The organism is Marinobacter sp. 3-2, from assembly GCF_003751355.1.
Lineage (GTDB): Bacteria > Pseudomonadota > Gammaproteobacteria > Pseudomonadales > Oleiphilaceae > Marinobacter > Marinobacter adhaerens.
The window spans coordinates 170,968-217,154 of the sequence record NZ_RJUQ01000017.1; the positions used below are offsets into that span (position 1 = coordinate 170,968).

Here is a 46,187-nt window from a genome sequence, read left to right on the forward strand (position 1 = left end):
CAGAAAATTGCCGACGTTAAAACCGGCATGGGCGTTCCCGTTCATGCACCGACGTCCGGGGTAATCGAGAGCATCGCCGACTTCCCTGTCCCCCATCCCTCAGGTATGGCGGACCGGTGCATCACCCTGAAACCGGATGGCGAGGACCAATGGTGCCAGCGCAGTCCAGTGGCGGATTATCGTTCTCTGGAGCGCGACGAGGTTCTGCAAATTATCCGCGATGCCGGTATTTCCGGTATGGGTGGAGCCGGCTTTCCCACCAATATCAAACTCCGGCCACCAAGGGATCGCAAGGTCAGTACGCTCATTCTGAACGGCGCAGAATGCGAGCCCTATATCACCGCTGATGACATGACCATGCGGGAAAAGGCCGACGAGGTAGTTGCCGGGCTAAAAATCATGGCGTGGATTCTGCGCCCCGAGCGTTGCGTGATCGGTATTGAAGACAACAAACCCGAAGCCATTGCCGCGCTGCGAAAAGCCACCGAGGGCACCCAGACCGAAATTGCGGTTGTTCCGACCAAGTATCCCTCAGGTGGCGAGAAACAGCTGATCCAGATCCTGACCGGCATGGAAGTGCCCAGCGGCGGAATTCCCGCCGATATCGGCGTGATGTGCCAGAACATCGGAACCGCCGTTGCCGTAGCAAATGCGGTCCTGGGGGGTACGCCGCTGATTTCCCGAATCGTTACCATCACAGGGGAAGCCGTTCGGGAACCGGGTAACTTCGAAACGCTTATTGGCACACCGATTGAGCATCTGCTCGGGCAGGCTGGTGTTAACCAAAATGCGGTCAGTCGCTTGGTGCTTGGCGGCCCCATGATGGGTTACACACTCACGACCGAAGCGGTACCGGTCATCAAGACCACCAACTGCGTGATTGCGGCAACGGCAGCTGAACTGCCGGCACCACCACCGGAACAACCCTGCATCCGGTGTGGCCAGTGCGCCGAAGCCTGCCCCATGGAGCTGTTGCCGCAGCAACTTTTCTGGCACGCCAAGGCCACCGAATTTGAAAAGGCGGAGCACCTGAACCTGTTTGACTGCATAGAGTGTGGCGCCTGTTCCTATGTTTGCCCGAGCTCGATTCCGCTGGTTCAGTACTATCGGTTCGCCAAGGGTGAAATCCGTGCCCAACAGGCAGAACAGTTGAAAGCCGACCGGGCCCGGGAACGCTTCGAGGCACGCCAGGCACGCCTCGAGCGCGAGCAACAGGAGAAAGAACTGAGGCGCAAGGAGCGGGCGCAGGCCGCAGCCGAAGCAGCCGCGAAAAAACAGGCAGAGGCGGAGAAAGCGGCCGCCGAAGGTCAGGCTGTTGACGAACGTGCCGCCAAGTCGGCGCTTGTGGAGCAGGCCCTGGCCCGCAAGAAAGCAAAGGCACAAGCGTCCCAGTCGCCTGCCCCCAGTGCACCGCCGACCGAGGAAAAGCCCGACATCGAGGCCCTTGAGAAGCAGCTGGAGCAGGCCAGGTCCAAGCTGGAAACCATGCAAGGCATGCTTGATGACGCCAAAGCCCAGCAGGCAGACAACGTCGAGAAGCTGGAGAGGGCCGTGGCCAAGAATCACGATCGGGTGCAAAGAGCGGAAGAGGCGCTGTCTGAGGCCAGAGAAAAGCTGGCCGCCGGTCCGACTGAATCCCAGACAACCCACTAAACGAGATCAGGCAACACATCCATGGCATTTGTTCAGCAGTCATCGCCACACGCCCACAAGGCCCGGCCAACATCCCGCGTGATGTTGTGGGTTCTTATTGCGGCATTGCCTGGCCTGTTGGCCCAGACGCTATTCTTCGGCTGGGGCAACCTGATCAACGTGGTCTTCTGTATTGCCCTGGCGATCGCCTCTGAAGCTGCCCTGCTCAAGCTCAGAAAAAAGCCGGTCGCCTTCTTCATCAAAGACAATACGGCCGCCGTCACCGGCCTTCTGTTAGGTCTGTCGCTGCCACAGTTTGCGCCCTGGTGGGTATCTGCTGTCGCAGTGATCTCGGCTATCGTTGTAGCCAAACAACTCTATGGCGGGCTGGGCTCAAATCCTTTCAACCCTGCCATGGTTGGTTACGCCCTGGTTCTGGTGTCTTTTCCGGTGGCAATGACAACGAACTGGGCAGAGCCCGCCATGCTCTGGGACGGTGCTCCGGGCTTTGGCGAGACCCTGGCGACCATAGCCTCCGGCCACCAAACAGCGGTCGATGGCTGGACGATGGCAACGCCTCTTGACGAGTACAAACACAAGATCACCACCCACACAGCAACCGAGGTGCTGAACCACCCAACGTTTGGTGAGGGTATCGCCAGAGGCTGGGAATGGGTCAATGCGGCATTTCTGGCAGGAGGCCTTCTGCTCATCGCCCTGCGGATCATTACCTGGCACATTCCGGCAGGATTTCTTGGTGGGATGATCGTAATGAGCCTGGCCTTTGGCAACAATGCCGACCTCTATGCACCACTATCCCTGCATCTGCTTGCAGGCGGGACCATGCTCGGTGCCTTTTTTATCGCTACCGACCCGGTGTCAGCAGCTACGAGCCACCAGGGGAAACTCATCTATGGGGCGGGAATTGGCATCCTGATCTACCTGATCCGCACCTGGGGCAATTATCCCGACGCCGTGGCGTTCAGCGTTCTGCTGATGAATTTTGCCGTTCCTTTCATTGATCATTACACACCTCCACGCACTTACGGCCACCACAAGGCCCGTCGGGGTGTACCGGGGAGCCAGGGGTAATCATGGCTGCAGTTGCACAGTCCATCCGCCGCAGCGCCATCGGGCTCGGCCTGTTCGCCGTGATCACCGGCGGCACCATTGCCGTAACCCAGGTGGCCACGGAAGAGCGAATTCGTGAACAGGCCGCCCGCGCAGAGGCCCAGGCCCTGTATGAAATCATTCCCGAAAGCCGGCACAACAACGACCTGCTCAGGGATACGGTACAGTTGCCTGCCAGTGAGCGCCTGGCACAGCCCGGCCCTCTGAACGTCTGGGTAGCTCGACAGAACGAGCAGCCCATTGGCATGATAATGCCCGTGGTAGCACCCGACGGGTATTCCGGCAAGATTCATCTCCTCGTGGGAGTGGACATGACGGGGACCATTCTCGGAGTGAGGGTAACCAGTCACAAGGAAACGCCGGGGCTGGGAGACCAGATCGAAACCCGCAAATCCGACTGGATCAGGAGTTTCGATGGCCGCTCGCTGGGCAAACCACCGCACCGGGAGTGGAACGTTAAAAAGAATGGTGGAGAATTCGATCAGTTCACAGGCGCGACCATCACGCCAAGGGCTGTAGTGAAAGCGGTTCAGAAAGCGCTGATCTATTTTCGGGAAAACCGTCAGATTATCCGGGAGCGGCTCAACGAAGAGCCGTCACCGAGAGACAAGATCCTGAACCCTGAAGCGATTGCCGGCGAATCGTCCAATACGGAGCATTCCTGACCATGGCAACCAAATCATCGAGCGAAATCATCCGCGACGGGCTCTGGGACAACAACCCGGCCCTCGTCCAGGTGCTTGGGCTATGCCCGCTTCTGGCCGTGACCAGTACCGTTGTTAATGCCATCGGGCTGGGGCTGGCTACACTCATGGTGCTCATGGGGTCCAATCTTGCCGTGTCACTGATTCGCAATTTCGTAAGCGAGTCTGTGCGCCTGCCCGCATTCGTCATGATCATCGCTTCATTCGTAACCTGCGCCGAACTGCTCATGCAGGCCTTTACCTATGAGCTTTATCTGATTCTTGGCATCTTCATTCCACTGATCGTCACCAACTGCGCCATCCTCGGCCGGGCTGACGCTTTTGCTTCCAGAAATCCACCACTTCCGGCACTGCTGGATGGCGCCATGATGGGCCTTGGCTTTCTGGCGGTGCTGGTTGTCCTGGGCGGCCTTCGGGAACTCATCGGACAGGGCACCCTGTTTGTGGACATGCACCTGCTGCTGGGCCCCGTTGCTGCCGACTGGGTGATCCGCCCCTTCGACAACTACCCGGATATGCTGTTCATGATTCTTCCGCCCGGCGCCTTTATCGGGCTAGGACTGCTGATCGCGCTCAAAAATGGTATCGACAACCATCTGGAAGAGCGCCGCAAGGCACATGAACCAGCGCCTGTAGCAGCAGGCAGCAAGCGAGTCCGGGTTACCGGGAACGTATCCTGAGTCCGCACTTGCACAAGACTGAGAGCTGATGAACAAACAGAAACGCATTGAGATCTTCACCCGCCTCAGGGAGGCCAACCCCAACCCGACCACCGAGCTGAACTATTCCAGCCCGTTCGAGTTGCTGATTGCCGTTATTCTTTCGGCCCAGGCCACGGATGTGGGTGTCAACAAGGCTACCGACAAGCTGTTCCCGGTCGCCAACACACCTGAGGCCATCCTGGCCCTGGGAGTCGATGGCCTGAAGGAGTACATCAAGACCATTGGCCTGTTTAACAGCAAGGCCGAGAACGTGATCAAGACCTGTCGAATCCTGATTGAGAAACACGGCGGCCAGGTGCCGGAGCGGCGGGAGGATCTGGAGGCGTTGCCCGGAGTCGGTCGCAAAACCGCAAACGTGGTCTTGAACACCGCTTTCGGCCACATGGCCATGGCAGTGGACACTCACATCTATCGCGTGTCAAACCGCACCGGCATTGCGCCCGGCAAGAACGTTCTGGAGGTGGAGAACCGGTTGATGCGCCTGGTGCCAAAGGAGTTCCTGCTGGACGCGCACCACTGGCTGATTCTGCACGGGCGCTATACCTGTACCGCCCGCAAACCGAAATGCGGCGCCTGTATCATTGAGGACCTCTGCGAGTTCAAGCAGAAACGGGATTATCTCTGAATCCGGGGCGTAAAAAAGCCGGCATCTTGCCGGCTTTTTGTTTCAGATGCCAAGCCGCAGTTAGCGCTGACCCAGCATTTTCTCCTTCAGATCCTTCTGAGCCGGCTTATCGGACAGCCAGATTCCGAACAGGGCCTTTTTAAAGGCCAGGTCGCCAACCGTGTCCTTTTGCTCGCCGTTCTTGAGGACCCGCACGCCTTCGCCCGGCAGGTACACCAGATCGAAAACGTCTCCCTCGGTGATTTCTTCCTGGAAGACCGCCATAAACTGGTCCACATCCTCCTGGATAGATGCCATATCTCCGTCGGTGGAGGCCTCGAAACCTTCCAGGGTGGCCTCGGTCATGCGTTCGCTGGTAATCATGCCGGAGATAATGTGCAGAGTGATGGCCTGGGGCTCATCTGCGTTAATCACGGCCTCACCATCGTCGATGGTCTCGGGAACGTACAGACCGCCGACATACAGGTCCATGAACCATTTGGAACGGGTACCTGCGCCATTAAGCGTGAGTTCGGTATCCATGGCGGAATAGGTATCCGGAACATCAACACCTTCCACGGTGAGTGCGGCGGCTGGAGCAGACAGCAGGGCCGTCAGCGTCAGAGACGCAAAACCGGTTGTAAGAGCCTTCTTCATAGTCCTTTCCTTTTCGATCGTTATTATTGACGTGTTTCATTCGTGCACCGGGTTTCGACACCCTTATCCCCGCCCGGTCACGGCATTCTATCAACGGCGCTGGCGGGCGGGACGCGCCCTGGTTCTCATTTGGAGCGATCCTGAAACACAAAAAAGCCGGCCAGGGATTCCCTGGCCGGCTTTGGATCGAAAGAAAAGAAAGACGTTACTTGAACAGCAGGTTGCCGGACAGGCCTTCCTTCTCCAGGATCTCACGAAGACGACGAAGCGCCTCGACCTGGATCTGTCTTACTCGCTCACGGGTCAGACCAATCTCCTGGCCGACTTCCTCCAGCGTGCTCACCGGGTAGCCCCGCAGACCAAAACGGCGTGACAGAACTTCCTGCTGCTTGTCGCTAAGCTGGTCAATCCACTTCTCCAGGCAGGAACACATATTGTTGTCCTGCAGGAGATCCGCCGGATCCGAAGCCCCTTCATCCGCTACGGTATCCAGAAGCGACTTTTCGCCACCGGCACCAATGGGAGTGTCCATGGAAGCGACGCGCTCATTGAGACCCAACATCCGCTTAACGTCGGCCACGGGCTTATCGACCATTCTGGCGATTTCCTCCGCCGAGGGCTCATGATCCAGTTTCTGGGTCAGTTCCCGCGCTGCACGGAGATACAGATTGAGTTCCTTAACCACATGAATCGGCAGACGGATGGTGCGGGTCTGATTCATGATGGCCCGCTCAATGGTCTGGCGAATCCACCAGGTAGCGTAGGTGGAGAATCGGAAACCCCGCTCCGGATCAAACTTTTCCACGGCCCTGATCAGGCCAAGGTTACCCTCTTCGATCAGGTCCAGCAGGGTCAGCCCCCGGTTCACGTAACGTCGTGCGATCTTCACCACAAGGCGAAGGTTGCTCTCGATCATCCGTTTGCGGCCGGACTCCTCTCCCTTGCGTGCCAGACGGGCAAAATAGACCTCTTCTTCCGGCGTAAGCAGGGGGGAAAAACCAATTTCGTTGAGATACAGCTGAGTGGCATCCAGCTGCTTTTGACTGGTGAAATAACGTCCCTGGGTGGGGATGTCCTCTTCTACTTCGGCCACTTCTTCGGTGGGCTCTTTTTCAACTTTCTCTTCTGCTAACAATTGATCCTCGGCATCGTCCATGTCCGATACACGATCAATGATGATGTCTTCTTGCTCTGCTGACATTTGTCTTGCCCCGCCTCTCAATAATCCTGGATGTTCGCCCGATACTTCTTGTTATTGCGGACGTCTTTGTCTTCACACTTTTTTCTTCAGGACATTTTGTTGGTCGGCCTGTCATGGCCTTTACCGTTCTTGTTTTTCTTGCGAACGCGGTGTTTTGTCAGTGCCAGGGTGTGCGATCAGGGCAGCCTGCTGACTGCGTCATTCATTAGCGCGGCGGCAGATAATGGACTGGGTCAACCGGATTGCCATTTTTACGAATCTCAAAATGCAACATGGGTCGTTCAGCGCCACTGCTACCGAGCTCTGCGATCACCTGCCCGGCTTTCACATCCTCCCCTTCCTGCACCAGAATCTTCCGGTTATGAGCGTAAGCACTTAAATAGTGCTCGTTGTGATTCACGATAATCAGGTTGCCGTATCCAAGCAACCCGTTGCCGGCATAGACCACATTCCCGGTGGCCGCAGCTCTTACAGCATCCCCGGCTTGCCCGGCAATATCAATACCTTTATTGACTTTTCCGGATGTTGAATATCCAGCAATTACAGTGCCAACGTGAGGCCAGCGCCATTCAATCCGGGCCACGGTCTGGGTCTGGGAAGCGAGCGGCGCGCCCTTGTTCGCCGCTCTCGTCACCGCAGGTTTGGGTGCCGTGGCGGCTGTCTGTTTTGGAGGCGAAGCACGACTCGCCGTTCTCGGCGGTTGCGATCCAGACGGCTTTTTGGCAGCTGTAGTCTGACTGCCCGAGGTTACATTTCCGCGAAGATCCAGACGAATCACCTGACCCGCTTTGAGATTCCAGGGCGGACCAATGCCATTGGCGTCGCCAAGCTCGCGGTAGTCCCGACCATACCGCCAGGCTATGCTGTAAAGGGTTTCGCCGGGTTTGACGACGTGGCGGCCCCAATAGACCGGGGGATTGTAAATGTCGTCCTGGTAGAGTGCCGGCGTGTTACAGCCGGAAAGTAACAGCAGGGCCATGAGGGGCAGGAGTGCAAGGCGGCTGGCCAGCACCTTTTTCGCGGGGCGATCAGGCTCTGAGGCACCGGACGGGAACCGCGGGGACGCCGGTGAAACGGCAGTGATGAGCCCACGCATGAATCTCACAGGAATAAAACTGACCCAGTTATGAAAAATCCGTATAACCGCTGTCGGTTGTCGAAGCAGTTTCTAAAGTTTTTATAGTAACTTGCTAATATATTGCACATTTTTCTCGGGAAGCCAAGTTACTGACCGACCTCCCTTGTTACCTCCAGAAACATCCGTTTTGTGCGTTAGGTAACACTCTTCGCACACAGTCGCCTCAAATCACCTCGATGGTGCGACCTCTCCATGCCGGGAACCGAGCCACTCCACCAGCAGAACGAGGGCAAAACCGGCCGCCGCCATGAGCAGGGCAAATAGCACCTGGGGATCCTGGCCGGCCTGCTCCGCAAAGGTAGAGGGCCAGATACTCGTCTCATTAAGAGGAACTTGTTCACCGGAGCTGTTGGTACGCCAACTGAGAGTCTCCTTCCAGGGCCAGACCTTGTTGAGCGCTCCAATCATGAAGCCGGTGAGCAAGGCGAGCACGAGATCATGAAAATGGTGGAACGCCCAGGTGATCAGGCGGGCGATGGATAAAAGACCCACCACGCAACCTGCCATAAACAGAAGCAGAATGCCCGCGTCCAACGATTTGATCGCGGCGAGCACGGGCGCATACATACCAATAATCACCAGGATAAAGCTGCCCGAGATGCCAGGAAGAATCATGGCGCAGATGGCCAGCGCGCCGGCACCAAAGAACGCCAGAGTGGAAGGCGCGACCTCGCTGGCAGACAGGGTGGTTATCCACCACGCGATAACAATGCCGAACAACAGCGGAACCAGCAGTGCGGGCTTGTAGTGTCGCACCTGACGCCCGACATGCCACACCGAAGCGACGATCAATCCAAAGAAAAAGCTCCAGATCAGGATCGGGTAGGCCACCAGCATATAGCTGATCCCAGATGCCAGGGTAGCAATACTGGTCAGGACGCCCGCCAGCAAGGCGACCAGAAAAGTTCCGTCACAGGCGTGCCAGAACCGACTGAACCGGCCGCGAATCAAGTCATGGAAAACTGCTCCCGGAACCGCGTTGATCGCTTCCAGGAGGCGGAAATAGATACCGGTGATGAAGGCAATGGTGCCACCGGAAACCCCTGGAACGATATCAGCGGCACCCATGGCGATTCCCCGAAGAAACACGGCTGCAGGGTGGTGGCTGCGTGCAATATCGTTTTCCAGGATTGGTTTACTTTCTGACGAGTCGACCATGATTATCGGACAACCCCGCCCAGAAGCGGCACAAACCGGACCGGTTCCAGCTCCTTGTGATCAAAGCGATCTCCCCGCCGGGTTACCTGCACCAGCACCTGGTTCTCCTCACCGACAGGGGCAATCAACACGCCACCGTCTGCCAGTTGGGCGAGCAATTCGGCTGGAACTTCAATGGGCGCTGCGGTCACGATAATGCCGTCGAAAGGGCCACGTTCAGGCCAGCCCATGCCACCATCAGCATGTTTCAGGAACACGTTTCTGGCGTTCAGTTGTCGCAACCGGTCCCGGGCCCTGTCCTGAAGCGCCTTGATACGCTCGACGCTGTAGATTTCGGCGAACAGGCGGGAGAGCACCGAGGTCTGGTAACCGGACCCGGTGCCAAGCTCCAGGACCCGTGAGGGCCCGTGGGCAAGCATTAATTCAGTCATGCGGGCCACTATGTAGGGCTGTGACAAGGTTTGGCCGTAGCCAATCGGTAGCGATGTATCTTCGTAGGCTCTATGGGAAAGCGCCTCATCCAGGAAAATGTGCCGTGGTACCTCTCCCATAATCTCAAGTACCCGGTCCGACTCGATGCCGGCTTCCCTGAGGCGCTGAACCAGTCGCATCCGGGTGCGTCGGGAGGTCATCCCGATGCCTTCGAGCTGCGCTGTCATCCCCGCCCCTCCAGCGAAACCTCCAGGGTATCGACCCAATCCCGGAGCCGTGAGAGCGCCTCATGCCGGGTCATGTCGATGTGAACCGGGGTAACAGAGACATAACCTTCACGTACGGCATTGAAATCAGTGCCGGGACCGGCGTCACCGCCGACACCTGCCGCCCCGATCCAGTAACGCTCTTTGCCGCGAGGACAGGTCATCGGGACGGCACCCTCTGCCCGTTCCCGGTGGCCCAGGCGCGTCACCCGAATGCCAGCCAGTTCCTCCCAGGGAACATCCGGGACATTCACGTTGAGAATGGAGCGAGGCCCCAGCACCAGGGGACGCTCGTTCTCGAGCAGCACCCGGACAACCCGGGCGGCGGTCTCGTAGTGAAAGTGGCCATCGTTGACAAGGGAGACGGCAATGGCGGGAAGTCCGAGGTGGCGACCCTCGGTTGCCGCAGCAACGGTACCGGAGTAGATAATGTCGTCGCCTAGGTTGGCGTGTGTGTTGATACCCGACACCACCCTGTCGAACGGCTCACGGAACAATCCGTTCACCGCCAGATGGACGCAGTCGGTCGGTGTTCCATCGACCGAACGAAAACCGTTGGGATGTTCCTCAACCGTCAGGGGGCGATTGAGCGTGAGGGCGTTACTGGCGCCGCTGTGATCCCGGTCAGGCGCCACGACCTCAAGCTCACCCAGTCCTTTTAAGCCATCAAACAGGGCTATGAGCCCCGGTGAATGAACGCCGTCATCATTCGACAACAGAATACGCACAGTGTTCTCCGCTAGCCTTGTTGTTCGTTGTGTCGGCCGAGGCTCATGTCCTCAAGCTCGAAAATATCACTCAAAATCGTTGTCGCGTACTGGCCGGGCGAAAGAAAAAACACCAGCTCCAGACAGTCCTCAGCGACCCACTGCCAGGAGAGGCTCTCCGGTTTTACCGCCAATGGCCTTCGCTCCGGTTTCATCCGGGTGACCGAAAAAAGGGCGGCCAACTCCGGGGTTTGCTCGACAATGCCCCGCTCGAAGGTTTCCAGGGGCCCGGAAGCGGTGGTGCCGCCGTCACCCCACAGTGGACCTGTCGCTCCTGCCTCGGCCCAGCTGCCATCGTCTACCCGAGCTGCCAGCACCTCATTGAACAGCCAGGAGCGCGCTGCCGAAAAATACAATACGTTTTTCGAGCCGTCGCTGCCAGCTCGCTTTTTGCCACCCCGGCCTTTTCCACCGGACCGGCCACGTCGGTTCAGGGTAGCGGGATCAAGATGCACCGCACGGTCAAGGTTAGCGCCATCATTGCCAAACCGTTGGGGACCAAAGTAGTTTGGAGCCCCAATATCACCCAGACGCTCCAGCGCTCGATCAATAATCTGGTGCTCACCGGAGACTGCCCTCAGGGTAATCTTGAAGCCATTCCCCCTGTGCTCCCCACGCCGCAATTTCCGCGCCTGCCGCGAAGCCGCCAGAACCGGCCAGCGTAGGCTAATCTCCCGGATCAGAGCGATGTCCTGATCCTCGTTTCCGGGACGGTACAGACTGAACCACTGGCGGGTAACAGCATGCCTATCCTTGAGCCCACAGAAACCGACATCAAAGTGACGACACCCGGCGATCCTGGCCAATTCGCGGGCGACATACTCTGTGTTATCACCCACTTTCTCCAGTTTCAAACAAAGATGCTCGCCACTGCCTGCGATTACCTCTCCCTCGACGGCCGGGCCGCTTTCCGGCAGCTCCAGCAATTCGTCGACAATGAAATCGCCCGGGGCGGTTTTCAAGCGGCCAGAGGCAATACGACCGCCGCCGGAGGTTGGCCAGTCAAGGCGCCAGTTGCTCAAGATTCCACCGGTTCAAGCAGGCAGATCGCCTGGCAGGCAATGCCTTCGCCGCGCCCGGTAAAACCCAGCTTTTCCGTGGTGGTGGCTTTCACGCTGACACGACTGGCCGGCACGCCCAGATCTTCGGCAATGTTCAAACGGATGGCATCGATATGGGGCGCCATCTTGGGAGCCTGGGCAATGATTGTGGTATCCACGTTAACGACGGAGAAACCCTCGTCCCGGACCCGGTTCACAACCCGACGCAAAAGGTCCCTGCTGTCGGCCCCTGCCCACTCGTCACTGGTGTCTGGGAAGAAATGCCCGATGTCGCCAAGCGCGGCAGCGCCCAGCAATGCATCTGCCAACGCATGCAGCAGGACATCACCATCAGAATGGGCCTTGAGCCCGTGGGAATGCGGAATGCTTACGCCGCCAATAATCACAGAGTCGCCTTCGCAGAAGGCGTGGACATCGAAGCCCTGACCAATACGCATAATGTGCTCCGGAACACTCCGAAAGTTCAGAATTGGCTCAGAATGAAGCCTGCCAGTGCCAGATCGGCGGGCACGGTGATCTTGATATTGTCCGGCCGCCCTTCAACCAGCACCGGCATGTTACCGGAAAACTCCACCGCGGAGGACTCATCGGTCACCGGAAGCTCTCGGGCAAGAGCTGCCTCCAGAGAATCAACAAGGACCCGATAGCGAAACATCTGGGGCGTCAGAGCCCGCCACAACCCCGTGCGATCAACGGTCTCAATCACTGCCGGAAGCTCAGCAGTACCGGCTTTCTTTAAAGTGTCGGCAACCGGCGAGGCAAGCAGCCCCCCGACAGGATGGCTGTAGAGCCGGTCAATCAGATTGGAAAGATCCCGGGTATGAAGGCAGGGCCTCGCCGCATCGTGCACCAGAACCCAGTCGTCATCTTTCACCTGTTCCGCCATGGCGTGCAGCGCCGACAACACCGAACCAGCTCTTTCGGAACCGCCGGTACAGGTCTGGATTCGGCTATCGCCGCTGGCTTCGGTATCCGGCCACCAATGGTCGGCCGGGTGCAATGGCACCATGCAGCCGGAAAAAGGAGCTGAATCCATGAGTCGGGAAAGGGTGATGTCGAGAATGAAACGCTCGCCAATCCGAAGGTACTGTTTCGGTTGCTCAGCCTGCATACGCTGGCCGATGCCGGCGGCAGGAACAATCAGCCAGAGTCTCGGAGCAGGCATAGACAATCAGTTTTCAACAACCAGGAAAAAGGTCTCGTCGTCTCTTATCAGGCCGAGGTTCATTCTGGCCCGTTCTTCAACGGCGCCCTGCTCGTTACGCAGATTCCTGACTTCGGCATAGAGACGTTCATTGCGGGTAGCCAGTTCGGCATTTTCTTCACGTTGCTCGGCAATAGACTGCTCCAGAGCCCATACCTGCGCAAAGCTGCCCTCCCCGACCCACAGGCGCACCTGCAGCAGGAGAATCACAACAACCATTAAGGTCCAGAGCAACTTCATTGCCGATTCCGTTCAAAATTCAATCAATCAAAATACCAACGCCGGACGTTGAGTATAGACCTTAGAGTAGATTAGCAACAAATTCTTCTAACTGCCTGTACAAAAAGGCCATCATGTCCGGAATTTCGCCCAGAACACGATGGCCTTAACAGTTTTTCGCCAATTACCGGCCAGACACTCTGCCAGAACCGGTGGGATCAGTCGATCAGCCCTGCCCTTTGATCTCGCTCAGGCCGCGGTAAGGCGCCTTACCGTCCAGCGCTTCTTCGATGCGCAGCAGCTGGTTGTACTTGGCAACACGATCCGAGCGGCACAGGGAACCGGTCTTGATCTGGCCGGCGCAGGTCGCCACCGCCAGATCGGCAATGGTGGTGTCCTCGGTTTCACCGGAACGATGTGAAATCACGGCAGTGAAACCGGCATCCTGGGCCATCTTGATGGCATCGAGGGTTTCGCTCAGGCTGCCGATCTGGTTGAACTTGATCAGGATGGAGTTACCCACGCCCTTCTCGATACCCTGCTTCAGGATTTTGGTGTTGGTCACAAACAGGTCGTCACCAACCAATTGAACCTTGGCGCCCAGTTTGTCGGTCAGCACCTTCCAGCCATCCCAGTCGCTCTCGTCCATGCCGTCTTCAATGGAGACAATCGGATATCGCTCACACAGGCCTGCCAGGTAATCGGCAAAGCCCTCGGAATCGAAGCTCTTGCCTTCACCTGACAGCTGGTACTGACCATCCTTGTAGAATTCAGAAGACGCACAGTCCAGGGCGAGGGTCACATCGGTACCAAGCTTGTAACCGGCCTTCTCGACCGCTTCCTGGATAACCGCCAGCGCCGCTTCGTTGGAGGGCAGGTTGGGAGCAAAACCACCCTCATCACCGACCGCTGTGTTCAGGCCCTGGGCCTTAAGCACTTTTTTCAGGCTGTGAAAAATCTCCGCGCCAACACGCAGGGCTTCAGAGAAGCTCTTGGCGGAAACCGGCTGAACCATGAACTCCTGGATATCAACGTTGTTATCCGCGTGCTCACCACCGTTCAGGATGTTCATCATCGGCACCGGCATGGAGAACTGGCCAGAGGTGCCGTTGATGTCTGCAATGTGCGCATACAGCGGCTTGCCCAGGGAGATAGCTGCAGCCTTGGCCGCCGCCAGGGAAACTGCCAGGATGGCGTTGGCGCCCAGGTTGGCCTTGTTCTCGGTACCGTCGAGGTCCAGCATGATCTGATCCAGAGCACGCTGATCAGCTGCATCTTTGCCTACCAGTGCATCACGGATCTTGCTGTTCACGGCTTCTACAGCCTTCAGAACACCCTTGCCAAGGTAACGGGAAGCGTCACCATCACGCAGTTCCAGGGCTTCCCGGGAACCCGTGGAGGCACCAGAAGGCGCGCAGGCGCTGCCGACGGTGCCGTCTTCGAGGATAACGTCGGCTTCTACTGTCGGGTTACCGCGGGAATCCAGAACCTCACGGCCCTTGATGTTGGCAATCTTGGTCATTCTTCTCTGTCTCCAAGTTCATGTTCAAATTCGGGAGTCAGAGCGAGAGGGAACGGCCCTCTAAATCTTCGCAGGGCCGTTCCCGCTCGCTCCCATAGTCCGCGTAAAACGCCAACACCGCCAATCAGGCGGTGTCGATAGGTTTAAAGCTTTTTACCAGATCATCCACAGCTTTCACCCGCTGCAGGAAGGGCTCAAGCTGGCTGAGCCGCAAAGCACACGGGCCATCGCACTTGGCTTTGTCCGGGTCCGGATGGGCCTCCAGGAACAAACCGGCCAACCCCTGGGACATACCCGCCAGCGCGAGGTCAGTCACCTGGGCACGTCGGCCACCGGCCGAATCCGCGCGTCCGCCGGGCATTTGCAGGGAGTGGGTCACATCAAACATCACCGGTACGTTCATGGCTTTCATGATGCCAAAGCCCAGCATGTCGACAACCAGGTTGTTGTAGCCGAAGCTGCTGCCCCGCTCACACAGGATCACCTTGTCATTGCCGGCTTCCTCGCACTTGGTGATGATGTGCTTCATTTCCTGGGGAGCCAGGAACTGGGCCTTCTTGATGTTGATCACCGCTCCGGTTTTCGCCATGGCGACCACCAGGTCGGTCTGGCGGCTCAGGAAAGCCGGCAGCTGGATGATGTCGCATACCTGCGCTGCGGGAGCGGCCTGGGCCGGCTCGTGGACGTCCGAAATAATGGGAACACCAAACTTGCTCTTGATGTCCGCCAAAATCTGCAGCCCTTTCTCAAGGCCTGGACCACGAAACGAATTCACCGACGAACGGTTGGCCTTATCAAACGACGCCTTGAAAACGTAGGGAATGCCGAGCTTGCCGGTGGCCTCAACGTAGGCCTCGGCAACCTCCATGGCCAGCTCCGGCGACTCAAGGACGTTCATGCCACCAAAGAGCACAAACGGCTTGTCGTTGGCGACGTCGATTCCCGAAACGCTTACAGTGCTCTGCGCCATGCTCAGGATCCTTTCTTGCAGGCCAGTGCTGCCTCAACAAAGCCTTTGAACAGCGGGTGGCCGTCCCTGGGCGTGGAGGTAAATTCCGGATGGAACTGACAGGCGACAAACCAGGGATGATCCGGCGCTTCAACCACTTCGACCAGACGACCATCGGTCGAACGACCTGAGATCTGAAGACCGGCCTCTTCCAACTTTGGCAGGAAGTGGTTGTTGACCTCGTAACGATGGCGATGACGCTCGCGAATGGTTTTCTTGCCATAGCAGTTGGCAATGGTGGAACCTTCGGTAAGCACGCAATCCTGGGCGCCGAGACGCATGGTCCCGCCAAGATCAGATTCTTCCGTACGCTCTTCGCGCTCTCCGGTGGAATCCAGCCATTCGGTGATCAGGCCCACCACCGGCTCCGGCGTGTGCTCGCGGAATTCTGTGCTGTGAGCGTCGGTCAGACCGGCCACGTTCCGCGCGTATTCAATTACAGCAACCTGCATACCCAGGCAGATGCCAAGGTAAGGAACCTTGTTCTCACGGGCATACTGAACCGTGCGGATCTTGCCTTCCACGCCGCGCTCACCGAAACCGCCCGGCACCAGAATCGCGTCGGCATTGGCCAGCGCACCGGTGCCATCACGCTCGATGTCTTCGGAATCGATGTAGTTGATATTGACCTTGGTGCGGGTCTTGATGCCGGCGTGCAGCAGGGATTCGATCAGCGACTTGTACGCGTCGAGAAGCTCCATGTACTTGCCAACCATGGCAATGGTCACTTCCTGCTCGGGATTCATCAGTGATTCAACAACGTTGTCCCACTCACTGAGGTCCGCAGGACGTGCATCCAGGCCGAATCGTTCGATAACGAGCTGATCCAGGCCATGCTCATAGAGCATGCGAGGAATGGCGTAAATGGATTTGGCATCCTGGAGAGGAATAACGGCCCGCTCTTCGACGTTGGTGAACAGGGCAATCTTGCGTCGTGAACTGGCGTCCACCTCGTGCTCGGAGCGGCACAGCAGGATATCCGGCTGCAGACCGATAGAGCGCATTTCCTTGACCGAGTGTTGGGTGGGCTTGGTCTTGATCTCACCCGCAGTGGCAATGTACGGAACCAGGGTCAGATGCATGAAGATCGCACGCTGGGGACCCACTTCCACCTTCAGCTGACGACAGGCTTCTAGGAACGGCAGGGATTCAATATCACCCACCGTGCCACCGATTTCGATCAATGCCACGTCGGCACCGGCGGCACCTTCAACGACCCGGCGCTTGATCTCGTCAGTGATATGGGGGATTACCTGCACAGTTCCGCCCAGGTAGTCGCCACGGCGCTCCTTGCGGATTACTTCCTCGTACACCCGACCGGTGGTGAAGTTGTTGCGCTTGCTCATCGGGGAGCGGATGAAGCGCTCGTAGTGGCCCAGATCGAGGTCTGTTTCCGCGCCATCCTCGGTGACAAAAACCTCACCGTGCTGGAACGGGCTCATGGTGCCGGGGTCCACGTTGATGTACGGGTCCAGCTTGAGAATAGTGACCTTCAGGCCGCGTGCCTCGAGGATCGCAGCCAGAGAGGCTGATGCGATACCTTTCCCCAAGGAGGACACGACACCGCCGGTGACGAAAATATAACGCGTCATGCAGATTCCGTGATTGTCTGGTTCGGTGAAGGAGGGAGATTGTCATCTCAAGATGGGACGCCAGACTACCAGAAAGGCCCCATTGACTCAATCACATTCCCGCTCTACGACCAGCCGCCAACCGGCGGCATGGGCGCCTCCCGAGTATTGTTCAGAACACCATAAATCGCCAATGGCAATGAGCTCTGCTGCGTCCCCGGAACCCGCGAAAACCAGCGGCAGACGGGCCCTTTCCCAGGGTGGAACGCTGACTTCCTGCAGCCATTTCTTGAGCGAACGGGACGGCCCATCGGGACGGAAACGGACCCGCTCGCCACCCTGCCTCGTAAATATCCGTATTGGCGGCAACGACTGTTCCGGGGTAACGACAGATTCCAACCTGAGGGACCACTCTCCCCACGCCACGCCCTCCCCCGGCTCGAGATCGACCGGAGCGTCCGGTAACGGGCCGCGGTCGGGAACCAGACAAAGATCACCCTGGAAGCGCCGAAAACTGAAACCGTCGGACCGGAACTCCGGCTCCCGATCCTCTGCGGCAAACAGCAGGTTCCGAATGACCTGCTGCCAGTCACCAGGGGTGGGCGCATGAAACCCGCGTTCCCGTGCCCACCAACGTAGCAGATTCTTCTGCTCCGCCAGAGGCAGTGTTTTCAGGCCATCAACGGGGAGACGGTCCCGGTCGCCGCCGATTGCCTGCCACTGCAACGCGGCCAGTTTGCGGTTCAGCGCTTCGCTCTCGCCACAGGATTCCGCCGTGTGCCGCAGCCTGCGATTCAACCCCGGCCAGCGATCCCGCAAGAGCGGCAACACAGTGTGACGGAGGAAATTCCGGTCAAATCGCTGGTCGGTATTGCTGGGGTCATCAACCCATGACAGGCCAGCGACCCTGGCCCAGCGCTCGAGTTCGGCCCTCTCAAACGCGAGCAGGGGCCGGACGAGGGTCGCGGCGCCCAGCTCACGACTGGCCGGCATGCCCGCCAGCCCGGCCACACCGCTGCCCCTGAGCATCCGGAACAGAACGGTTTCCGCCTGGTCATCCCCATGGTGAGCCATCAAGACCAGGTCCCCCTTCCCGACCAGCGCCTCGAGGGCGGCATAGCGAGCCTTGCGGGCAGCTTCCTCTATACCCGCACCCGAGCTACGACCACCATCGACGGTTACCCGCTCAACCACAAGCGGCACGCCAAGTCGCTCACATTCACCGCGACAAAACGACTCGGTATCCGATGCATTGGGTTGGAGCTGATGATTGATATGGATCGCCCGGACAGCGCCGGAACGGCCATGGCAGTGGGCTGCCAGGTGCAATAACAGGGTGGAATCGAGGCCGCCGCTCAGGGCGACCCAAAGACGGGTGTGATCGGGGAGTTCTCTGACCGGGGCACACAGGGCCTCCGGCCAGTGGAATCCGAAGCCGGGCTCAGCGCCCGGTGTCATAGCGGGTCAGCCGCTCGTAGCGGCGGGATACCAGCTCATCCAGTGGCAGGCGGCTGAGTTCAGCGACGCCTTTTGCCAGAACCTCTTTGAGGGATTCCGACATTTTTTCGGGATTGCGGTGAGCACCGCCGAGGGGCTCTGTTACCACGTTATCCGCCAGCCCCAGATCTTTGAGCCGGTCAGCCGTAACACCCATGGCCTCCGCCGCCTGAGCAGCGTATTCGGCACTCTTCCAGAGGATCGACGCACATCCCTCTGGAGAAATCACCGCGTAGGTGGAGTATTGCAGCATGTTCAGCTGGTCACAGACACCGATGGCCAACGCGCCACCGGAACCGCCCTCACCGATCACCGTGGAGATAATGGGTGTCTTGAGGCGGGACATCACGGCCAGGTTGAAGGCAATGGCCTCACTCTGCCCACGCTCTTCAGCACCAATGCCAGGATAGGCACCCGGCGTGTCGATGAACGTGAGAATGGGCATCTTGAACCGCTCGGCCATTTCCATCAGGCGCAGGGCCTTGCGATAGCCCTCAGGGCGGGGCATACCAAAATTGCGCTTGACCTTGTCCCGCACTTCCCGGCCCTTCTGATGACCAATCACCATCACCGGCTTGTCGTCCAGCCGGGCAGTACCCCCTACGATCGCCAGGTCGTCTGCATAACGGCGATCACCGTGCAATTCATCGAAATCCTCAAACATGGATTCGATGTAGTCCAGGGTGTAGGGCCTGCGAGGATGGCGGGCCAGCCGGGCAACGTCCCAGGGCTTGAGATCGGAGAAAATGCTCTCTGTGAGGCTGACGCTTTTTTTCTTCAGCCGGGTGATCTCGTCGGTGATATTGATGTCGGTGTCATTGCCAACCATCCGAAGCTCTTCAATCTTGGCTTCCAGGTCGGCGATTGGCTGTTCGAAATCCAGATAGTTAGGGTTCATGATGTTCCATCATTTTTTGCCAGGCGGGAAAATGCTCCGCCAAACCAGAATTTACACAAAGATAGCAGCGCCCGGTCAGTGGCTAAAGCGGACATTGGTATGAGTCCGCTATCTGACAAACTTTTAATTTTCAGCTTACTCAATCATAGACCAGTTCTACCGACTGGTCGCCTACGAGGTAACGGAGCTCCAGTAGCAGGTTGTCATCCGGCTGCACCCGCCAGGATTCACCCAGCTCGATCCGGGTGGACGCCTCGGGGCTGCTGTACTCAATCCAGACCGGACTGCCATCACAGCGGAACGGCCTCAGGGTGGTGTCCAGTTTCTCCAGCAGTCCGTTCTGCAGCTGATCGGCGTGCAGGTTGAGCTTCAACCCACGACTGAACTGCTGACGAGCGCTCGCGACATCCATCACCGAGCTCACCCGCATCTTCATCTGGCCGGAATAGTCGTCGTGGCTAACCTGCCCTTCCACGACAATCACCTGGTCAGATTGCAACAGCTCCCGATTTTCAAAGAAGGCTTCCGAGAACAGGGTCGCCTCTATCCGCGCGCTCCTGTCATCCAGCGTAATGAAACACATGGTGGAACCGGTGCGGGTTTTCATGGTGCGCTGGGCAACCACCAACCCGGCGACGCGCTGGGGTGACTTGTTCGGCTTCAGATCGGCGATGGAGGACCGGACAAACCGCCGAACCTCTTTCTCGTATTCATCAAACGGGTGGCCGGTGAGGTAAAGCCCCAGGGTATCTTTCTCCCCTTTCAGCCGCTGTTTTTCGGGCCACTCGCGCATGCCGGCCACGTCCTCGTAGGGATCGCCACCGTCACCGGCCTCGAGCATTTCGCCGAACATATCCATCATGCCGACGGACTCGTTACGGGATTGCTGGCCGGCCTGCTGCACGGCCTTATCGATGCTGGCCATCAACTGAGCCCGGCTGGCGCCAAGCTTGTCCATGGCGCCGCACCGGATCAGCGCTTCCATGGCGCGCTTGTTGACCTTTTTCAGGTCAATGCGTCGGCAAAAATCGAAAATATCCTGATAGGGCTCGCCATCGCCACGACCTTCCACGATGCTCTGGATCGGGCCCTCGCCCAGGCCTTTGATAGCACCGAGGCCATACACAATCTGGCCTTCGTCGTTGACGGTAAAGGTGTATTCCGAACGGCTGACGTCTGGCACCAGAAGATCCAGCTTCATGTTCCGGCACTCTTCCACCAGCGTGACCACCTTGTCGGTGTTCTGCATATCGGCAGTCAGTACCGCGGCCATGAATTCTGCCGGGTAATGGGCTTTCAGCCAGAGTGTCTGGTAGGACACCAGTGCATAGGCGGCGGAGTGGGATTTGTTGAAGCCATAGCCGGCAAACTTCTCGACCAGGTCAAAGATGTTTTCGGCCAGGGTCGTGTTGATCCCGTTCTGCTCACAGCCATCCAGGAAAAACTGCTTCTGCTTGGCCATTTCCTCGGGCTTTTTCTTGCCCATGGCGCGTCGCAGCATGTCCGCATTACCAAGGGTATAACCGGCCATCACCTGGGCGATCTGCATGACCTGCTCCTGGTACAGGATAACCCCGTAGGTGGGCTCCAGAACCGGCTTCAGGCCTTCATACTGGTAATCCGGATGCGGGAAGGACATGGGTTGGCGGCCGTGCTTACGGTCGATAAAGTCGTCCACCATGCCCGATTGCAGCGGCCCCGGCCGGAACAGGGCCACGAGGGCGATCATGTCTTCGAGGGAGTCTGGCTGCAGACGGCGAATCAGGTCCTTCATGCCCCGGGATTCCAGCTGAAACACCGCCGTGGTTTCCGCTTTCTTGAGCATGTCGAACGAGGGCACGTCATCCAGCGGAATCTCGTTAATGTCGAGCGGCTGCATGCCCTTCTTTTCCCGGCGCGGATTGATCATGTTCAGCGCCCACTTGATGATCGTGAGCGTCCGCAGACCCAGGAAGTCGAACTTCACCAGGCCGGCGTCTTCCACATCGCCCTTGTCGAACTGGGTCACCAGGCTGCCGCCCTCGTCGTCGCAGTACAGGGGCGAGAAATCAGTGATCTTGGTGGGCGCGATCACCACGCCGCCGGCGTGCTTACCGGCGTTCCGGCACACGCCCTCGAGCTTCAGGGCCATTTCCCAGATTTCCTGGGCTTCCTCGTCGTTCTCGAGAAACTCGACCAGCTGTGGCTCCTGCTCCAGAGCCTTCTCCAAGGTCATGCCCGGCTCGAACGGGATCATTTTGGACAGCTTGTCGGCCAGGCCATAGGATTTGCCCTGCACCCGGGCAACATCCCGCACAACCGCCTTCGCGGCCATGGTGCCGAAGGTAATGATCTGCGACACCGCCTCTCGACCGTATTTCTGGGCGGTGTATTCGATCACCCGGTCCCGGCCCTCCATGCAGAAGTCGACGTCAAAGTCGGGCATGGAAACCCGTTCCGGGTTCAGGAACCGCTCGAACAGCAGGTCATATTCTAGTGGATCCAGGTCAGTGATCAGCTGGGCGTAGGCCACCAGCGAGCCGGCACCGGAACCCCGGCCTGGCCCCACGGGCACACCGTTGTTCTTGGCCCACTTGATGAAGTCCATCACGATCAGGAAGTAGCCCGGGAACCCCATCTGGATGATGATATCCAGCTCGAAGTTCAGGCGCTTGTAGTAGGCCTCGCGTTTGGCATCGTATTCCGGATCGTCCTTGCTGAGGGTCTTGGCCAGCCGCTCTTCCAGCCCCTCCTCGGAGACCTTCCGGAAATAGTCGTCCATGGTCATGCCATCGGGAATCGGGTAATTGGGCAGGAAATACTCACCCATCCGAACCTTCACCGAGCAACGCCGGGCAATCTCCACGGTGTTCTCGATTGCTTCCGGGATGTCGCTGAACAGCTCGATCATCTCATCGGCGCTGCGCAGGTACTGCTGGTCACTGAACCGGCGATCACGGCGCGGATCATCCAGGGTACGACTCTCACCGATACAGACCCTGGCCTCGTGAGCCTCAAAGTCTTCCGCCTCCAGGAAGTGCACATCGTTAGTGGCAACCACCGGAAGGCCAAGAGCACCGGCCAGCTCAACACTCAGGTGCAGGCAGTCTTCGTCTCCTGGACGACCGGTGCGCTGTAACTCGAGGTAGTAGCTATCCGGGTACAAATCCATCCAGTAACGGGCGCGCTCGCGGGCCAATTCCGGTTTGCCCGCCATCAAAGCCTTGCCCACATCGCCCATTCTCGAACCAGAGAGCGCAATCAAACCGTTCGGCCGAGCCTCAAGCCATTTGCGCTGGATGATTGGCTTGCCAAACCGCTGCCCCTCGGTATACCCCAGGGAAATGATTTCGGTGAGGTTGAGATAACCGTCGTTATCTCGCGCCAACAGCGTGATGCGGAACGGGTTCTCGGGCTCGTCCGGATTTTCCAGCCACAGATCGGCGCCAATAATGGGTTTGACGCCCGCGCCCATGGCCGCCTTGTAAAAGCGAACCAGCGAGCACATGTTGGATTGCTCGGTCAGGCCAACAGCCGGCATGCCCAGCTCGGCAACGCGCTTGATCAGCGGTTTAACCCTGACCAGGCCATCCACCATGGAGTATTCGGAATGGACGCGGAGGTGTACAAAAGTCTGCGACATAACGTCAGGTTATTCCTGCTGTGTAATTCAGTTGGGGCGGCCGGCTCAACCGCCGATCACGGCCCGGAGTTCTTCTTCGGTCTGGGGTCCAAAACGGGTCTCGACCAGATCGCCGCCCGGATTAACCAGAAAAGTGGCAGGCAGCGCGACCGGTAACTTCCAGCCGAACCCCGGCCCTGGATCGTCCGCCAGCATGGTAAATTCAATCCCCATACGCTCGCCCAGTTCGACCAATGCGTCGCCCTGCACCCCATCAAAATTGACGGCGAGTACGGTAATGTCCGGCGCCTTGTCCAGCTCATTGAGCTCGGGAATTTCTTCGAGGCACGGTTTGCACCATTCCGCCCAGTAGTTAACCAACACCCACTGGCCGCGCAAGGTGTCCCAGTTCAGTTTTGTGCCTTCTGCCCGCTCTAGCTCGATTTTCTGGCAGCCGGACATCGCCAGAATGAGCAGCGCCACGGCCAGAACATGCAGGCCGGAACGCCTACGGACAGAATCAGGGTACTGCACTGGAAAACCTCCTGTTAGACTACCGGCCACAGAAATCGTGGACTCCATTCAGACAATCAGGCACGAAGATGACAGAACCCACCCGGATTTTCCACAACCCTCGCTGCTCGAAATCCCGCCAAACCCTTGAACTGCTTACCGAACGGGGAATTGAGCCAGAGATTATACGCTACCTGGAAACACCACCGACAGAGCAGGAGCTCAAGGATATCCTGAACGCACTGGATCTTCGCCCCCGCGAACTGATGCGCACGAAAGAAAAAGAGTATAAAGAACAGGGCCTGAACAGCCCCGACCTGAGCGACGAACAACTCATCGCCGCGATGGTAGCAACACCGAAACTGATTGAACGACCGATTGTAATCGCCAACGGCAAAGCAGCACTTGGCCGGCCACCGGAAAACGTTCTCTCGATCCTGTAACGCCGAACAATCTCCTCCAGCCAGATCAGAAGGATCTCTGACGATGTCCGATCAATTGCCCTATGTTCTCGTGCTATTTTACAGCCGCACAGGCCAGACTGCGGAGCTGGCCAGCCAGATTGGTCGTGGCGTGGCCCGGGTAACAGGCATGGAAGCGAGGTTGCGGGCGGTACCGCCGGTTTCACCGGACACGGAAGCGTCCCTGCCCGCAGTTCCGGACTCTGGAGCGCCTTACGCCAGCAAATCCGATCTCGCAAATTGCGCCGGCCTGGCCATCGGCAGCCCCACCCGCTTTGGCAACATGGCAGCGCCCCTGAAGCATTTCCTCGACACGACCGGCGACCTCTGGCTGAGCGGAACCCTGGAAGGCAAACCGGCGGGCGCGTTTACCTCTACCGGCAGCCTCCATGGCGGGCAGGAAACGACTCTCATGACCATGATGATGCCGCTGCTGCATCATGGCATGGTGGTCTGCGGCCTGCCCTACTCGGAGAAAAGTCTCGGCGAAACGGACACCGGTGGCACGCCCTACGGCCCTACCCACTGGGCGGGAACCGGCGAACAGCAACCCCTGAGCACGCATGAGAAAGCCCTGTGCCAGGCCTTTGGCGAACGTCTGGCGCGACTGGCGCTGAAACTCGCTGACTGATACGCGACCGGGCGCAGGACGTACTTTGCTTTACACTTATCGACTCCGGAACACACTATGCTGAACAACCCGAAGGCCCGCATCACTGTGCGGGCGACGATCGCCCTTTACATCGGCGTGCTTGCCACCCTGCTGATTACCACGTTCTACCCGGCTCCCGTCGAGGGTGTTTCAATACCCCTGATGCTGGCGGTGAAACTGGTCCCGCTTTTGCCCTTTGCGGTCACGGTCTTTCGCGGTCACAATCGGGGCTATATCTGGATGTCCTTCGTGGTGATCTTCTACTTCACTCAGGCCGTTGTTTCGGCATGGCTGAGCGAAGGCGCCCCGGGGCCGGTCATTTTGACGGTACTGACCTTCCTGTTGTTCACTGTTGCCATGATTCACCTGAAGGTGAACCGGCCGGTGGCAGACGGAAACACACCCTGAAGACCTGGAACTGACCCTCTATGGCTGACACGAGCAACTCCGGAACGGTGCAGCGGCCACCCGCGCCGCCCAGAAGTACCCTGACCTTGAGAGATGTTTGCACCGCGCTTGTTACCAGCGGGGAAATCAGCCAGGAAGACGCAGAGCGGGTGTTGTCGGCCAACCTGGGCGCGGCAACCGGCGACGGACAGAAAGGGAGGCGCCACCCGCTGGAACTGGTGGCGATTGCCGCGCTGACCAGCCAGAAGAGCGGTCGTACCCTGGATCTGGATCGGCTGACTCACTGGCTGGCCGACTGGGCGGGGCAACCCTATTACCATATTGATCCCCTCAAGATCGACACACCTGCCATTGCCCGGGTGATGTCTTACGCCTTTGCGCAGCGCCATGGCATCCTGGCCGTTGAGATCGGCGCCGATGAGGTGCTGATCGCCAGCACAGAACCTTTCAAGAGCGATTGGGTGCAGAACCTTCAACAGGCCGTTCGCAAGGATATCCGGCGCGTTGTCGCCAATCCCGAGGATATCCGCCGGTACACAGTAGAGTTCTACCAGCTCGCCAATTCCGTCAGCAAGGCCAGCGGCAGCCAGGGCCCAGGTGTTGCCGGCAACCAGAATTTCGAGCAGCTGCTTGATCTTGGCGCCAGCGAACACCCGGACGCCAATGACCAGCACGTCGTCAAGATTGTCGATTGGTTGCTGCAGTACGCCTTCGACCAGCGCGCCTCGGATATTCACATCGAGCCCCGCCGCACGGTCACCCAGGTCCGGTTCCGGATCGACGGCGTTCTGCACAACGTTTATGAGTTCCCCGAGCATGTGGGCGTGGCGGTGACCAGTCGCCTCAAGATCCTCGGTCGCCTGAATGTGGCGGAAAAACGCCGCCCCCAGGACGGTCGTATCAAGACCCGCAAACCCGACAACCGGGAGGTGGAACTGCGTCTGGCCACCATGCCGACTGCCTTTGGCGAAAAGATGGTCATGCGGATCTTTGATCCAGACGTGCTTTTGAAGTCCTACGAGCAACTGGGATTCGGCAAGGAAGACCGCCAGCGCTGGCAGGAAATCACATCCCGCCCACACGGCATCGTCCTGGTAACCGGGCCCACGGGGTCCGGCAAGACCACGACCCTGTATTCGACCCTGAAACAAATTGCCTCGCCCGAGCTCAACGTCTGCACCATAGAGGATCCCATCGAAATGGTGGAGCCGGCGTTCAACCAGATGCAGGTTCAGACCAACATCGACCTGACCTTTGCAGCCGGCGTAAGGGCGCTGCTGCGTCAGGACCCGGATATCATCATGATCGGCGAGATCCGCGATCTGGAAACGGCGGAAATGGCGGTTCAGGCCGCCCTCACTGGCCATCTGGTGCTCTCGACCCTGCACACCAACGACGCCCCGAGCGCGATTACCCGGATGATGGAACTGGGCATTCCACCTTACCTGATTCGGGCCACGGTACTGGGCGTGATGGCACAACGGCTTGCCCGAACTCTGTGCCCTCACTGCAAATCCCCTGGCCCCGCTGATGAACAGGCCTGGCAAACTCTCACCCGGCCCTGGAAAGCGCCGGTTCCCAAGCAGTTCTATCAGCCCGTGGGTTGCCTGGAATGCCGGAACACAGGGTATCTTGGCCGCGCAGGGGTTTATGAAATTATGACGCTGTCAGGCGCATTGCTACGACAGATCACCGATCATTGCGAGCTGGAGCAGCTGAGGCTGGATGCCTACAAGGAAGGTATGAAATCCCTGCGCTTGAGTGGTGCACAGAAAGTGGCCGCCGGCCAGACAACGGTGGAAGAGATTCTGAGGGTGACGCCGGAAAGCCAGCGCTGAATGAGGGTCAGGCTCCCGGGCGCAATCCGCACTGGCCCAGTAATTCCTGCCATGCTTTGGTGTGGGCCATCATGGCCACGTCCAGTTCCCGCCACAGGCTGGCCTCGGCGCTCTGTGAGAGATGCCGCTCATACCAACCGGCGAAACTTTCTGGCATGACCGCCCGCTGCATTTCCGCCAACTGCTCGAACGGCTCGATGAGCGCCACCCGTCCCTGGGTCACAGTGCTCATATAGGGTTGGATCTTTTCGATATAAACACTGAAAAACATACTCTGAACAATATCCGACTGGTTGTTCGGCTGGCCGTTAATACACAGAGGCTTGCCTTCAATTCTCTGCTTGAGCAATGCCGTCCCGTCCTTCAGCCTTGCAGTCAGAAGAAGCGCGCTGTTGATCAACTGACCTGCGCGGTATTCTGCCTGCCAGCGCTGATGAACGTCGCCGGCAAAGTCGAGGGAAACCGCCAGATCTTCAGAGTACAAACGGGCCACTGCTGCGTTCAGGCTGTCGATATCAAGGGCGAGATCAGACACCGGATTGCCCTCTGGCGCGACGGGATAGTAGCCCTTGGCCAGGGTAAACAGCTTTTCGATTTCTTCGACGCCCCAGGTGGCATTCCAGATAGCAATGGGCAGGGATTCAAGCTTGCTGTCGATACCACCGGCAAGCTCTTCGGCAAATTCTTCATCTTCTATATCCGGCAGACAGTCCCTGGCCGCTTCGATAAACCGGATTTCATAACGAAGGCGGTTTAGGGGTTGCATAACCCGCCCCATCACCGAGTTTTTCTCACCAACAACGTACTGGAGTTCACAGCCGTAGAGCGATAGAAAATCGAGCATTCCCATGTCCAGTTCGGGCATGGTCAGCACACGGTCACGGCGGCGGGGAAGCTGGCTGGCGGAGGGAATGTCAGAAAACTCGGGATCGGCTTCCAACACGCGGGCCACCCGCTCCACATACTCGTCCATCATGGGACGCGCATCCGAGAACGGGTCGCAACCGGCAAGAAGCACGGCGAGAACCGGCGCAAAGATTCTGCAAATTCCGGTTCCGGGCATTCATTCCTCCTGCGATGGCGTTAAAAAGCCCTGGGCCTAGCGCTTTTGCAGCAGGGTATCGACCTCCGCAAAATCACGGGCAACGAAACGTTCGGTTTCAGGCAGATCTCCCTCGCGAACAAGCCAGGCAGTTTGCATGCCGGCTTCTTCGGCTGCCTCCAGTTCAGCTTCCACATCAGACAGGAACAGCACCGTGCAGGCCTCGACGCCCAACTCAGACAGAATATTCCGGTATGAAACGGTCTCTTTCTTGCCACCGATACGGGTATCGAAATAGCCCGAGAAAAACGGCGTAAAATCGCCTTCCGTGGTAAAACCGAAAATCAGCTTCTGGGCTTTCACCGAACCTGATGAATATACGAACAAACGCAGCCCCCGATCATGCCAGCGTTGAAGGAAGTCGGCTGCGTCAGCATAGATGTGCCCTTTCAGCTCTCCCTGCTGATATCCCTGCTCCCAGACCATGCCCTGCAGCGTCTTAAGAGAGGTTTCCTTGCGGTCTTCCCTGATCCAGGTTTCAAGCACTTGGATCAGCCCTTCGACATCCTCACGCGCAACGCCTGAAACCTCGGCCACTGCGTCCAGTTGCTCAGACACAGCCGGGCTGTCCTGATGCTGCTCACGGACAAAACGCGGCAGGTGCTCGCTGGCATAGGGAAACAGGACATCGTGCACAAACGAAATAGAGCTGGTGGTGCCTTCGATATCCGTGAGCACAACCCGGATCATTCGGCCGCTCCTGCCAGCGCCTCATAGCGAGGCAGGCGACCGGCGATGTCTTCACCGGTAAAGTCCGCCACCCAGCCCTCGGGGTTGGTGAACAGGCGAATGCAGGTAAACGCAGGTTCCGGGCCCATATCAAACCAGTGACGAGTGCCATCGGGCACACTGATCAGATCGTTTTTCTGGCACAGCACGGCGAAAACCTCGTTGCCGAAGTGCAGGTAAAACAGACCCTGGCCACGGACAAAGAAACGAACTTCGTCTTCACTGTGGGTGTGCTCATCCAGGAACTTTTGCCGGAACGCGTCTTTCTGCGGATTGTCCGGGTTCAGGCTGATCACATCCGCGGTCTGAAAACCACATTCGTGCTTCAGTTTCGAGACTTCCTCGCTGTAGGCCTCAAGGATGTCTTCCTGGGAGGCGTCAGCCGGCAGATCTTTCGTTGGCCACTGCTCATAGCGCACACCGTGGCGGGCCAGAAGCTCACGTATTTCTTCAGGATTCCCGGTCACTTTGCGTGCCTTTTCGGGCTGGCTCTGGTCGAAGATACTCAGGGTAGTCATGGGCGAACCCTCATGGTTTCAAGCTCACATTCAAACAGGAATTCAAAGGCCTCGACATGGCGCAGGCAATCGGCCATGGTTTTGCCCCAGGTGTACAGGCCATGGCCACGAATCAGGTAGCCTGGCTGTTCCGGATGCTCCCGGAACCATTCGCGAGTGTGCTCCGCCAACGCGTCGATGTCCTGGGTGTTGTCGAACACCGGAACCGTCAGAACTGATTCGTGGGTCTCAACGCCGGTAAACGCCTTCTGCAGCTCATAGCCTTCCAGCGCCAGTGGCTGGCCGGGCTCAAGCAGACGACTGAGCACCGTTGCCTTCACCGAGTGGGTGTGCAGAACCGCGCCCACCTCGGGAAAGACCTCATACAGCACCGTATGCAGCCTTGTTTCTGCAGAGGAGCGACAGTCGCTCTGTACCGGCCGGCCGGCCAGATCGACCACCATGACATCACCCGGGCCCAGCTGTCCCTTGTGACGGCCTGAAACAGTAATGGCGATGTGTTCGGCATCAATGCGGGCAGAATAGTTGCTGCTCGTTGCGGGCGACCAACCCTGCTGGTACAGGAATCGACCGGCTTGCAAAATCGCATCCGCGGCGACGGCGTATCGGGTTACATCAAACACGAGTTCTCTCCCGGGTTTCAGAGCGCTTGGGACACTCCCATGGGCGCCATTATAGGGACGAACCAGCTCCTCGCAAATGATGCCGTGCGGCAATCAGATCGGCGACAATGGAGACAGCAATTTCTGCCGGTGTCTTGCTCGGAATATCGACGCCAATGGGGGCTCGCAGGCGCTCCAGTGCGTCTTCTTCCAGCCCCAGAGAGGCGAGCCTCTCCCGCCTGGCTTCTGAGGTCCTTCGGGATCCCATGGCGCCAACATAAAAGGCTCTGGAGTGAAGAGCGGCCAACAGCCCCATATCATCGACGCGCGGATCATGGGCGAGGGCCAGAATACCGGACCAGGCGTCGCCAAACTCTGTCGAAATCAGATCATCGGGCAGGCGCCGGTCCAGGGGCATCCCTTCAAAACTCCAGCCGGCGGCGAAGGCCTCCCTCGGCTCACAGAGGGTGACAGCAAAATCCGCCGCGGTCGCGAATTCAAAAACGTAACGGGCGACTTCGCCGGCACCGATCAGCAACAGCCGGCACTCGGGCTGCAAAGCATGAAGAAGCTGTTCACCGTCGAAGTGGACCGCGTTACCGGCCCGGGAGACAGTATGCTCCAGCGTCGCAGCCCCGTTTATCGGCACGCGACGAACCACCGGTTCGCGATCGCGCAAGGCAGCCGCCAATGCCTGAACGTGATCGAGACCCATCTGGCCCCGGAAGGGTTCAATCAGAAGCCGTATCCGGCCACCGCAAGGCAGCTGGAAATGATCCCGGTCATCATCGGTGATTCCATAATCAACGAAAACCGGATGTTCCGGCCCATCTTCCGCTGTGCGCCGGAGCAGATCCTCTTCCAGACAGCCACCGGACACCGACCCGCTCCAGTGACCGGATTCTGCAATCGCCAGCCAGGAGCCGACCGGACGCGGCGAGGAGCCCCAGGTGTCCACTATGGTGCAAAGCCAGGCTCTCTGACCTTCCGCCAGCCAGTGAGACATTCTGTCTAATACGGTCTGGTGGCCAGTAGCGACCGAATAGGCGACGCTTGAATCAGGCATTGGCTCTCAATGGCAGGCTACGCTGCCGCTTTCCATTGAGCGCAAACAGGGCATTACCCAGGGCCGGGATCACCGGCGGCACGCCAGGCTCGCCGACTCCGGTCGGCGACTCGCTGCTTGCAACAATATCCACCAATACCTCAGGACGCTCGTACTGCCTCATTAGGGGGTAGTCGTGGAAATTGCTCTGCTGGACCTCGCCATTCTCCAGCGTGATTTCTCCATAAAGTGCCGCGGTCAGCCCAAACAGGATACCGCCCTCGATCTGGTCCTCCACGATACGGGGGTTTACGACCTGTCCGCAGTCCACCGAGCAGGTGACCTTGTATACCCGGATCGCACCATTCTCGATTCCGGCTTCCACCACCTGGGCAACGTACGTTCCGAAACTCCGGAACAGGGCGAGCCCCCGGGCCCGGCCCTCTGGCACAGGCGACTGCCAGTCGGCCAGCCTGACAACTCGGTCAAGCACTTCAAGGTGCCTCGGCTCGTGGGCAATAAGACGACGACGGAACTGGTAAGGATCCTCACCTGCCTCATGGGCAAGTTCGTCCATGAAGGTTTCGACGGCAAACCCGTTGTGGGAAAAACCTACCGAACGCCACCAGGTAATCGGAATGCCGGGATCGGTGTGGGTATGACGGATATCAATATTGGCGACCCGGTAGGGGTATTCGATAGCCCCCTCAATCGCGGAGTGATCTTTCGGCGTGGCAATGCCTTCGGCCATTAGCCCGACTGAGCCCAGTGTGTCGTACATGAATTTTGGCGCCCAGGGATACTGGGCAGGGGCCGCATTGCGGACATACCAGTCCAGGATCTGAGGACCAACAATCTGGTGATGCCAGCCCGTCAGCTCAGCACCAGACAGGCTGGCTTTCATGCGATGCAGCATGGCAGGGCGATAGAGATCGTGACGGGTGTCCTCTTCACGGGACCAGATGACCTTAACCGGCCGTCCGACCCGGTAGGCCACCGCCGCCGCCTCTTCGATATAGTCCTGCGTCAGTCGACGGCCAAAACCGCCGCCGAGAAAGGTCGTATTGATAGTGATATCGTCGGGGCCAAGATTGGTCACCCGGGCTGCTGCAATCCGGCCAAGGTCGGGCGCCTGTGTAGGGGCCCACACTTCCATGCCGTCCTCTCGGTACCAGGCCGTGGCATTCATGGGCTCCAATGTCGCGTGGGCCAGGTAGGGCTGGGCATATTCCGCTTCCACTACCCGGTCGCCCTCCTCCATGGCACTGGCAAAACTGCCCTCACTACGCTCGGACTCTCCGGGATCGTCATCGGCGGCGGCGCGGTAGGAGTCGAACACGTCGACCGTAGACAGAGACACGGCATCCGAAAAATCCCAGTCTATCTTGAGCGCTTCCTGAGCCTTCCGGGCACGCCAGTATTTGTCCGCAACAACGGCCACGCCACGCTCGATCTTGAATACATCAAGCACACCCGTCATTGCACGGACCTGATCAGCGTTGAAGTCCCGGACCCGGCCGCCGCGTCGGGGAGAGCGTGAAACAACGCCGTACACCATGTCCGGAAGATCGACATCAATCCCGTAAACTGCGGTTCCCGTGGACTTCGCCCGGGCATCGAGCTTGCCTCGTTGCTTGCCAATGTATTTCCATTCGCTCTGCGGTTTGAGCGCTATGTCACCACGCAGCACTTCTTTGGCGGCCAACTCAACCAACTGGCCATAGGCCATGGAGTCGATACCGTTCGGGTGCACCACCCTGCCTTCACTGGCGCGACATTCGGTTGCTTCGACGTTCCATACACGTGCTGCCGCCATAACCAGCATTTGCCGGGCTTCCGCACCGGCCGTTCGAAGCGGCTCCCAACTGGTCGCAATACTGGTACTACCGCCTGTCAGTTGCAGCTTGTATAGAGGATTTCGATACTCCGGCGCCACAGGTGCAAAACGTGGGGTGATCCGCTCCGGCTGGATTTCCAGCTCTTCGGCAATCAAAGTGGTCAACCCGGTGTAAGTTCCTTGCCCCATTTCGACCCGGGCCAGGGTGAAGAAGACTTCATCATCGGCAGTCAGTTCCAGCCAGGCATCGGGACGCCATTCGCCCGTGTCCGGCTCATAACCCGTCTGGATTCCCGCGCAGCCCGGCAACGTTATTGAAACCATGAGGCTGCCGGAGGCACCGGCACTGACCTTGAGGAAATTTCGTCGGTTCATCGCCATGTTACGCCGCCCCTCCCTGAGCGCCGTCTGACGTATCAGCGACGCAGGATTCCACGGCTGCAATGATCCGCGAGTAGGTGCCGCATCGGCAAAGATTGCCTGTCATGGCCGCAACAATTTCCTCACGTGAAGGCGCCGGATTGCTGGCCAGAAGGTGGGCCGCACTCATGATCTGGCCCGACTGGCAGTAGCCGCATTGAGGAACGCCGTGTTCGATCCAGGCATCCTGCAGTGCATGAAGACGACTTCCCTCCCCCAGGCCTTCAATCGTAACCACATCACCACCCGCGGCCATTTCGACCGGTGTCGAGCAGGAACGCACAGGCTGCCCGTTCAAGTGAACTGTGCAGGCACCACAGAGGCCCGCGCCGCAACCGAATTTGGTTCCCTTGAGCCCCAGCTCATCACGCAATACCCATAGAAGAGGCGTATCCCCTTCAATGTTCAGCGACCGCTCGTCGCCATTGACTGTCAGGCTCACGGCCATCCCAACCCTCTCCTTTACCTGTCTCCGGTGTTGTTTCCGGATTTATTATTGTGGCTGCCCCCGTGGCAGATACCCGAGTCCTATCTGACGACCTCTTCGCCATCCTTGTTAACCCAGATCTTGCGTTCGCCGGACTCCATCTTGCCGTTTGAGTCCCAGACCTCCCGGTCCGTTGTGGCCTCTTCAACCTTGCCGTTGTCGTTCCAGATAACTCGATCCTTACAGCCCGCCAGTGCCAGTACGGCGAATACAACCAATACAGCTTTTTTCACGACGATAACCTCCGTTCAGCCGCCACAGCGGCTCTTGTTAGGGAATACCTGGGATTGGCAGCCCTAACGGCTGCCATGGAGTTCACGATTATGCTGCTTATCCCGGTCACTCTTTCGCACCATGACATAAACAGCCCCCGTACCACCATGGTGTTTCTGGGCCGAATGAAAGGCCAGGACATCGTCCAGCTCCGGCAACCATTTGGCGAGGTAGCTTTTCAACTGGGCGATACCATCAGGATTACGCTCGCCCTTGCCATGAAGAATGATGACGGACCGCAGGCCATAGCGCACGCAATCACCGATGAACCTGAAGACTTCGCGACGGGACTGCTCAACGGTCATACGGTGCAGATCAAGGCGGGCTTCGATCGGATACTGGCCCAGCCGGAGCTTTCGAAATACGCCGTGCTGGATGCCTGGCCGCTGCCAGCTCAGGATATCGTGGGCCGTAAGCGGCTCTACCATGTCGGAAGTCAGGGGATTGGTGTCCCGCGCGGGCTTTTCAACAGCCGCCCGCTGACGTTCCAGATGGCCTGGCGTCAGTTCCCGGGGCGTTGTCACCTCGGCCCGGTTGGGCTTGCGGATACGCCGGACGTCTTTCATTTCCTCAAGGAAGCTGAGGCGCTCTTCTTTGGTAGTCATGGCGTTACAATTAATGACCTGTTTCAGAAACCGACTTTACCACCCGGGTAACCGGCCTTAAAGAAAACTGATCTATGTCAGACTTATTGCGACCAAAATCGTAGGGCAACAGATGCTTTGGCTACACTACACTTCAGACGGACAATAATAACCAGCGAGTGACGACGGACATGGCCTCAGCGCACCAGGAAAATGACCGCCCGCAGAACATCCGCGCCATCATGACGTTTTTGCGGGAACACGCGCCTTTCTCCAGCATGGATGACTCCCATCTTGCGCATTTCGGGGAGAACGCCTCCATCCAGTTCTACGCCGATGGCGATATCGTGCTGTCTCCGGATCAGGATGTCGTTAAACGATTTTACGTGGTCAAACAGGGGCGGATTCGTGGCGAGCGCCACAACGACAAAGAAGACCGCACGGAAACGACCTTCGAAATCAGCCAGGGCGAGTGCTTTCCCCTGGCCGCCATGATCGGCGAACGGCCAACCAGAACCCTGCATCGGGCAGACGGCGACACCTTCTGCCTCAGCATCGGGCAGACAGCGTTCGTTACACTCTTTGCTGAAAGCGAACCTTTCCGGGATTTTTGCCTGCGGGGCGTCAGCAGCCTGCTCGATCAGGTGAACCGGCGCATACAGTCAAGTGCCATGGCCTCAATCGGGTCCAGCACGTCCCTCGATACGCCACTTGAACGCTATGCCCTGCGCAATCCGATTGTCTGCTCGCCCGATCTGCCGGTGCGTAAAGCCGTGGCCCGAATGCACGAAAACAACGTCGGCAGCATTATCGTTACCGATGAAAACCGTATCCCGACCGGCATTTTCACACTGCGGGACCTTCGCACCATGATCGCCGAGGGCACCGGCCCCCTGGATACGCCCATACAGCAGGTAATGACCAAGAATCCCTGCTGCCTTCCCTCCCATGCGGATGCGTTCGAAGCTGCCATGCTGATGGCGGAGCATCATTTTGCGCATCTTTGCGTCATCGACGATGACCGTAAACTGATTGGCGTGGTTTCGGAACGAGACCTGTTCTCCCTGCAGCGCGTAGACCTGGTAAACCTTGCCCGCACCATTGGCACGGCCACCCACCTGCGCACCCTGGTCAGCCTGCGAACAGACGTATCACGCCTGGTGGATGCGATGCTCGCCCACGGCGCCGACTCCGGGCAGGTGGTCAAGATCATCACCACGCTCAATGATGTAACCGTCAGACGGGTCCTGGAACTGAACATCAAGAAGAACGACCCGGGCATTCCCTTCACCTGGCTGACGTTTGGCAGCGAGGGCCGCCAGGAGCAGACCCTGCTGACCGACCAGGACAACGGCATACTGTTCCAGACGCCGGAAGGGATGACCGCCGAACAGGTCCGGGAAAAGCTGTTGCCCTTTGCGCGAAAGGTAAACGACGAACTGGCCGAATGTGGCTTCACCCTGTGCAAGGGCAACATCATGGCCAGTAACCCGAAACTCTGCTTGAGCGACAAGGAGTGGGACGACTGGTTTATCCGGTTCATTGATGCCTCCACACCCCAGAACCTGGTGTATTCCTCAATTTTTCTTGATATGAGGGCTATCTACGGTCCAACCGAGCCGCTGAACGATCTTCTGGACAAGATCCTCACGCGGATCCGGAAAAACGCCCTGTTCCAGAAAATGCTTGCCGGGAACGCGTTTCAGCGGAAGCCGCCGCTCACCATGTTCCGCAATTTCCGCTATATATCCGAGGGCAACAAGCACTCACTGGACCTCAAGCGTCAGGGCCTGGCGCCGTTTGTTGAGGCAGTGCGGGTTTTCGCCCTGGCGAATGGCGTTGAGACAGCGAACACGCTGGAGCGCATGGATGAGCTGGCGAAAAAGGGCGTCTTCGATCCGAAAGATGCCAACGCCTGGAAGGAAGGTTATAGCCTGATCCAGGCGATCCGCATGCGGGCCCACCAGGAAATGCTGGCAAAGGGAGAGGAGCTCACCAACTACATCGATCCCGACGATCTGAACCCACTCGACCGTCGAATCCTGCGGGAATCTTTCAGGCAGGCGCAGCGGTTGCAACAGAAACTCGAAGTTACCTACCAACTCTGACCTTCAGGCGCGAGACATGCTGGAACAGATCAAACAATGGATTGAGCATCGCCGGGGCGGAAAAATCGGCAGCCACGATCCTGGCAATCTGCCCAACCCGAAAACGCCAGGAGAACAGTTGCTTACGGACTGCCGTCTGATCGTGCTGGATCTTGAAACCACGGGACTGAACCCCTCCAAGGACGAGGTCATCGCTATCGGGGCCGTCGCCATCCGCGGCGGCATTATCCATCTGGGCGATCAGTTCGACCTGATCCTCAGGCGTCCGGAGCTCGACATCCGCGAAACCGTGCTCATTCACGGGATCGGGCCCGAGGCGCTGACCCAGGGGCACGAAATCGAGGATGCCCTTCTCTATCTTCTTGAGTGGATGAACGGCGACCCGATCCTGGCCTACCACTCGGCGTTCGATCAGAAATTTCTGGAAAAGACCCTGAAGGCGCAGCTTGGCTATACCCAGCCTCATACCTGGATGGACGTGGCCGACCTGATGCCTGCATTTTTTCCAAACACCAAGACCGGTGGCAAAGGACTCGACAACTGGGCCGATTATTTCGGCCTTGAAGTCAGCGAACGTCACCACGCCGCTTCCGATGCTCTCGCTACAGCCGAACTTACCCTGGTCGCACTTAATAAGGCGCGGTCGGAAGGGGTAAAAACACTCAAAGGGCTTTACGACAAGCTCCATTACCATCGGCGCCTGCAAAACATGCATCGTTTCTGAATCGATGCCCGGCGGAACATCGCATTTATAGACCGACGTCACGCCAAATTACTGAGAATTAGACCTTTTGCCAATATCTATAAATCGCTTGACCAGTAAAGTCAGTAGGGACAACTAGTCGGAGAAGTACTTATATGAATAATAAATTCTCTAACAGAAGTGCCTCACCAAAAACCCACCCAACCTCCACAACAACAAAACAGGAGTGATCCTATGTCAGCAGGTCATAGCTACGATGCTGAAGCGTACTGGAAGGCGAATCTGCGCCTGATATTCGGGAGCCTGATAGTCTGGGCCCTGGTATCTTACGGCTTTGCAATTCTGCTCCGTCCGATGCTTGCCGGTATTCCGATTGGTGGTACTGATCTGGGCTTCTGGTTTGCCCAGCAAGGTTCCATCCTCACGTTCATCGCTCTGATCTTCCACTACGCGTGGCGCATGAACAAGATCGATGAAAAATTCGGCGTGCACGAGGAGTAAGAACGAATGAGCCAATTTGCCATTAACATCATTTTCGTAGGGGGCTCATTCCTCCTCTACATCGCAATTGCTATCTGGGCCAAGGCCGGAAGCACGAGTGACTTCTACGTTGCCGGCGGAGGTGTTCATCCGATCACCAACGGCGCAGCAATCGGCGCCGACTGGATGTCCGCGGCATCGTTTATCTCCATGGCAGGTCTGATTGCTGCCGGTGGCTACGCCAACTCCACCTTCCTTATGGGCTGGACTGGCGGTTACGTTCTGCTGGCCATGCTGCTAGCTCCGTACCTGCGGAAGTTTGGCAAGTTTACGGTTCCCGAGTTTATCGGCGACCGTTTCTACAGCAAGAATGCCCGCCTCGTAGCGGTTATCTGCCTGATCGTAGCGTCTGTAACCTACGTTATCGGCCAGATGGCTGGTGCCGGTGTTGCCTTCTCCCGCTTCCTGGAAGTTGATTCCACCGTTGGCCTGATGATCGCGGCTGTTGTGGTATTCGTCTACGCGGTAATGGGTGGCATGAAGGGTATCACCTACACCCAGGTGGCACAGTACTGCGTACTGATTGTTGCCTACACCATTCCTGCGGTGTTCATCTCCCTGCAACTGACCGGTAATCCGATTCCAGGTCTGGGTCTGTTCTCGACTCACGTGGATTCCGGCATGCCGATCCTCAGCAAGCTGAACCAGGTTATCACCGACCTCGGCTTCAATGAGTACACCGCCGATATCGACAACAAACTGAACATGGTTCTGTTTACCCTGTCGCTGATGATCGGTACTGCAGGCCTGCCACACGTTATCATCCGCTTCTTCACCGTACCCAAGGTGGCTGACGCACGCTGGTCCGCCGGCTGGGCACTGGTATTCATTGCCCTGCTGTACCTGACTGCGCCGGCGGTTGCTTCTATGGCTCGCTTGAACCTGATGACCACCATCTACCCGGACGGCACCTCAGCGGAGCCGATCCAGTACGATGAGCGTCCGAACTGGATCAAGGAGTGGGAAATTACTGGTCTTATCCAGTTCACCGACAAGAACGAAGACGGCCGTATCCAGCTTTACAACGACAGCGAAGCCTTCGCGCCTACGGCTGAAGCCCGCGGCTGGAAAGGCAACGAGCTGGTCGTAAACCGGGATATCCTGGTACTGGCCAACCCGGAAATCGCCAACCTGCCAGGCTGGGTCATCGGCCTGATCGCAGCGGGTGGCCTCGCAGCAGCACTGTCCACAGCGGCCGGTCTGTTGCTGGCGATCTCCTCGGCGGTCAGTCACGACCTGATCAAGGGCTCCATTAATCCGGCGATCTCGGAGAAAGGCGAGCTGCTCGCAGCACGGATATCGATGGCCGTTGCGATCGTTGTTGCCACCTACCTTGGGGCGAACCCTCCAGGCTTTGCGGCACAGGTCGTTGCCCTCGCCTTCGGTATCGCGGCAGCATCCCTGTTCCCGGCGCTGATGATGGGTATCTTTTCCAAGCGCGTGAACAACACCGGTGCCATCGCTGGTATGCTGAGCGGCCTGACGTTCACCCTGGTATACATCTTCGTGTACAAGGGCTGGCTGTTCATCCCGGGCACCAACAACCTGCCAGACACTCCGGACAACTGGGTGCTGGGCATCTCCCCGCTGTCAATCGGCGCTATTGGTGCGATCGTCAACTTTGCGGTAGCCTTCATTGTATCCAACGCAACTGAAGAACCGCCCGTTGAGATTCAGGAACTGGTTGAAAGCGTCCGTTACCCACGTGGTGCCGGTCAGGCTCAAGACCACTAAGCAACATCTCAGCCTGATTTGTTCGATGAACTGACAGGTTGATACTGAACGGGCTTCCTCAATGAGGAAGCCCGTTCTTTTTTGAGGAAGTCATTATATGTTCTGGACATTTGTCGCTACTGTAGTTTGCGGCCTTGGCGCTGCCGGTATTGCACTGGGTATTCGCGCCGCCACTCGAAACAAAGCCCCGAAGTGGATCATCCCCGTTTTCGCCGGCGCGGGCATGCTCGGCTATCTCATTTACATGGAATACACCTGGTTCGACCAGAAAGAAGCACGCCTGCCGGACGAAGCGGTGGTTGTGAGCACAGAATCCGACGGCATCCTTTGGCGCCCATGGACCTTCGTGCTCCCCTACGTCACCGCATTTTCCACGGTCGACACCAAAAGCATCAGCCGTGATACCAGCAGCGAAGACATCGTCCGGTTTACCCTCTATCGCTTCGAGCAGAAGATGACAGACGCGGTTTCTCATCGCGTTCACATCATTAACTGTGCGACCCGCGAACTGGTACCTCTGGGATCTGACGGAAGCCCGCGAGTGGATAACCTTAAACTGCTCGAGCCCGGAGACCCCCTGTATGAAACCGTCTGCGCCGAGTGATGACTCGTTAGCGTGATGCACCAACCTGCTGATACTGTCGGGAACGCGTAACCATGATTAGTGCCTGGCTGCTGGTCCTCATTTCCATCACCTACATCTCGATCCTGTTCGTGATCGCCTGGGCCGGCGACAAACACCCCGGGTTATATCGCAGGCGCCTGGCACGCACACACATATACGCACTCTCCCTGGCAGTCTACTTCACCTCCTGGACTTTCTATGGCGCCGTTGGACGCGCCACCCAGGAGGGTCTGGGGTTTCTCCCCATCTACCTCGGGCCCTTGCTGGTCTTCGTGTTCGGTGCGCCCTTGCTGCGCCGGATCATCTATATCAGCAAGCGCAATAACAGTACCTCCATTGCCGACTTCATCGCCTCCCGGTATGGCAAATCCCAGCTTCTGGCCGCAATGATTGCGACCTTTGCCCTGATCGGCAGTGTTCCCTACATTGCATTGCAACTGAAAGCCATTGCGATGGGCTTCAACGTGCTCTCGGCTACCGGAACAGGCTATGAAGAGCTGAGCACGGCGGCCTGGAGTGATTCCGCGTGGTACATCACCCTTGCCCTGGCGGTCTTTACCGTTCTGTTCGGTACCCGACACCTGGAATCCACCGAGCATCATCGGGGCATGATCCAGGCCGTGGCCTTCGAATCGCTGATCAAGCTCGTGGCTTTCGTCGCCGTGGGGCTGTTCGTTGGCTACGGGCTCTATGGCGGGTTTGGCGACCTGTTTGAACGGGCCCGGGACGCGGACCTGATCGGCACCCTGACCACCGATGGTATCGAAGCGCCGGCATTCATTACCCAGACGCTCATTGCCATGCTCGCCATCATCTGCCTGCCCCGGCAATTTCATGTCATGGTGGTTGAAAATACCGATCATCGGGACTTCGAGATTGCCCGCTGGGCGATGCCGATCTACCTGATCGTAGCCAGCGCCTTTGTGCTTCCTATTGCCGCTGCGGGCCTGCTGTCGCCCGAGGCCTCTGCTGGAAATCCTGACATCCTGATACTGCAGCTGCCGATCATGGCAGGCGAGGAATGGCTGGCCATACTGGCGTTCCTCGGTGGCGGGTCAGCGGCTGCAGCCATGGTAATCGTGTGTTCCGTGGCGATTGCCACCATGGTCAGCAACGAGATCATCATGCCGGCCCTGCTGAAATTTTTCCGACCGGGCATGAACCGGCGCACGGACCTCAGCTACCTGCTCCTGAGTATCCGCCGGGTCGCTATCTTTGTGGTGCTGCTCACCGCCTATGGTTTTTATCGGATGGCCGGCGAAGACTACAGCCTGACGGCCTTCGGCCTGCTGTCATTTGCGGCAGCGGCGCAGTTCGGGCCGGCGCTGGTAGGCGGCATTATCTGGCGCCGGGGCAATTACATGGGCGCCGTCTGGGGTCTTGGCCTTGGTTTCCTGATGTGGTGTTACACCCTGCTACTGCCGGCACTGGCCACCACCGGTTGGGTCAACGACACACTGATTGAGCAGGGAATCTGGGGACTGAACTGGACACGCCCCACTGCCCTCTTCGGGTCCGAGCTGGACCAGACCAGTCACGGCATTATCTGGAGCCTCGGCATCAACACGCTGGTGTACATCGTGCTTTCGATGCTGACCCGTCAACGTGTCCGCGAAAAGATCCAGATTGCCTCCTTCTTCCACGATCCGCAGCCCAAGGCGGAAACCGCGCAGCACCAGAGCTGGCAGGGCGAAATACTGACATCCGACCTCCAGGCGCTTACCGACCGGTTCATGGGTGAAGAACGCTCGGAAACCATTTTCCGGAATTACGAACGCCGCAACGCCATCCGTTTGCACCCGCACCGCCCCGCATCGGCGCACCTGATGAAATACATCGAGCGCCAACTGGCCTCGGTGATCGGCGCCTCCACCGCCAGAGTGGTCCTGGAATCGACCCTCACCGGCCGGGACATGCAGATCGAGGATGTGGTCAGCATCGTCGACGAAGCGTCCCAGGCCATGACCTTCAGCCGGGAGTTGCTCCAGTCAGCGATTGAAAATATCAGTCTGGGCGTGTCTGTGGTTAACCACCAGCAGCAACTGGTGGTCTGGAACCACCGGTATCTTGAACTGTTCACCTACCCGAAGGGCTTCGTCAGGGTCGGTCGGCCTGTTGAAGATCTGATGCGCTATAACCTTACCAATGCCAATTTATCTGCCCGCCGGATTGATGAGATCGTCGTCGATCGCTGCACGAGCATGCGTGAGGGACGGCCGATGTCCTACGAGCGCCAGAGACCGGATGGTACGGTGTTACGCATCGATGGCAGCCCGATACCCGGTGGTGGCTATGTCACCACGTTCCAGGACATCACGGCCATGCGCAGAACCGAGCAGGCCCTGAAGGAGACCAACATCTATCTCGAGCAGCGGGTCAAGGAGCGCACCCAGGAGCTTCAGGTTATCAATGAGCAGATGCTGAAGGCCAAATCCGTGGCCGAGCAGGCCAACCAGAGCAAGACACGCTTCCTCGCCTCGGCCAGCCATGACCTTCTGCAGCCGCTGAACGCAGCGCGGCTATTCACCTCTGCCCTCGCCGGCAAAGCCGACGACGGCGAAATGAAAGATCTCGTGGACCACATCGACAGCTCTCTCGGAGCTGCCGAGGAAATCATCAGCACCCTGCTGGATATTTCAAAGCTGGACGCGGGTGCATTGGAGCCCGATATCGGGGTCTTCCCCGTGAACGAGATCATGCGCCACCTGGCAACCGACTTTTCAGCAATCGCCAAGGACCAGAACCTGGAGCTGCACGTCGTGCCCAGCACCGCCTGGATCCGATCCGATTCCAAATTGCTGCGTCGTGTGGTCCAGAATTTCCTGTCCAACGCCATACGCTACACGCCAGAAGGCAAGATTCTGCTCGGGTGTCGGCGTCTGAAAGGCTATATTCGTATCGAAGTCTGGGATACCGGTCCCGGTATCCCCGAGGACCAGCTGGCACACATTTTCGAGGAATTTCGTCGGTTTCAGCATGGCCGGGATAAAAAGGGCCTGGGGCTCGGTCTCGCCATCGTTGACCGTATCAGCGGCATGCTGAACCACCCGGTCAGCGTCCATTCCGTCCAGGGCCGAGGCAGTGTCTTCGGTATCACCGTGCCAACAGCGGCTCCGGAACAGAACGAGACCGCAGCTGCCAAGCCCGCATCGGGCTCACGCAGGGTATCCAACCTCGGAGGCCTGCATTTCCTGTGTATCGATAACGATCCGGCTATCCTGCAGGGCATGGTCGCGTTGCTCGGGAACTGGAAATGTGACGTAACGGCCGCCGAAAGCCTGGAAGACGCCATGGAAAAACTGGAAGGGAATCGGCCCGATATTATACTTGCCGATTATCAGCTGGATGATAACAAGAACGGCCTCGATGCCATGGACAGCATTCGCGGTGCTCTTAATGCCAACATCCCGGGCATACTTATCACCGGTTATATGGCGCCTGAAGTTCGGGAGGATGCCATCAACCGGGGCTACCAGATTCTCTACAAACCGGTGAAACCGGCTGCACTGAGGGCACTGGTTAACAAGCTACTGAAACAGAAGCGCTCATGACCGACACCAAAGCGGACGTCAATCCTTTCGGCAAGCTCAACTATCTCGTGATCGATGACTTCGAAAATTTCCGGTTGTCCATTCGCCAGATGTTGCGCAGTTGTGGCGCTGACTCTATCGAGCTGGTTTCCAATGCCAGTCAGGCCATCCAGCACTGTACTTATAATCACGTGGATGTCGTTTTGTGCGACTTTAACCTGGGAGAAGGCAAGAATGGCCAGCATATTCTCGAGGACCTCCGGTACAAAAAATTGCTGAAGCGCTCATCCCTGTTCCTCATGGTGACAGCGGAGACCTCCAAGGAAATGGTCATGGGGGCGAGGGAGTACCAGCCCGATGCCTATCTGACCAAGCCCATAAACCGGGCTGTACTCGAAAAACGTCTGGGCGCCCTGATCAGCCAGCGCAACACGCTCATGCCCATCAATCGGGAAATTGACCGGGAAAACTACCCGGAAGCCATTTCGCTCTGTCTCCAATTGTTGCCCCGGCAGCCACGTTACAAGACCTGGTTGATGAAAACCCTGGGCGACCTGTATTTCCAGCTGGGGGATCTGGCCCACGCGCTCAAAATCTACGATGACGTCCTTGCGCAACGGGAATTGTCCTGGGCAAGGCTCGGACGCTGCAAAGTCCTGCTCGCCAATCGAAGCTTCGACCAGGCGGTCGACGGCCTGCGAGAGCTTATTGCAAATCATCCGGACTACATGGAGGCCTATGACCTTCTCGCAGAGGGGTTCGAACGGCAGGGCCGGCCGACACAGGCACAGCAGGTACTGGAGAAAGCCATAGAGCATTCCCCCAATGCCCTACTTCGGCAAAAGCATCTGGCACAGCTGGCCGGCTCCAACCAGGATCTCGAAACATCATCCGAGGCCTGGCAGCGCACAGTAGAGCTTGGCACCCACTCGATTCACGACAATTCAGAGCATTACCTCGCCTTGGGCCAGGCACTTTCCGACCTCAGCGAGGGCAATCTTGAAGAAGAAGGCAAAGAAAAAGCCAGGGAAGCACTGACCGTTCTCAGGAAGATGGAAAAACGATTCGAGGCTGAGGAAGGTATCAGTCTGCGGAGCCAGATCGTCCAGTGCCGGGTTTATGCGGGACAGGGTCAGGATAAAGAGGCGACCAAAATCCTCGAGAGGATCAGACCGGAACTCGACAATGCCGCAGCCCTGGATGCCGCAACGGGTCTTGATTACGCCAAGACCCTGTTTCGACTCGGACATGAAAGCGACGCCAAAGCGCTGTTACGAGAGATGTCAGAGCGGTTCAGCAACGAGCCTGACATACTTCAGAAGATTGAAAGCCTCCTTGATGAGCCCGTAGGGTTCCGGCAGAAAATCAAAGCCCGAACTCTCAACCGGGATGGCATAAAAGCGTTCGAAGCCGGGAACCTGCAAGAAGCCGTGGAGATCTTTTCGAAGGCTCTGGAAATCGTCCCGGACCACGCCGCCCTGAACCTTAACCTGGTTCAGGTGCTGATGAAGGAGAATGACAACAGTCCCGGTGACGCTGAGCTCCTCAGACGCTGCCAGACTTGCCTGGATCGCCTGGCAGGACTGCCGGAGCAACACCGCCAACATCGGCGCTATATCGCCTTACAACGAAAACTGAAGGGGCTGATGGTATGAAAGACCAGAATATTGATTTTTCCATGGTACTTGCCTCAGCCGTTCACGATATGAAGAACTCGCTTGGCATGCTCCTTAATTCCCTCGACGAGCTTCGCAGCGAGCACGAGGAAAGCCTCGGGGAATCTTCCCGCTTCAATACCCTGCAGTACGAAGCCGAACGGATGCACAACGATCTGGTGCAACTCCTTGGTATCTACCGGCTTGGCGAGAACAACCTCTCGGCACACATTGAGGAGCACTTTGTGCCGGATTTCCTCTCGGAACACCTGGCCAGACACAACCCTCTTCTGCAAGGGCTCGGCATTGATGTTTCCGTGGACGCTGAGGACATAAACGGCTTTTTCGACGAGGATCTGTTGACCGGTGTACTCAATAACACCATCAACAATGCCATCCGCTATACCCGCAGCAGAATCCGGCTTACCGCTGGTGAGAGAGACGGCTATCTGGTGATCGGTGTTGAAGACGACGGCAAGGGATATCCCGACAACATGCAGCACACGGGAACACTCAACTTCAAATCCCTTGATTTCAAGAGTGGCAGTACCAGCCTCGGGCTGTTCTTCGCCTCATCCGTTGCCAGACTGCACAGTGAGGGAAAGCGGAGTGGGTCGATAAAACTCCACAACGGTGGAAGCCTCGGTGGTGGTGTGTTTGAGATCTGGCTGCCCTGATCCAGGTCTTTTCTGGAGGCAATAAAAAACCCCAGCATCGGGGACGCTGGGGTTTTCGGTATTAGGAGCCTGACGATGACCTACTCTCACATGGGCAACGCCACACTACCATCGGCGCTGGTCTGTTTCACTTCTGAGTTCGGGATGGGATC

Annotated in this window: 43 protein-coding genes and 1 rRNA gene (1 of these 44 running past the window's edge); 17 read left to right on the top strand and 27 right to left on the bottom strand. The window is 58.1% G+C overall.

Annotation, left to right across the window (positions count from 1 at the left end):
* The 5 genes in view from rsxC to nth are tightly spaced (at most 28 nt apart) and all read left to right on the top strand, a layout consistent with a single transcriptional unit that may run on beyond the window.
* Positions 1–1,653: the 3' portion of an electron transport complex subunit RsxC gene (gene rsxC / locus EDB94_RS17610; RefSeq protein WP_108019080.1), read on the top strand. 177 nt of this gene lie to the left of the window's left edge; only the last 1,653 of its 1,830 coding nucleotides appear in the window; its start codon lies beyond the left edge, outside the window; its stop codon occupies positions 1,651–1,653.
* Between the two features lie 21 nt (positions 1,654–1,674).
* Positions 1,675–2,724 (top strand): electron transport complex subunit RsxD, encoded by a 1,050-nt coding sequence (gene rsxD, locus EDB94_RS17615; protein ID WP_053114912.1) that lies wholly within the window; start codon positions 1,675–1,677, stop codon positions 2,722–2,724.
* 2 nt (positions 2,725–2,726) lie between these two features.
* The gene (rsxG, locus tag EDB94_RS17620) at positions 2,727–3,428 is read left to right on the top strand and encodes an electron transport complex subunit RsxG (protein ID WP_108019081.1); all 702 of its coding nucleotides are present in this window, start codon (positions 2,727–2,729) and stop codon (positions 3,426–3,428) included.
* 2 nt (positions 3,429–3,430) lie between these two features.
* Positions 3,431–4,147 (top strand): electron transport complex subunit E, encoded by a 717-nt coding sequence (locus EDB94_RS17625; protein ID WP_008172865.1) that lies wholly within the window; start codon positions 3,431–3,433, stop codon positions 4,145–4,147.
* A 28-nt stretch (positions 4,148–4,175) separates the two neighbouring features.
* Positions 4,176–4,814: an endonuclease III gene (gene nth, locus EDB94_RS17630; RefSeq protein ID WP_008172868.1), complete on the top strand. Its 639-nt coding sequence runs from the start codon at positions 4,176–4,178 to the stop codon at positions 4,812–4,814.
* A 60-nt stretch (positions 4,815–4,874) separates the two neighbouring features.
* Here nth and EDB94_RS17635 read toward each other — a convergent pair whose 3' ends face one another.
* The 17 genes from EDB94_RS17635 to EDB94_RS17715 all read right to left on the bottom strand — a co-directional run bounded on the left by EDB94_RS17635 (position 4,875) and on the right by EDB94_RS17715 (position 23,528).
* Positions 4,875–5,450, bottom strand: coding sequence for a chalcone isomerase family protein (locus EDB94_RS17635; protein ID WP_014576720.1), 576 nt, complete (start codon positions 5,448–5,450; stop codon positions 4,875–4,877).
* Positions 5,451–5,655: 205 nt separating this feature from the next.
* Complete coding sequence (gene rpoS, locus EDB94_RS17640) at positions 5,656–6,651, bottom strand: RNA polymerase sigma factor RpoS (RefSeq protein WP_008172872.1); 996 nt, start codon at positions 6,649–6,651, stop codon at positions 5,656–5,658.
* 205 nt (positions 6,652–6,856) lie between these two features.
* Positions 6,857–7,747, bottom strand: a complete 891-nt coding sequence (locus EDB94_RS17645) for a peptidoglycan DD-metalloendopeptidase family protein (RefSeq protein ID WP_108019082.1) — start codon at positions 7,745–7,747, stop codon at positions 6,857–6,859.
* Positions 7,748–7,957: 210 nt separating this feature from the next.
* Complete coding sequence (locus EDB94_RS17650) at positions 7,958–8,947, bottom strand: DUF368 domain-containing protein (RefSeq protein ID WP_014576718.1); 990 nt, start codon at positions 8,945–8,947, stop codon at positions 7,958–7,960.
* Positions 8,948–8,949: 2 nt separating this feature from the next.
* Positions 8,950–9,606 carry a protein-L-isoaspartate(D-aspartate) O-methyltransferase gene (locus tag EDB94_RS17655; RefSeq protein ID WP_014576717.1) on the bottom strand — a complete coding sequence of 219 codons (657 nt, stop codon included), beginning with the start codon at positions 9,604–9,606 and terminating at the stop codon, positions 8,950–8,952.
* On the bottom strand, positions 9,603–10,373 hold the full coding sequence (gene surE, locus EDB94_RS17660) for a 5'/3'-nucleotidase SurE (RefSeq protein ID WP_008172880.1): 771 nt from the start codon (positions 10,371–10,373) through the stop codon (positions 9,603–9,605). The genes EDB94_RS17655 and surE overlap by 4 nt, the downstream gene beginning before the upstream one ends.
* Positions 10,374–10,384: 11 nt before the next feature.
* Positions 10,385–11,434, bottom strand: a complete 1,050-nt coding sequence (gene truD / locus EDB94_RS17665) for a tRNA pseudouridine(13) synthase TruD (protein ID WP_108019083.1) — start codon at positions 11,432–11,434, stop codon at positions 10,385–10,387.
* Positions 11,431–11,910 carry a 2-C-methyl-D-erythritol 2,4-cyclodiphosphate synthase gene (ispF, locus tag EDB94_RS17670; protein WP_008172883.1) on the bottom strand — a complete coding sequence of 160 codons (480 nt, stop codon included), beginning with the start codon at positions 11,908–11,910 and terminating at the stop codon, positions 11,431–11,433. The genes truD and ispF overlap by 4 nt, the downstream gene beginning before the upstream one ends.
* 26 nt (positions 11,911–11,936) lie before the next feature.
* Positions 11,937–12,638 carry a 2-C-methyl-D-erythritol 4-phosphate cytidylyltransferase gene (gene ispD, locus EDB94_RS17675; protein WP_108019084.1) on the bottom strand — a complete coding sequence of 234 codons (702 nt, stop codon included), beginning with the start codon at positions 12,636–12,638 and terminating at the stop codon, positions 11,937–11,939.
* A 6-nt stretch (positions 12,639–12,644) separates the two neighbouring features.
* A complete protein-coding gene (locus EDB94_RS17680) occupies positions 12,645–12,917 on the bottom strand; it encodes a septum formation initiator family protein (RefSeq protein WP_008172887.1) in 273 nt (90 codons plus the stop codon).
* 205 nt (positions 12,918–13,122) lie between these two features.
* Entirely contained in the window at positions 13,123–14,418 is a 1,296-nt protein-coding gene (gene eno / locus EDB94_RS17685) for a phosphopyruvate hydratase (protein WP_008172888.1), read from the bottom strand.
* Between the two features lie 124 nt (positions 14,419–14,542).
* Positions 14,543–15,388, bottom strand: a complete 846-nt coding sequence (gene kdsA, locus EDB94_RS17690) for a 3-deoxy-8-phosphooctulonate synthase (RefSeq protein WP_108019085.1) — start codon at positions 15,386–15,388, stop codon at positions 14,543–14,545.
* A gap of 2 nt (positions 15,389–15,390) precedes the next feature.
* On the bottom strand, positions 15,391–17,019 hold the full coding sequence (locus EDB94_RS17695) for a CTP synthase (RefSeq protein WP_108019086.1): 1,629 nt from the start codon (positions 17,017–17,019) through the stop codon (positions 15,391–15,393).
* A gap of 87 nt (positions 17,020–17,106) precedes the next feature.
* Complete coding sequence (gene tilS / locus EDB94_RS17700; protein ID WP_108019087.1) at positions 17,107–18,456, bottom strand: tRNA lysidine(34) synthetase TilS; 1,350 nt, start codon at positions 18,454–18,456, stop codon at positions 17,107–17,109.
* Positions 18,440–19,393 carry an acetyl-CoA carboxylase carboxyl transferase subunit alpha gene (accA, locus tag EDB94_RS17705; protein WP_008172897.1) on the bottom strand — a complete coding sequence of 318 codons (954 nt, stop codon included), beginning with the start codon at positions 19,391–19,393 and terminating at the stop codon, positions 18,440–18,442. Before accA ends, tilS begins: the two co-directional genes overlap by 17 nt.
* A gap of 139 nt (positions 19,394–19,532) precedes the next feature.
* Positions 19,533–23,015 (bottom strand): DNA polymerase III subunit alpha, encoded by a 3,483-nt coding sequence (dnaE, locus tag EDB94_RS17710; RefSeq protein ID WP_062784907.1) that lies wholly within the window; start codon positions 23,013–23,015, stop codon positions 19,533–19,535.
* Positions 23,016–23,060: 45 nt separating this feature from the next.
* Complete coding sequence (locus EDB94_RS17715) at positions 23,061–23,528, bottom strand: TlpA disulfide reductase family protein (RefSeq protein ID WP_062784909.1); 468 nt, start codon at positions 23,526–23,528, stop codon at positions 23,061–23,063.
* Between the two features lie 68 nt (positions 23,529–23,596).
* On the opposite strand from EDB94_RS17715, the gene arsC reads away from it, so the two are divergent.
* Genes arsC through EDB94_RS17735 form a run of 4 tightly spaced genes read left to right on the top strand, consistent with a single transcriptional unit; the run spans position 23,597 to position 26,866 of the window.
* Positions 23,597–23,950 carry an arsenate reductase (glutaredoxin) gene (gene arsC / locus EDB94_RS17720; RefSeq protein ID WP_014576707.1) on the top strand — a complete coding sequence of 118 codons (354 nt, stop codon included), beginning with the start codon at positions 23,597–23,599 and terminating at the stop codon, positions 23,948–23,950.
* Between the two features lie 43 nt (positions 23,951–23,993).
* Complete coding sequence (gene wrbA / locus EDB94_RS17725) at positions 23,994–24,599, top strand: NAD(P)H:quinone oxidoreductase (RefSeq protein ID WP_008172906.1); 606 nt, start codon at positions 23,994–23,996, stop codon at positions 24,597–24,599.
* Positions 24,600–24,656: 57 nt separating this feature from the next.
* Positions 24,657–25,028: a DUF2069 domain-containing protein gene (locus tag EDB94_RS17730; protein WP_008172908.1), complete on the top strand. Its 372-nt coding sequence runs from the start codon at positions 24,657–24,659 to the stop codon at positions 25,026–25,028.
* A gap of 20 nt (positions 25,029–25,048) precedes the next feature.
* Positions 25,049–26,866, top strand: a complete 1,818-nt coding sequence (locus EDB94_RS17735) for a GspE/PulE family protein (RefSeq protein WP_108019088.1) — start codon at positions 25,049–25,051, stop codon at positions 26,864–26,866.
* Positions 26,867–26,873: 7 nt separating this feature from the next.
* Here EDB94_RS17735 and EDB94_RS17740 read toward each other — a convergent pair whose 3' ends face one another.
* The 9 genes from EDB94_RS17740 to smrA all read right to left on the bottom strand — a co-directional run bounded on the left by EDB94_RS17740 (position 26,874) and on the right by smrA (position 34,484).
* Positions 26,874–27,929: a DUF3080 domain-containing protein gene (locus tag EDB94_RS17740; RefSeq protein WP_108019089.1), complete on the bottom strand. Its 1,056-nt coding sequence runs from the start codon at positions 27,927–27,929 to the stop codon at positions 26,874–26,876.
* A 36-nt stretch (positions 27,930–27,965) separates the two neighbouring features.
* The gene (mtnC, locus tag EDB94_RS17745) at positions 27,966–28,658 is read right to left on the bottom strand and encodes an acireductone synthase (RefSeq protein ID WP_108019090.1); all 693 of its coding nucleotides are present in this window, start codon (positions 28,656–28,658) and stop codon (positions 27,966–27,968) included.
* Positions 28,655–29,215: an acireductone dioxygenase gene (locus tag EDB94_RS17750; protein ID WP_008172914.1), complete on the bottom strand. Its 561-nt coding sequence runs from the start codon at positions 29,213–29,215 to the stop codon at positions 28,655–28,657. The genes mtnC and EDB94_RS17750 overlap by 4 nt, the downstream gene beginning before the upstream one ends.
* Positions 29,212–29,838, bottom strand: coding sequence for a methylthioribulose 1-phosphate dehydratase (locus EDB94_RS17755; protein ID WP_108019091.1), 627 nt, complete (start codon positions 29,836–29,838; stop codon positions 29,212–29,214). Before EDB94_RS17755 ends, EDB94_RS17750 begins: the two co-directional genes overlap by 4 nt.
* A 49-nt stretch (positions 29,839–29,887) precedes the next feature.
* Positions 29,888–30,883 (bottom strand): XdhC family protein, encoded by a 996-nt coding sequence (locus EDB94_RS17760; RefSeq protein WP_260312625.1) that lies wholly within the window; start codon positions 30,881–30,883, stop codon positions 29,888–29,890.
* Complete coding sequence (locus tag EDB94_RS17765) at positions 30,876–33,080, bottom strand: xanthine dehydrogenase family protein molybdopterin-binding subunit (protein WP_108019093.1); 2,205 nt, start codon at positions 33,078–33,080, stop codon at positions 30,876–30,878. Before EDB94_RS17765 ends, EDB94_RS17760 begins: the two co-directional genes overlap by 8 nt.
* Position 33,081: 1 nt before the next feature.
* Complete coding sequence (locus EDB94_RS17770) at positions 33,082–33,567, bottom strand: (2Fe-2S)-binding protein (RefSeq protein WP_108019094.1); 486 nt, start codon at positions 33,565–33,567, stop codon at positions 33,082–33,084.
* An 80-nt stretch (positions 33,568–33,647) separates the two neighbouring features.
* The gene (locus EDB94_RS17775) at positions 33,648–33,839 is read right to left on the bottom strand and encodes a membrane lipoprotein lipid attachment site-containing protein (protein ID WP_008172919.1); all 192 of its coding nucleotides are present in this window, start codon (positions 33,837–33,839) and stop codon (positions 33,648–33,650) included.
* A 63-nt stretch (positions 33,840–33,902) separates the two neighbouring features.
* Positions 33,903–34,484: a DNA endonuclease SmrA gene (gene smrA, locus EDB94_RS17780; protein WP_008172920.1), complete on the bottom strand. Its 582-nt coding sequence runs from the start codon at positions 34,482–34,484 to the stop codon at positions 33,903–33,905.
* 170 nt (positions 34,485–34,654) lie between these two features.
* Between smrA and EDB94_RS17785 the strand changes: the two genes are divergently transcribed.
* The 8 genes from EDB94_RS17785 (at position 34,655) to EDB94_RS17820 (ending at position 46,035) form a co-directional block, all read left to right on the top strand.
* Positions 34,655–36,571 (top strand): putative nucleotidyltransferase substrate binding domain-containing protein, encoded by a 1,917-nt coding sequence (locus EDB94_RS17785; protein ID WP_108019095.1) that lies wholly within the window; start codon positions 34,655–34,657, stop codon positions 36,569–36,571.
* Positions 36,572–36,587: 16 nt separating this feature from the next.
* Positions 36,588–37,295 (top strand): PolC-type DNA polymerase III, encoded by a 708-nt coding sequence (locus EDB94_RS17790; protein WP_008172922.1) that lies wholly within the window; start codon positions 36,588–36,590, stop codon positions 37,293–37,295.
* Positions 37,296–37,508: 213 nt separating this feature from the next.
* Positions 37,509–37,775: a DUF4212 domain-containing protein gene (locus EDB94_RS17795; protein WP_008172923.1), complete on the top strand. Its 267-nt coding sequence runs from the start codon at positions 37,509–37,511 to the stop codon at positions 37,773–37,775.
* A gap of 6 nt (positions 37,776–37,781) precedes the next feature.
* Positions 37,782–39,548 carry a sodium:solute symporter family protein gene (locus EDB94_RS17800; RefSeq protein ID WP_108019096.1) on the top strand — a complete coding sequence of 589 codons (1,767 nt, stop codon included), beginning with the start codon at positions 37,782–37,784 and terminating at the stop codon, positions 39,546–39,548.
* A 97-nt stretch (positions 39,549–39,645) separates the two neighbouring features.
* On the top strand, positions 39,646–40,152 hold the full coding sequence (locus tag EDB94_RS17805) for a hypothetical protein (RefSeq protein WP_014576695.1): 507 nt from the start codon (positions 39,646–39,648) through the stop codon (positions 40,150–40,152).
* Between the two features lie 53 nt (positions 40,153–40,205).
* Positions 40,206–43,724, top strand: coding sequence for a PAS domain-containing hybrid sensor histidine kinase/response regulator (locus EDB94_RS17810; RefSeq protein WP_108019097.1), 3,519 nt, complete (start codon positions 40,206–40,208; stop codon positions 43,722–43,724).
* Entirely contained in the window at positions 43,721–45,358 is a 1,638-nt protein-coding gene (locus tag EDB94_RS17815) for a tetratricopeptide repeat-containing response regulator (RefSeq protein ID WP_108019098.1), read from the top strand. Before EDB94_RS17810 ends, EDB94_RS17815 begins: the two co-directional genes overlap by 4 nt.
* On the top strand, positions 45,355–46,035 hold the full coding sequence (locus tag EDB94_RS17820) for a sensor histidine kinase KdpD (protein ID WP_108019099.1): 681 nt from the start codon (positions 45,355–45,357) through the stop codon (positions 46,033–46,035). Before EDB94_RS17815 ends, EDB94_RS17820 begins: the two co-directional genes overlap by 4 nt.
* Positions 46,036–46,102: 67 nt before the next feature.
* Here the strand turns inward: EDB94_RS17820 and rrf are convergent.
* A 5S ribosomal RNA gene (gene rrf, locus EDB94_RS17825) occupies positions 46,103–46,187 on the bottom strand; the annotation flags it as partial.

Coding starts and splice junctions, on each gene's coding strand:
- rsxD (WP_053114912.1), top strand. CDS start 1,675: ATGGCATTTGTTCAGCAGTCATCGCCACACGCCCACAAGGCCCGGCCA.
- rsxG (WP_108019081.1), top strand. CDS start 2,727: ATGGCTGCAGTTGCACAGTCCATCCGCCGCAGCGCCATCGGGCTCGGC.
- EDB94_RS17625 (WP_008172865.1), top strand. CDS start 3,431: ATGGCAACCAAATCATCGAGCGAAATCATCCGCGACGGGCTCTGGGAC.
- nth (WP_008172868.1), top strand. CDS start 4,176: ATGAACAAACAGAAACGCATTGAGATCTTCACCCGCCTCAGGGAGGCC.
- EDB94_RS17635 (WP_014576720.1), bottom strand. CDS start 5,450: ATGAAGAAGGCTCTTACAACCGGTTTTGCGTCTCTGACGCTGACGGCC.
- rpoS (WP_008172872.1), bottom strand. CDS start 6,651: ATGTCAGCAGAGCAAGAAGACATCATCATTGATCGTGTATCGGACATG.
- EDB94_RS17645 (WP_108019082.1), bottom strand. CDS start 7,747: ATGCGTGGGCTCATCACTGCCGTTTCACCGGCGTCCCCGCGGTTCCCG.
- EDB94_RS17650 (WP_014576718.1), bottom strand. CDS start 8,947: ATGGTCGACTCGTCAGAAAGTAAACCAATCCTGGAAAACGATATTGCA.
- EDB94_RS17655 (WP_014576717.1), bottom strand. CDS start 9,606: ATGACAGCGCAGCTCGAAGGCATCGGGATGACCTCCCGACGCACCCGG.
- ispF (WP_008172883.1), bottom strand. CDS start 11,910: ATGCGTATTGGTCAGGGCTTCGATGTCCACGCCTTCTGCGAAGGCGAC.
- ispD (WP_108019084.1), bottom strand. CDS start 12,638: ATGCCTGCTCCGAGACTCTGGCTGATTGTTCCTGCCGCCGGCATCGGC.
- EDB94_RS17680 (WP_008172887.1), bottom strand. CDS start 12,917: ATGAAGTTGCTCTGGACCTTAATGGTTGTTGTGATTCTCCTGCTGCAG.
- eno (WP_008172888.1), bottom strand. CDS start 14,418: ATGACCAAGATTGCCAACATCAAGGGCCGTGAGGTTCTGGATTCCCGC.
- kdsA (WP_108019085.1), bottom strand. CDS start 15,388: ATGGCGCAGAGCACTGTAAGCGTTTCGGGAATCGACGTCGCCAACGAC.
- EDB94_RS17695 (WP_108019086.1), bottom strand. CDS start 17,019: ATGACGCGTTATATTTTCGTCACCGGCGGTGTCGTGTCCTCCTTGGGG.
- tilS (WP_108019087.1), bottom strand. CDS start 18,456: ATGACACCGGGCGCTGAGCCCGGCTTCGGATTCCACTGGCCGGAGGCC.
- accA (WP_008172897.1), bottom strand. CDS start 19,393: ATGAACCCTAACTATCTGGATTTCGAACAGCCAATCGCCGACCTGGAA.
- dnaE (WP_062784907.1), bottom strand. CDS start 23,015: ATGTCGCAGACTTTTGTACACCTCCGCGTCCATTCCGAATACTCCATG.
- arsC (WP_014576707.1), top strand. CDS start 23,597: ATGACAGAACCCACCCGGATTTTCCACAACCCTCGCTGCTCGAAATCC.
- wrbA (WP_008172906.1), top strand. CDS start 23,994: ATGTCCGATCAATTGCCCTATGTTCTCGTGCTATTTTACAGCCGCACA.
- EDB94_RS17730 (WP_008172908.1), top strand. CDS start 24,657: ATGCTGAACAACCCGAAGGCCCGCATCACTGTGCGGGCGACGATCGCC.
- EDB94_RS17735 (WP_108019088.1), top strand. CDS start 25,049: ATGGCTGACACGAGCAACTCCGGAACGGTGCAGCGGCCACCCGCGCCG.
- EDB94_RS17740 (WP_108019089.1), bottom strand. CDS start 27,929: ATGCCCGGAACCGGAATTTGCAGAATCTTTGCGCCGGTTCTCGCCGTG.
- mtnC (WP_108019090.1), bottom strand. CDS start 28,658: ATGATCCGGGTTGTGCTCACGGATATCGAAGGCACCACCAGCTCTATT.
- EDB94_RS17750 (WP_008172914.1), bottom strand. CDS start 29,215: ATGACTACCCTGAGTATCTTCGACCAGAGCCAGCCCGAAAAGGCACGC.
- EDB94_RS17760 (WP_260312625.1), bottom strand. CDS start 30,883: ATGCCTGATTCAAGCGTCGCCTATTCGGTCGCTACTGGCCACCAGACC.
- EDB94_RS17765 (WP_108019093.1), bottom strand. CDS start 33,080: ATGGCGATGAACCGACGAAATTTCCTCAAGGTCAGTGCCGGTGCCTCC.
- EDB94_RS17770 (WP_108019094.1), bottom strand. CDS start 33,567: ATGGCCGTGAGCCTGACAGTCAATGGCGACGAGCGGTCGCTGAACATT.
- smrA (WP_008172920.1), bottom strand. CDS start 34,484: ATGACTACCAAAGAAGAGCGCCTCAGCTTCCTTGAGGAAATGAAAGAC.
- EDB94_RS17785 (WP_108019095.1), top strand. CDS start 34,655: ATGGCCTCAGCGCACCAGGAAAATGACCGCCCGCAGAACATCCGCGCC.
- EDB94_RS17790 (WP_008172922.1), top strand. CDS start 36,588: ATGCTGGAACAGATCAAACAATGGATTGAGCATCGCCGGGGCGGAAAA.
- EDB94_RS17795 (WP_008172923.1), top strand. CDS start 37,509: ATGTCAGCAGGTCATAGCTACGATGCTGAAGCGTACTGGAAGGCGAAT.
- EDB94_RS17800 (WP_108019096.1), top strand. CDS start 37,782: ATGAGCCAATTTGCCATTAACATCATTTTCGTAGGGGGCTCATTCCTC.
- EDB94_RS17805 (WP_014576695.1), top strand. CDS start 39,646: ATGTTCTGGACATTTGTCGCTACTGTAGTTTGCGGCCTTGGCGCTGCC.
- EDB94_RS17810 (WP_108019097.1), top strand. CDS start 40,206: ATGATTAGTGCCTGGCTGCTGGTCCTCATTTCCATCACCTACATCTCG.
- EDB94_RS17815 (WP_108019098.1), top strand. CDS start 43,721: ATGACCGACACCAAAGCGGACGTCAATCCTTTCGGCAAGCTCAACTAT.
- EDB94_RS17820 (WP_108019099.1), top strand. CDS start 45,355: ATGAAAGACCAGAATATTGATTTTTCCATGGTACTTGCCTCAGCCGTT.